Annotated in this window: 67 protein-coding genes, 1 tRNA gene and 2 riboswitches (1 of these 70 cut by a window edge); of the genes, 17 read left to right on the plus strand and 51 right to left on the minus strand. The window is 40.9% G+C overall.

The window, feature by feature from the left end; genetic code table 11:
- On the minus strand, nt 1-572 hold the 5' portion of the coding sequence (gene gcvT / locus ACYH0L_RS11080; RefSeq protein WP_099726663.1) for a glycine cleavage system aminomethyltransferase GcvT. It extends 526 nt beyond the left edge of the window; only the first 572 of its 1,098 coding nucleotides appear in the window; it begins with the start codon at nt 570-572; the stop codon falls past the left edge of the window.
- 105 nt (nt 573-677) lie between these two features.
- A riboswitch (glycine riboswitch) is annotated at nt 678-774 on the minus strand.
- A 3-nt stretch (nt 775-777) separates the two neighbouring features.
- Nucleotides 778-885: riboswitch (glycine riboswitch) on the minus strand.
- Between the two features lie 251 nt (nt 886-1,136).
- Between gcvT and ACYH0L_RS11085 the strand changes: the two genes are divergently transcribed.
- The 4 genes from ACYH0L_RS11085 to sinR all read left to right on the plus strand — a co-directional run bounded on the left by ACYH0L_RS11085 (nt 1,137) and on the right by sinR (nt 4,335).
- On the plus strand, nt 1,137-2,807 hold the full coding sequence (locus ACYH0L_RS11085) for a DEAD/DEAH box helicase (RefSeq protein ID WP_482354020.1): 1,671 nt from the start codon (nt 1,137-1,139) through the stop codon (nt 2,805-2,807).
- A 14-nt stretch (nt 2,808-2,821) separates the two neighbouring features.
- The gene (locus tag ACYH0L_RS11090) at nt 2,822-3,619 is read left to right on the plus strand and encodes a YqhG family protein (protein ID WP_099726661.1); all 798 of its coding nucleotides are present in this window, start codon (nt 2,822-2,824) and stop codon (nt 3,617-3,619) included.
- Nucleotides 3,620-3,801: 182 nt separating this feature from the next.
- The gene (locus ACYH0L_RS11095) at nt 3,802-3,966 is read left to right on the plus strand and encodes an anti-repressor SinI family protein (protein ID WP_099726660.1); all 165 of its coding nucleotides are present in this window, start codon (nt 3,802-3,804) and stop codon (nt 3,964-3,966) included.
- 33 nt (nt 3,967-3,999) lie between these two features.
- Entirely contained in the window at nt 4,000-4,335 is a 336-nt protein-coding gene (gene sinR, locus ACYH0L_RS11100) for a transcriptional regulator SinR (RefSeq protein ID WP_099726659.1), read from the plus strand.
- Nucleotides 4,336-4,403: 68 nt separating this feature from the next.
- Here sinR and tasA read toward each other — a convergent pair whose 3' ends face one another.
- The 3 genes from tasA to tapA are packed head-to-tail and all read right to left on the minus strand — an operon-like array spanning nt 4,404 to nt 6,413.
- Nucleotides 4,404-5,204 carry a biofilm matrix protein TasA gene (gene tasA, locus ACYH0L_RS11105; RefSeq protein ID WP_099726658.1) on the minus strand — a complete coding sequence of 267 codons (801 nt, stop codon included), beginning with the start codon at nt 5,202-5,204 and terminating at the stop codon, nt 4,404-4,406.
- A 57-nt stretch (nt 5,205-5,261) separates the two neighbouring features.
- A complete protein-coding gene (gene sipW, locus ACYH0L_RS11110; RefSeq protein ID WP_099726657.1) occupies nt 5,262-5,834 on the minus strand; it encodes a signal peptidase I SipW in 573 nt (190 codons plus the stop codon).
- Between the two features lie 51 nt (nt 5,835-5,885).
- Entirely contained in the window at nt 5,886-6,413 is a 528-nt protein-coding gene (tapA, locus tag ACYH0L_RS11115; RefSeq protein ID WP_230030384.1) for an amyloid fiber anchoring/assembly protein TapA, read from the minus strand.
- Nucleotides 6,414-6,663: 250 nt separating this feature from the next.
- Here tapA and ACYH0L_RS11120 point away from each other — a divergent pair, with 250 nt between their 5' ends.
- Nucleotides 6,664-6,990, plus strand: coding sequence for a YqzG/YhdC family protein (locus ACYH0L_RS11120; protein WP_099726655.1), 327 nt, complete (start codon nt 6,664-6,666; stop codon nt 6,988-6,990).
- A gap of 33 nt (nt 6,991-7,023) precedes the next feature.
- On the opposite strand, the gene ACYH0L_RS11125 is transcribed toward ACYH0L_RS11120, so the two are convergent.
- From ACYH0L_RS11125 to ACYH0L_RS11165, 9 genes are all read right to left on the minus strand, one after another.
- The gene (locus ACYH0L_RS11125; RefSeq protein WP_008360237.1) at nt 7,024-7,212 is read right to left on the minus strand and encodes a YqzE family protein; all 189 of its coding nucleotides are present in this window, start codon (nt 7,210-7,212) and stop codon (nt 7,024-7,026) included.
- A gap of 60 nt (nt 7,213-7,272) precedes the next feature.
- Nucleotides 7,273-7,656, minus strand: coding sequence for a competence type IV pilus minor pilin ComGG (locus tag ACYH0L_RS11130; protein WP_099726654.1), 384 nt, complete (start codon nt 7,654-7,656; stop codon nt 7,273-7,275).
- Nucleotides 7,646-8,182, minus strand: coding sequence for a competence type IV pilus minor pilin ComGF (gene comGF / locus ACYH0L_RS11135; RefSeq protein ID WP_257213624.1), 537 nt, complete (start codon nt 8,180-8,182; stop codon nt 7,646-7,648). Before comGF ends, ACYH0L_RS11130 begins: the two co-directional genes overlap by 11 nt.
- On the minus strand, nt 8,097-8,408 hold the full coding sequence (gene comGE, locus ACYH0L_RS11140; RefSeq protein ID WP_099726652.1) for a competence type IV pilus minor pilin ComGE: 312 nt from the start codon (nt 8,406-8,408) through the stop codon (nt 8,097-8,099). Before comGE ends, comGF begins: the two co-directional genes overlap by 86 nt.
- The gene (gene comGD / locus ACYH0L_RS11145) at nt 8,392-8,838 is read right to left on the minus strand and encodes a competence type IV pilus minor pilin ComGD (protein WP_099726651.1); all 447 of its coding nucleotides are present in this window, start codon (nt 8,836-8,838) and stop codon (nt 8,392-8,394) included. The genes comGE and comGD overlap by 17 nt, the downstream gene beginning before the upstream one ends.
- A complete protein-coding gene (gene comGC, locus ACYH0L_RS11150; RefSeq protein ID WP_008360227.1) occupies nt 8,831-9,124 on the minus strand; it encodes a competence type IV pilus major pilin ComGC in 294 nt (97 codons plus the stop codon). Before comGC ends, comGD begins: the two co-directional genes overlap by 8 nt.
- A 16-nt stretch (nt 9,125-9,140) precedes the next feature.
- On the minus strand, nt 9,141-10,181 hold the full coding sequence (gene comGB / locus ACYH0L_RS11155; protein WP_410608564.1) for a competence type IV pilus assembly protein ComGB: 1,041 nt from the start codon (nt 10,179-10,181) through the stop codon (nt 9,141-9,143).
- Nucleotides 10,162-11,232 carry a competence type IV pilus ATPase ComGA gene (gene comGA, locus ACYH0L_RS11160; RefSeq protein ID WP_099726649.1) on the minus strand — a complete coding sequence of 357 codons (1,071 nt, stop codon included), beginning with the start codon at nt 11,230-11,232 and terminating at the stop codon, nt 10,162-10,164. Before comGA ends, comGB begins: the two co-directional genes overlap by 20 nt.
- 164 nt (nt 11,233-11,396) lie before the next feature.
- Nucleotides 11,397-12,257 (minus strand): STAS domain-containing protein, encoded by an 861-nt coding sequence (locus ACYH0L_RS11165; protein WP_099726648.1) that lies wholly within the window; start codon nt 12,255-12,257, stop codon nt 11,397-11,399.
- Nucleotides 12,258-12,356: 99 nt separating this feature from the next.
- Here ACYH0L_RS11165 and ACYH0L_RS11170 point away from each other — a divergent pair.
- Nucleotides 12,357-12,427, plus strand: a tRNA-Gln gene (locus ACYH0L_RS11170).
- 55 nt (nt 12,428-12,482) lie between these two features.
- Here ACYH0L_RS11170 and ACYH0L_RS11175 read toward each other — a convergent pair.
- A complete protein-coding gene (locus ACYH0L_RS11175) occupies nt 12,483-12,863 on the minus strand; it encodes a Spx/MgsR family RNA polymerase-binding regulatory protein (RefSeq protein WP_482354021.1) in 381 nt (126 codons plus the stop codon).
- Between the two features lie 200 nt (nt 12,864-13,063).
- On the opposite strand from ACYH0L_RS11175, the gene ACYH0L_RS11180 reads away from it, so the two are divergent.
- Nucleotides 13,064-13,306: a DUF2626 domain-containing protein gene (locus ACYH0L_RS11180; RefSeq protein ID WP_003217440.1), complete on the plus strand. Its 243-nt coding sequence runs from the start codon at nt 13,064-13,066 to the stop codon at nt 13,304-13,306.
- Nucleotides 13,307-13,354: 48 nt separating this feature from the next.
- Here ACYH0L_RS11180 and ACYH0L_RS11185 read toward each other — a convergent pair whose 3' ends face one another.
- Entirely contained in the window at nt 13,355-13,993 is a 639-nt protein-coding gene (locus tag ACYH0L_RS11185; RefSeq protein WP_099726647.1) for an MBL fold metallo-hydrolase, read from the minus strand.
- A gap of 158 nt (nt 13,994-14,151) precedes the next feature.
- On the opposite strand from ACYH0L_RS11185, the gene ACYH0L_RS11190 reads away from it, so the two are divergent.
- Nucleotides 14,152-14,325 (plus strand): DUF2759 domain-containing protein, encoded by a 174-nt coding sequence (locus tag ACYH0L_RS11190; protein ID WP_003217333.1) that lies wholly within the window; start codon nt 14,152-14,154, stop codon nt 14,323-14,325.
- Nucleotides 14,326-14,349: 24 nt separating this feature from the next.
- Here ACYH0L_RS11190 and ACYH0L_RS11195 read toward each other — a convergent pair whose 3' ends face one another.
- The 10 genes from ACYH0L_RS11195 to rpmG form a co-directional block, all read right to left on the minus strand.
- Nucleotides 14,350-14,664 (minus strand): MTH1187 family thiamine-binding protein, encoded by a 315-nt coding sequence (locus tag ACYH0L_RS11195; RefSeq protein WP_099726646.1) that lies wholly within the window; start codon nt 14,662-14,664, stop codon nt 14,350-14,352.
- Between the two features lie 77 nt (nt 14,665-14,741).
- Nucleotides 14,742-15,995, minus strand: a complete 1,254-nt coding sequence (locus ACYH0L_RS11200; protein ID WP_099726645.1) for an MFS transporter — start codon at nt 15,993-15,995, stop codon at nt 14,742-14,744.
- A gap of 156 nt (nt 15,996-16,151) precedes the next feature.
- On the minus strand, nt 16,152-17,276 hold the full coding sequence (locus ACYH0L_RS11205) for a M14 family metallopeptidase (protein WP_099726644.1): 1,125 nt from the start codon (nt 17,274-17,276) through the stop codon (nt 16,152-16,154).
- A gap of 84 nt (nt 17,277-17,360) precedes the next feature.
- Complete coding sequence (locus ACYH0L_RS11210; protein ID WP_482354022.1) at nt 17,361-19,280, minus strand: LTA synthase family protein; 1,920 nt, start codon at nt 19,278-19,280, stop codon at nt 17,361-17,363.
- A gap of 212 nt (nt 19,281-19,492) precedes the next feature.
- Nucleotides 19,493-20,446: an ROK family glucokinase gene (locus tag ACYH0L_RS11215; protein WP_099726642.1), complete on the minus strand. Its 954-nt coding sequence runs from the start codon at nt 20,444-20,446 to the stop codon at nt 19,493-19,495.
- A gap of 13 nt (nt 20,447-20,459) precedes the next feature.
- The gene (locus ACYH0L_RS11220) at nt 20,460-20,663 is read right to left on the minus strand and encodes a YqgQ family protein (protein ID WP_099726641.1); all 204 of its coding nucleotides are present in this window, start codon (nt 20,661-20,663) and stop codon (nt 20,460-20,462) included.
- A gap of 70 nt (nt 20,664-20,733) precedes the next feature.
- Nucleotides 20,734-22,272, minus strand: coding sequence for a rhomboid family protein (locus ACYH0L_RS11225; protein ID WP_099726640.1), 1,539 nt, complete (start codon nt 22,270-22,272; stop codon nt 20,734-20,736).
- Between the two features lie 86 nt (nt 22,273-22,358).
- Nucleotides 22,359-22,532, minus strand: a complete 174-nt coding sequence (locus ACYH0L_RS11230) for a hypothetical protein (RefSeq protein WP_017367602.1) — start codon at nt 22,530-22,532, stop codon at nt 22,359-22,361.
- 141 nt (nt 22,533-22,673) lie between these two features.
- On the minus strand, nt 22,674-23,234 hold the full coding sequence (locus ACYH0L_RS11235) for a 5-formyltetrahydrofolate cyclo-ligase (protein ID WP_482354023.1): 561 nt from the start codon (nt 23,232-23,234) through the stop codon (nt 22,674-22,676).
- 48 nt (nt 23,235-23,282) lie between these two features.
- Nucleotides 23,283-23,432 carry a 50S ribosomal protein L33 gene (rpmG, locus tag ACYH0L_RS11240; RefSeq protein ID WP_008360061.1) on the minus strand — a complete coding sequence of 50 codons (150 nt, stop codon included), beginning with the start codon at nt 23,430-23,432 and terminating at the stop codon, nt 23,283-23,285.
- Nucleotides 23,433-23,881: 449 nt separating this feature from the next.
- On the opposite strand from rpmG, the gene ACYH0L_RS11245 reads away from it, so the two are divergent.
- Nucleotides 23,882-24,229: a hypothetical protein gene (locus tag ACYH0L_RS11245; protein WP_003217285.1), complete on the plus strand. Its 348-nt coding sequence runs from the start codon at nt 23,882-23,884 to the stop codon at nt 24,227-24,229.
- Nucleotides 24,226-24,726, plus strand: coding sequence for an endolytic transglycosylase MltG (locus ACYH0L_RS11250; RefSeq protein WP_099726637.1), 501 nt, complete (start codon nt 24,226-24,228; stop codon nt 24,724-24,726). The genes ACYH0L_RS11245 and ACYH0L_RS11250 overlap by 4 nt, the downstream gene beginning before the upstream one ends.
- A 43-nt stretch (nt 24,727-24,769) precedes the next feature.
- Here ACYH0L_RS11250 and pstB (ACYH0L_RS11255) read toward each other — a convergent pair whose 3' ends face one another.
- From pstB (ACYH0L_RS11255) to ACYH0L_RS11295, 9 genes are all read right to left on the minus strand, one after another.
- Nucleotides 24,770-25,552: a phosphate ABC transporter ATP-binding protein PstB gene (gene pstB, locus ACYH0L_RS11255; RefSeq protein WP_099726636.1), complete on the minus strand. Its 783-nt coding sequence runs from the start codon at nt 25,550-25,552 to the stop codon at nt 24,770-24,772.
- Between the two features lie 15 nt (nt 25,553-25,567).
- A complete protein-coding gene (pstB, locus tag ACYH0L_RS11260; RefSeq protein WP_099726635.1) occupies nt 25,568-26,380 on the minus strand; it encodes a phosphate ABC transporter ATP-binding protein PstB in 813 nt (270 codons plus the stop codon).
- A gap of 23 nt (nt 26,381-26,403) precedes the next feature.
- Complete coding sequence (gene pstA / locus ACYH0L_RS11265) at nt 26,404-27,288, minus strand: phosphate ABC transporter permease PstA (protein ID WP_482354024.1); 885 nt, start codon at nt 27,286-27,288, stop codon at nt 26,404-26,406.
- Nucleotides 27,288-28,214, minus strand: a complete 927-nt coding sequence (gene pstC / locus ACYH0L_RS11270; RefSeq protein WP_034319569.1) for a phosphate ABC transporter permease subunit PstC — start codon at nt 28,212-28,214, stop codon at nt 27,288-27,290. The genes pstA and pstC overlap by 1 nt, the downstream gene beginning before the upstream one ends.
- Before the next feature lie 79 nt (nt 28,215-28,293).
- On the minus strand, nt 28,294-29,211 hold the full coding sequence (locus ACYH0L_RS11275; protein ID WP_007501261.1) for a phosphate ABC transporter substrate-binding protein: 918 nt from the start codon (nt 29,209-29,211) through the stop codon (nt 28,294-28,296).
- Nucleotides 29,212-29,425: 214 nt separating this feature from the next.
- Nucleotides 29,426-31,561, minus strand: coding sequence for a peptidoglycan D,D-transpeptidase FtsI family protein (locus tag ACYH0L_RS11280; protein WP_099726785.1), 2,136 nt, complete (start codon nt 31,559-31,561; stop codon nt 29,426-29,428).
- 122 nt (nt 31,562-31,683) lie between these two features.
- Nucleotides 31,684-32,970 (minus strand): MFS transporter, encoded by a 1,287-nt coding sequence (locus ACYH0L_RS11285; RefSeq protein WP_099726633.1) that lies wholly within the window; start codon nt 32,968-32,970, stop codon nt 31,684-31,686.
- A gap of 122 nt (nt 32,971-33,092) precedes the next feature.
- Nucleotides 33,093-33,701, minus strand: coding sequence for a superoxide dismutase SodA (gene sodA, locus ACYH0L_RS11290; RefSeq protein WP_099726632.1), 609 nt, complete (start codon nt 33,699-33,701; stop codon nt 33,093-33,095).
- Between the two features lie 187 nt (nt 33,702-33,888).
- Complete coding sequence (locus ACYH0L_RS11295) at nt 33,889-34,374, minus strand: DUF456 domain-containing protein (RefSeq protein ID WP_099726631.1); 486 nt, start codon at nt 34,372-34,374, stop codon at nt 33,889-33,891.
- 143 nt (nt 34,375-34,517) lie between these two features.
- Here ACYH0L_RS11295 and ACYH0L_RS11300 point away from each other — a divergent pair, with 143 nt between their 5' ends.
- Nucleotides 34,518-35,291, plus strand: coding sequence for a DUF1189 domain-containing protein (locus tag ACYH0L_RS11300; protein ID WP_099726630.1), 774 nt, complete (start codon nt 34,518-34,520; stop codon nt 35,289-35,291).
- Between the two features lie 75 nt (nt 35,292-35,366).
- Here ACYH0L_RS11300 and ACYH0L_RS11305 read toward each other — a convergent pair whose 3' ends face one another.
- Nucleotides 35,367-35,912: a GNAT family N-acetyltransferase gene (locus ACYH0L_RS11305; RefSeq protein WP_099726629.1), complete on the minus strand. Its 546-nt coding sequence runs from the start codon at nt 35,910-35,912 to the stop codon at nt 35,367-35,369.
- A 238-nt stretch (nt 35,913-36,150) separates the two neighbouring features.
- Between ACYH0L_RS11305 and ACYH0L_RS11310 the strand changes: the two genes are divergently transcribed.
- Both ACYH0L_RS11310 and ispG read left to right on the plus strand, forming a co-directional pair.
- On the plus strand, nt 36,151-36,453 hold the full coding sequence (locus ACYH0L_RS11310; RefSeq protein ID WP_099726628.1) for a hypothetical protein: 303 nt from the start codon (nt 36,151-36,153) through the stop codon (nt 36,451-36,453).
- Nucleotides 36,454-36,558: 105 nt separating this feature from the next.
- Nucleotides 36,559-37,674 (plus strand): flavodoxin-dependent (E)-4-hydroxy-3-methylbut-2-enyl-diphosphate synthase, encoded by a 1,116-nt coding sequence (ispG, locus tag ACYH0L_RS11315; protein WP_099726627.1) that lies wholly within the window; start codon nt 36,559-36,561, stop codon nt 37,672-37,674.
- A 42-nt stretch (nt 37,675-37,716) separates the two neighbouring features.
- Here the strand turns inward: ispG and ACYH0L_RS11320 are convergent, their stop codons facing one another.
- Nucleotides 37,717-38,079: a DUF308 domain-containing protein gene (locus tag ACYH0L_RS11320; RefSeq protein ID WP_008342359.1), complete on the minus strand. Its 363-nt coding sequence runs from the start codon at nt 38,077-38,079 to the stop codon at nt 37,717-37,719.
- Nucleotides 38,080-38,218: 139 nt separating this feature from the next.
- Between ACYH0L_RS11320 and ACYH0L_RS11325 the strand changes: the two genes are divergently transcribed.
- Nucleotides 38,219-38,797, plus strand: a complete 579-nt coding sequence (locus tag ACYH0L_RS11325; protein ID WP_099726626.1) for a 5' nucleotidase, NT5C type — start codon at nt 38,219-38,221, stop codon at nt 38,795-38,797.
- Here ACYH0L_RS11325 and ACYH0L_RS11330 read toward each other — a convergent pair.
- The 5 genes from ACYH0L_RS11330 to ACYH0L_RS11350 all read right to left on the minus strand — a co-directional run bounded on the left by ACYH0L_RS11330 (nt 38,794) and on the right by ACYH0L_RS11350 (nt 42,899).
- Nucleotides 38,794-39,699 carry an ROK family protein gene (locus tag ACYH0L_RS11330; protein ID WP_230030399.1) on the minus strand — a complete coding sequence of 302 codons (906 nt, stop codon included), beginning with the start codon at nt 39,697-39,699 and terminating at the stop codon, nt 38,794-38,796. The two genes, ACYH0L_RS11325 and ACYH0L_RS11330, sit on opposite strands and share 4 nt — an antisense overlap.
- 140 nt (nt 39,700-39,839) lie before the next feature.
- Nucleotides 39,840-40,268, minus strand: coding sequence for a zinc uptake transcriptional repressor Zur (gene zur, locus ACYH0L_RS11335; RefSeq protein ID WP_099726624.1), 429 nt, complete (start codon nt 40,266-40,268; stop codon nt 39,840-39,842).
- Nucleotides 40,246-41,106 carry a metal ABC transporter permease gene (locus ACYH0L_RS11340; protein ID WP_099726623.1) on the minus strand — a complete coding sequence of 287 codons (861 nt, stop codon included), beginning with the start codon at nt 41,104-41,106 and terminating at the stop codon, nt 40,246-40,248. Before ACYH0L_RS11340 ends, zur begins: the two co-directional genes overlap by 23 nt.
- Nucleotides 41,106-41,882, minus strand: coding sequence for a metal ABC transporter ATP-binding protein (locus tag ACYH0L_RS11345; RefSeq protein WP_099726622.1), 777 nt, complete (start codon nt 41,880-41,882; stop codon nt 41,106-41,108). Before ACYH0L_RS11345 ends, ACYH0L_RS11340 begins: the two co-directional genes overlap by 1 nt.
- A gap of 135 nt (nt 41,883-42,017) precedes the next feature.
- The gene (locus tag ACYH0L_RS11350) at nt 42,018-42,899 is read right to left on the minus strand and encodes a YitT family protein (RefSeq protein WP_099726621.1); all 882 of its coding nucleotides are present in this window, start codon (nt 42,897-42,899) and stop codon (nt 42,018-42,020) included.
- A 140-nt stretch (nt 42,900-43,039) separates the two neighbouring features.
- Between ACYH0L_RS11350 and ACYH0L_RS11355 the strand changes: the two genes are divergently transcribed.
- Entirely contained in the window at nt 43,040-43,294 is a 255-nt protein-coding gene (locus ACYH0L_RS11355) for a DUF2624 domain-containing protein (RefSeq protein WP_034319529.1), read from the plus strand.
- A 49-nt stretch (nt 43,295-43,343) separates the two neighbouring features.
- On the opposite strand, the gene ACYH0L_RS11360 is transcribed toward ACYH0L_RS11355, so the two are convergent.
- Together ACYH0L_RS11360 and ACYH0L_RS11365 are read right to left on the minus strand one after the other, a co-directional pair.
- Nucleotides 43,344-44,237, minus strand: a complete 894-nt coding sequence (locus ACYH0L_RS11360; RefSeq protein ID WP_230030400.1) for a deoxyribonuclease IV — start codon at nt 44,235-44,237, stop codon at nt 43,344-43,346.
- Between the two features lie 9 nt (nt 44,238-44,246).
- Nucleotides 44,247-45,566 carry a DEAD/DEAH box helicase gene (locus tag ACYH0L_RS11365; RefSeq protein ID WP_099726619.1) on the minus strand — a complete coding sequence of 440 codons (1,320 nt, stop codon included), beginning with the start codon at nt 45,564-45,566 and terminating at the stop codon, nt 44,247-44,249.
- 155 nt (nt 45,567-45,721) lie between these two features.
- On the opposite strand from ACYH0L_RS11365, the gene vrrA reads away from it, so the two are divergent.
- On the plus strand, nt 45,722-46,438 hold the full coding sequence (vrrA, locus tag ACYH0L_RS11370; protein ID WP_099726618.1) for a VrrA/YqfQ family protein: 717 nt from the start codon (nt 45,722-45,724) through the stop codon (nt 46,436-46,438).
- Nucleotides 46,439-46,595: 157 nt separating this feature from the next.
- The gene (locus tag ACYH0L_RS11375) at nt 46,596-47,540 is read left to right on the plus strand and encodes a 4-hydroxy-3-methylbut-2-enyl diphosphate reductase (protein WP_230030401.1); all 945 of its coding nucleotides are present in this window, start codon (nt 46,596-46,598) and stop codon (nt 47,538-47,540) included.
- A gap of 34 nt (nt 47,541-47,574) precedes the next feature.
- Here ACYH0L_RS11375 and ACYH0L_RS11380 read toward each other — a convergent pair whose 3' ends face one another.
- From ACYH0L_RS11380 to ccpN, 8 genes are all read right to left on the minus strand, one after another.
- Nucleotides 47,575-48,696, minus strand: a complete 1,122-nt coding sequence (locus ACYH0L_RS11380; protein WP_099726616.1) for a Nif3-like dinuclear metal center hexameric protein — start codon at nt 48,694-48,696, stop codon at nt 47,575-47,577.
- Nucleotides 48,689-49,405, minus strand: coding sequence for a tRNA (adenine(22)-N(1))-methyltransferase (locus tag ACYH0L_RS11385; RefSeq protein WP_099726615.1), 717 nt, complete (start codon nt 49,403-49,405; stop codon nt 48,689-48,691). Before ACYH0L_RS11385 ends, ACYH0L_RS11380 begins: the two co-directional genes overlap by 8 nt.
- Before the next feature lie 121 nt (nt 49,406-49,526).
- Nucleotides 49,527-49,886 carry a cytochrome c550 gene (gene cccA, locus ACYH0L_RS11390; RefSeq protein ID WP_034319511.1) on the minus strand — a complete coding sequence of 120 codons (360 nt, stop codon included), beginning with the start codon at nt 49,884-49,886 and terminating at the stop codon, nt 49,527-49,529.
- Between the two features lie 302 nt (nt 49,887-50,188).
- Complete coding sequence (rpoD, locus tag ACYH0L_RS11395; RefSeq protein ID WP_008342392.1) at nt 50,189-51,310, minus strand: RNA polymerase sigma factor RpoD; 1,122 nt, start codon at nt 51,308-51,310, stop codon at nt 50,189-50,191.
- Between the two features lie 201 nt (nt 51,311-51,511).
- Nucleotides 51,512-53,341, minus strand: a complete 1,830-nt coding sequence (gene dnaG / locus ACYH0L_RS11400; protein WP_099726614.1) for a DNA primase — start codon at nt 53,339-53,341, stop codon at nt 51,512-51,514.
- A 33-nt stretch (nt 53,342-53,374) separates the two neighbouring features.
- Nucleotides 53,375-53,875, minus strand: a complete 501-nt coding sequence (locus tag ACYH0L_RS11405; RefSeq protein ID WP_099726613.1) for a YaiI/YqxD family protein — start codon at nt 53,873-53,875, stop codon at nt 53,375-53,377.
- Nucleotides 53,876-54,136: 261 nt separating this feature from the next.
- The gene (locus ACYH0L_RS11410) at nt 54,137-54,958 is read right to left on the minus strand and encodes a pyruvate, water dikinase regulatory protein (protein ID WP_099726612.1); all 822 of its coding nucleotides are present in this window, start codon (nt 54,956-54,958) and stop codon (nt 54,137-54,139) included.
- A 25-nt stretch (nt 54,959-54,983) separates the two neighbouring features.
- Nucleotides 54,984-55,622 (minus strand): transcriptional regulator CcpN, encoded by a 639-nt coding sequence (gene ccpN / locus ACYH0L_RS11415; protein WP_099726784.1) that lies wholly within the window; start codon nt 55,620-55,622, stop codon nt 54,984-54,986.
- Between the last annotated feature and the right edge of the window lie 140 nt (nt 55,623-55,762).

Raw genomic sequence — 55,762 nt, forward strand, 5'->3', positions numbered from 1 at the left:
GTGTAGCCAGTTCTTGAAACAAGCACCTCTTTTTGAGCGACCTCAGCTTGTGATAAAAACGTAAATGGCTTGAGAGATGTCACCTCTTCGTCCGCCACATCCTTGATGATGTCAGCAGCAAGAGGTCCTTGAAGTGCTAGCAAGGCGATTTGATCAGAGACGTTTTTGATCAATACGTCATCTTCACCTTGATGCTTGAGCAGCCAATCCACATCTTTTTCGATATTTGATGCATTAATGACAAGCAAATAGTTGTTCTTTTCTTTTTGATAGACGAGCAGGTCATCCACAGTCCCGCCATCTTCATAACACATGGCTGTATATAGTGCCTTACCATCCGTCAGCTTAGACAGATCATTGGTTAATAGCTTTTGTAAAAAAGGAAGGGCATCTTGACCTTTGACTTCCACCTCACCCATGTGAGACACATCAAAAAGCCCTGCTTTTGTTCGAACAGCTTCATGTTCTTCTTTAATGGAAGAAAATTGGACAGGTAATTCCCAGCCCCCGAAGTCAATGGTTTTTGCGCCAAACGTTTCATACGCATGAAAAAGCGGTGTTCGTTTCAACATCAATCGTTTCCCCCTTTTTTCTTACAGTGCAGATCACAAGCTGAATTTTCAGAAAAAAATCACAGCAAAAAAGGACAGAGAGCTCCCTTTTTATCAAAAAGAAGTCTCTGTCCTTGCACCTGAAAGTTTACAGCACAACATCATTGTGCGTTTTCCCCTTTGGTGGTTTGCTAAAAAAACAATGAGCAAACACTCTCCAGAGTTGCGTCCGGTAAGAGTACTTTTGCCTGAGAGATTCACTGAATCAATTCAGCTTGCTCCTTCGGCGCCTGCCAGTGCAAAATAACCGACAAGTCTCTCCCCATACCATCATCCGCTCATATTCTTCACATTTATTGGACATACTATCAAAATGGGTGACTTATTTTCTAGATCACTTACCAACATCCTACCATTAGAAATGGATCAAGAGCAACAGAAAAATCATTAACATTTTTAAAATAAATGTTCAATATCGTTCGCTTTTATTGAAATATATAGTCTTTTAAAGATCTCTCAAAAAATGAAGCGTTTAAAAACAGAACGATTTTATTATAAACCGACTAGGAAGGCAGGCGATGACCATTGAATATTCAAACGATTTTTGATCAGGAATGGGTAAGTGAATTTCAGCAGCGGCTTTCAGCAGACGGTCCCTGGGCGAACTGGGATATGTACCGATTAGCGACGCAGGTTCAGAAAGTCACGGCGATTGATTCATTCGAGGGTTTGCAAGCTCCTACGCACCTACCTGACTTCACTCCTTTAAAGCACCAGCTCGAAGTAGCCAGAAGAGTCGTAGAAGAGATGAACGGGAAAGCCATTCTAGCAGATGAAGTGGGACTTGGGAAAACTGTAGAAGCAGGGCTCATTATCAAAGAATACATGATTCGTGGACTTGCCAAAAAAATTCTCATTCTCGTCCCCGCCTCCCTTGTGTCTCAATGGGTGCAGGAGCTGCGGACGAAATTTTACATTGATGCTGTCGAACAAAAAAAAAGCTATGTGTGGGAGCAGTGTGACGTCGTAGTTTCCTCAATTGATACAGCCAAAAGACAGCCGCATCGAGACACGATTTTATCTATCGCCTACGATATGGTCATTATTGATGAAGCACACAAACTGAAAAACAATAAAACGAAAAACTATGAATTTGTGAGAAATCTAAATAAGAAGTTCTGCCTCCTGCTTACAGCTACGCCTATTCAAAACCGAATCGGAGAAATTTTCAATCTCGTTTCCCTTCTGAAGCCAGGCCATCTTGGGAATGAACATCAGTTTAAAGATGTTTTTGCCAAAAAGGACTTGCAGCTTGAAGATCATGATCGATTGAAACAGCTAATCAATAAAGTGATGATTCGTAACCGAAGAGAAGACACTGGCATCGAGTGGTCAAAACGGCATGTTAAGACGATTTCCATTCATTTCTCTCCGACAGAGCAAGCGTTATATGATGAAATCTGCAAGCTGAAAGAGAATCCAGCTTATACAAAGCACATGTTTTCAATCATGACCTTGGAACGGGAATGCTGCTCAAGCCGCGAGGCGGTCTATATGACGATTAAAAAAATGCAGGAAGAAGAAAAACACATTTTAGGATCTTCTGCCATTGCGCAAATCATGGAGAAAATCAACCAAGTCGAGCAAAATTCAAAGGCGCTGGAAGTCGTCAAACTCATTCAGCAGTTAAATGAGAAAGTGATTATTTTCACTGAATATCGTGCGACACAAATTTATTTACAATGGTTTCTTCAGCAAAACGGCATTAGCTCGGTTCCTTTTCGAGGCGGCTTTAAGCGGAGCAAAAAAGACTGGATGAAAGATTTATTTAGAGAACGGGCTCAAGTATTAATTGCTACAGAAGCCGGCGGCGAAGGGATTAACCTTCAGTTTTGTAACCAGATCATCAACTACGACCTTCCGTGGAATCCGATGCGTCTAGAACAGAGAATTGGACGTATCCACCGCCTTGGCCAAGAGCGGGATGTCCACATTTACAATATGGCAACGAACGGAACAGTCGAGGAACATATTCTAAAGCTTTTATATGAAAAAATTCAGCTGTTTGAAAACGTCATTGGCGATCTAGATGATATTTTAACGCGAATTGATATCCAAGATGCCGAAACAGAATTGCATCATATACTCTTTCAGCACAAATCTGACGGAGACATGAAAAAGAAATTAACCCAGTTTGCTTCCTATTTAACAGAAGCACAAACACCGCTTTTAGAAAAAAGGCAGCAAGGCTCATAAAGGAGAGTTGATCAATGGAGCAGCGTGACATTCATACATTTCTTCTCCGTTTCTTTCAGGCGAACCAATGCGACATATTAGAAGAAAGTGCAGGACATATGACAGTGCAGCTAACGATCGAAATGGATAAATTGATTATGAACCGACCTTTTTATTGGCACTGGCTCGAAAAAACGGGCGGTGTACCTGAGCCGCGGCAATTGACCTTAATCACCGATCAAAAAAAAGCCGGTGACACGGTCGAAGGTGAATTTGTCCACTTCGGCTCCCCTCGTTTATTTCAAATATTCGAGGCTGTTAAGCAGCAAGGCCGATTTATCCGGCTCTACGAAAGAGTTAGACCGCTTAGCAACAACCAGATCGCGCTGGAACCATGGCTTGGTCTCAATGTGAAAATATCCTACCTGGCAGACCGTAAAAAGGATAAGCTGCTGTCACTTGGGCTTCATCTGATACGAGGAGAAGTCATAGAACAATTTCAAGAAAAGCTCGAAGCCCGTGAGCTGTCGTCTCAAATTCCTGATTATTGCTTTACGATGAGTACAATGATTAAGCCAGAAAGCGGCGTCAAACGGCTCTATAGCCTGATGGAGCGTTATGCCCATGAGGAGCCGGACGATTGGGCGGTGAGGGCTGTTCAAAAGTGGAAAGAAGACTCGGAACTTTTAAACCAATTTTATGAAGGGACTTCAGACACATCTGTAGAATATGAAATAGAAAGACAAGCACTTAAAACTTTATACGAACCAAAAATCAGTCTTACGATTGAAAATGGCGGGCTTTTTTACTTACAGCAAAAAAGAGGAGGTTGACTCACGAGTCCCCTCCCCTTCATGTGACATACGATTTTCGATCAGTCAAAAGCAAAGTTTGTCTGTTTGTATTGGGCGGAAACATGACGCAAGCAACCTATGAGGTCTTACCACCTGTGTCTTTCCATTTAATGCGTTAAGTGCCTGAAATACACGATTCAGTATTTTAGGAGGGTATTTGTATGGAAAAGAAAACGAAATTATTAGACAGTGAATGGGTTCAATTATTACGCGAAGCTCGCAAAGCAGGGCTAACAGTTGAAGAAGTCCGTCATTTTCTCAAATCAAAGGAAAAGTCCTCTGAGTCTCCCCCTCTGGTAAGAAGTCATTCTATCAAACCTTTCTGAATGTGCTATAATATCGAAAGGAAGGTGATGACATTGATTGGCCAGCGTATTAAACAATACCGCAATGAAAAAGGCTACTCACTATCAGAACTGGCCGAAAAGGCTGGGGTAGCGAAGTCTTATTTAAGCTCAATAGAAAGAAACTTGCAAACAAACCCCTCCATTCAATTTCTTGAAAAAATCTCCGCCGTTCTGGACGTCTCGGTTCATACACTGTTACACGAAAAAGATGAAACCGAATACGATGGTCAATTAGATAGTGAATGGGAAAAACTAGTTCGAGATGCAATGACATCAGGGGTTTCGAAAAAGCAATTTCGTGAATTTTTAGATTATCAAATCTGGAAAAAACAGCAAGAAGAGGAGTAAAGCGCACGTTTTAGCGCATACTCCTCCAATTGCTATGCAGAGCTTATATATCAGTCTAAAGACTGGATTTATTTTTTATCTTCGCTGTGTGCTTTTTCGTTTTCTTTCACGTAGCCTTTTTCATCCGTATGCTTTTTGGGATTGATCGTTAAACCATTCCACTGAGTCGCTTCGAAGGAAAGATCAATTTGAATCGCATCGCCTTGGTATTTATTTTGGATATAGTGACCAGCTTTATCCTTCGTCTGGTCATTGACAAATTCAATGATCATTTCCATTTTATCGTAATCAAACGGATTCTTTGGAATGCCGTCATACTCTGGAGCCACTGTTCCATCAACGGTTGCTACATTAATTTTACCACTTTCATGTAAAAACTTCTCATCGACGGCATGACGAAGCTTTTCAAATGCGGTCTGATCCTGTTTGGACGTTAATTGATGCAGGTCAAGCAGGTTTGCATGGTCTAAAATAATATTTTTCGGATAACCATTTCCACCTTCGGCTCCAACCGTAAGAACACTCACCTGAAACTGGCTGAGGAATTCTTCAGCTGTATTCTTACCGCCATTCTTCGCAGAAGTTCCATCTTTAAACTGGCTATAATCAAGACTCATCAGCACTTGATTAATCGCAAGCGACCCCTTATTTTCAAAATTAAATTCTTTCTTTATTCGGTCACCAGGTTTTAAGTTCGCAAGGTTGATGGCGCCAGAGTTCTCTTTTGCAGATAAATTCAGCTCTCCTGTCGAGTAGACCGCGTTTGCCTTTTCTACATCATTAAATGCCGCCCAAGTTCCCCCGCCGATTAGAGCAAGGCCTAATGCCCCTGATAATACACCTAAACGAATTGATTTTTTGATAGCCATGAATAAACCCCCTAATAAATTGTTTTATTGAAACCTAATTAGGTTACAAACGAAAATTTATGCTTGTTTCTCTGACATATGTAAATCAGCCGTGTGTCTTCGATGTTTCGCAGCGCCCACAAAATGAATTGTTGAATAAACGAGCAGCATCACACCTGGTATAATCAGCAGCAAAGCGGTTCCAGCCGAGGTCCCGGCATACGAAAGAAACTTTCCTGCATAAGGGATGTTCATTCCCGTATACTGCGCAACCACTTGATCCGCTTTTACCAGCGTGCCGTCTTGATACATATTGTGGTCTCCTTTTGTCTCAAAGGCTTTATTTGTTCCATTTCCTTTTACCCCAACAATTCGGTGAGTCACAAAGGACTTGTCTTGCTTCGTTTGAAAAGTGATAATATCCCCTTTTTTGAGCGTATCAGGTGAGGTCACATGTTGTACTACAATCAGCGACCCAGCCGAAAATTCCGGTTCCATTGAGCCAGATAATACTTGCTTGAATTGATAACCGAAAATCTGAGGATCTCCACCTGTTGTTCTTGATGACAACACAACAATAATACATGCAATCATCATTGTGAAAACCGTTGCGTAAAGAATACTGCCAGACATTTTCATCCATTTTTTCATGTCTCTTCTCCCCTTTTCATATCATTTTTTTCATTCAGCAGACAGCTCCATTTAAGATATCTTTTCTTGACAGCTTGAGAGCTGCATATGTTTAGACCAAAAGAATGTTTTTTCAGATGCACCAATTCCATTAGGAAAATAGATTTTAAATGCATAGATTCCATTCGTTTTTGCTTTATCTGTTGTGACAGTCGTCGTTTCTTCTGATGAAAGGTGTTGTATAGAGCCCTTTTCAAGAATATGACCATCCTGTAATGGTTTCTGATCACTTTCTACTTTGTGTAATTCCCACTTCCATTCAGAGTGCGCTATGGGTTGTCCAATATTTTTTAATGTCATGCTCAGCTTTTGAGGCGCACAGACTGTTCCTTCGATCATCGTTTGATCTATGAGCTTTAAATCACTTTTATCCCATTTCTTTGGCTGACAATGCTGATCTGTCTGTTCAAAATCTTCACACGTGTTCATCACAAAATTTGTATGCTCGACATCGTTAAAAGAAGCGTTAGTAGATGTGATAAGAAGAGACGTGAAAATTAAACAAATGGAACTAAAGAGTACAAAGAGCGACTGTTTCATATTCTTCCAACTCCTTGAACGATTGTTCTTTAAAAAGAACGATTACATTCAGTATAAGGAAATACCTATAAAACCCAAAACGTCAAATTAGTCCATTTTGTTCTTAAACAAGAACTCTTCCGAGAAAATTCTTCCATTTTCTCATTCTTTCGCCATATTCTATATTTTTTTCTGTGACATTTGTACTTCTTAAAAATTTACATAAAAGTGTAGGATTTGGTCAGGATAATAACTGATGAGGTGATGTTAAGTGAAATATAGAAAAATCATGATCATGCTCAGTTTACTGTTGGGTCCTGTCATACAAGACGCCAAACCTGCAGATGCGAGAGGATTCACTACTGCCGCAGATCAATGGGAAACAAGAGCTGTCAAAGAAGCAAAGAAAAGATATCCGTTAGCACAAGTCTTATTTAAACAAAAAGTATGGGACAGGCACCGGGAAAAAGAATCTGTGAAACAGTATCATATTACGTTAAAAGATCATGCCAAAGAATTTGGGGTATTTGTCACCATTTCCTATAACCCTTACTCAAACAAGGTCAATAAAGTCATTGTCGTTGAAGAATACAGCTAAAGCGGCACAAAAAAACCGCCTGCTGGCGGCTTTTTACTTTTGTCGATGTCGTTTTTTTAGCATCATTGAAAAGCCAAACGGCAGAACACCAAATAAGCGCTGTGAAAATGGCGGTTTTGTTTCCATCTTTTCTTGTTTATGTTCCTTCCGTTCGTCACGTGGTGTATTCATATATTTAATGATTTCCTGTGTCATATATTTTACATAGTCATTTGTTTTCAACGAACATTCACCTCTTCTTCCTTAAAGTGTTACCAGGAAGAGTGTGATTTTATACACTGGCTAATCAGGGATTGTCCATTTCATAATTTCACCGGTCTTCCCATCCATCACCAATTCCCGCTCATCTGCTAAACCATCCTTTGTTTTAACGCCGACCAGCATATGGACATGTTTTTTCTTTTGATCGCACCCGATCTGTTTCAATGTCACACGTCCTTCTTCAGTGTCCACATGAGTATTCGGCTGATCACAAATACGATTTAATTTGCTTGCAGCCTCACTTACACCCATTCTAAATAGCTGCTGTTTTTTATAAAAGGAAATCGTCAGCTCTGCACTTTTCAGCTCATTTTGAAACCCAATCGTCATCGAGCCTAGGATCAAAAGGAAGAAAAGAATCGTAGCAAGTACGTGCGGATAGATAAACCCTTCTTCACTTTTCACGTTTTTTAGGAACCACTCCTTTATATGTGAAAAAAATGGCTTCATACACCTTACCAGATACATCTGTGACTTCAAGGATTGTTGTTTGCTGATCTGTTCTGACGCGAAATTGTTTCACCTTTTGCAATAAAGGAAGATGCCCCGCCTGATCCATTCGCTTCCGCAGCATCTCTTGATATGGCTCAACCCTCACAACTCGCCCTTGGTCGGAAATATACTCTAACACTTTTCCTTCTTTCACCGCTCTAACAGCCAGTGCACGGCTTAATTCCTCCTCTAATTGCAGTACAGTTTGCTTCCACTCCATTTGTGAAAATTGGTTGATTTCTTCAAATGGATGGGCTTTCTCTGCAACAGAAAAGATGAGCACACAGCCAAAAGAAAGGAACAGAAATAGTTGCAATTGCCACAAAGCTTGTACAAGTGTAAATCCCTGTTCATCATTCAACATGACGAAAGCATATCGTCTTCTTTTTGTGTACTTTGTATGATACACATCCCCTCTGCTTACTCCAATGGAGTTCATATGTGATCTCGCCTCTCTTCTTTTTGACGGATGGCTTTGTACCTTCTATGAACGCTTCGTTCATATGTTCATGTAACACTTGGTAAGCTTCAAGTTTTGCTCTTAATTCCTTTTTTCCCATCATTAGTTTTTCATAGGCTGGCATGAGCACAAGAGCTGCAAATAGAAAGGTATGGCAAGCTAACAGCATCTCAAACGTACTAAATCCTCTATTGTTTTTGAACATGGATCCGCCCGCTCCCTAAATAAATCGTGAGTTTATAAGTTTGACTGCCAAATTGAACAATGAGAGATCCGCCGCTGCTCGGATGTCCATTTACATTAAAGTGGATCCCCTGTGGAAATGTAGAATGCTTGATGATGCCTTTTTTATGCTGATGAGAAGCAATCACCTCATCACCATTTTGATCTATTATTTGATAGGATACATGGTGTGGATGAATGTCAACATTCACACGGGTTTTTTTGATAAATGCCGTATAAGCAGCCAATTGGAGATCTTGTTTCATGATGTTCACTTGTTTTTTTGCTTCAGCACTTTCTAATATACTTGGGACTTTTCCTCCTATGACCGACAATAGAATAGATAAAACAAGTAAGATCATGAGCTGTTCAATGAGGGTAAAACCCTTCTCATGTAAAAGCAACTTATTCATGCTTCACGTCGCCGTTTTGAATGACAATGGCTTTTCCATTAGGACAAGTTAATCCCTTTTTGACATAGCCTTCTTTTTCTAATTCAGCTAAAGATGGTGTCTTGCCATCATGCTCTAATTCATATGCCATCACCTGTGTACTCACCATTGATTTGAGCCCTTCACAGCCCTTCGCTTGAATGCTTTGATGGTGACGTGTGATATTCGGAATGGTAATGAGTAAAAGAATGGAAATCACGAGCATGACAATTAACATTTCCAACAGTGTAAATCCTTTATCATTCATGCCTTTGTCCTCCTCCTCACACTTGTTCCATTAGTTGATACATCGGTAAAAGAATAGATAAATACACAATGAGTATAAGGAGCGCTGTCAAACCATATATGACCGGCTGCAGCCATGAAACCCATTTTTCAATTTTCAGCTCTGCATTCTCCAATAGGAATTGACTATACGTGTACAATTCTCTTGCAAGCATCCCGCTAGCTTCACCATGCTTGATGACAGCTGCAAAATGTTTTTCGAAAAAAGGAGACCCGCTTAGTTGATGTTCCATGCTTTCTCCTTTTCTTAATTCTCCAATCATCTGTTCAGATATTTCTTGAAGAAAGGGTAAATAGCTTTGCTGTTTGAAAGCTTGCAAGCTTTCATACATCGATAATCCAGCTTGAAGAAGCCCGCTTAGCTGAAGGGAAAAAAGATACGTATGCATCAGCTGCATCCCTTTATATAACACAGGCAGCCTGCTCATCACTCTCAGTTTCTCAAGGGCTGACTTTTTCCTAAAAAAGACATGATAATATCCAGCCAAAAAGATACACATACAGCCTATGATGAGGAGGAAAGCGTGTAGGAATTGAAAGAGTCCAAACATCCCTTGGATCAGCCATGACATGCGGGTATCCATCGATGAGTACAATAAAGAAAATTGAGGAATGATCATCTGCTGAACAAGTATTAGCACAACCAAGACCGTAAAGACGAGGAAGATCGGGTACCGTAACATACGTTTGAACGTGTCTAACTGCTTGATTTTTTTCTCTAAAAAACGTGAGCTTTGCTCAAGAGCGCGTGCTAGGCTGCCATGCTTCTCTGAAAAACAGAGAATGGCGATGACTTCCCGCTGAAAATGGAGTCTCTCCAGCACCACATAAAAAGACTCCCCTTCAAGCAGCCACTGAATGCCTCTTGTTAATAGCTGCTGTTGCTTCTTTGATAACTGGATATTCACCATCGTTAATGCCTCAATCAATGTATATCCAGCTTGAATCAATTGAGCAAGTTTTGATAGAAATTCAGCTTGTTCTCTTCTAGACCAGGCTTTAGAGACTCGCTTCTTCATAAACCCAGCGATGATATGTGTTTTTCGATAGATAGCCCAGTGCCACTCCTTTACGAATTAATCTTTGCAGTGTTTCATATGACGAGTGAGCATATTCTCCTTTGGCCTCTTTGATACACTCACCAAGCTCCTTTCCGTAAAGTAATTCAAAAACATTCGTTCGTCTGACCGGTCGATTTAATTTGCAATATAGCTGACACGTTTCCCCGCAAAATGGACACGTGAGCTCGATTAATCGCTGTGCAGCAATCGCAACCATTGTTTGTTCGAGCTCATTCATCGTCACACCAAATTCAAGCATTCGGTAAAGGGCACCTTTTGCATTTTTCGCATGCAGCGTACTCATCACTAAATGGCCTGTCAGTGCTGCTCTAATTGCCGTTTTGGCTGTTTCAGCATCTCTTATTTCTCCTAGCACAATCATATCTGGGTCATGTCTTAAAATAGCGCGTAATCCCGCCGCATACGTGATGCCTGCTTTTTCATTGACTTGGACCTGTAACACTTCTTCATTTCTTGTTTCCACAGGATCTTCAAGTGTAATAATATTTCGGTTGAAATGCTTTTTTGCAAACTGTATCAATGAATAAAGTGTTGTTGTTTTCCCTGAATTGGTTGGCCCAGTAAATAAAATGAGTCCATGCGAATGATTCAAAAATGATAATAATCTGGCTGAGGCTTTCGGAAATAACGACAGATATTTTGTTTTCGGGATATGATCCTGCGGTAAAATCCTAATCACTAAACTTTCATCATTTACAGTCGGTAATGTAGACATTCGAACAAACACTTGGCCAGTTCTCAGCATCACAGCCAATGACCCGTTTTGCGGTCTCCTTTTTTCGCCGATATCCATGGAGGATAAAAATTTAAAATGAGCAATTAACCGTTCCCCGCTTTTTTTATCAATGGCTCGCTGCTGGATTAAATCTGAGTCTACACGGAAAGATACCGAAGCTTCCTTTTCTTTTGGGACAATATGAACATCAGATGCTCTCATGCGGCATGCTTCTTCTAGCAGCTCTTGTCCCAAATATTCAATACCATACAAGTGGTTCACTCCTTTCTCTGACCCTATTGTAAGATGGAGGAACCCGTCTGACAAAAGCGCATTTCACGATTTTAATGACTGATAAAGCGTTAAAATCCTTAACTTAGGATGCATTTTATTAAATATAACAAAAAACCTGACTTTTACAAGTGCAGGTTTTTTGATCATATTGCCTCTTCAAAGATACGGAATCCTCTCTTTTCTAACGCTTTTGCAAGGCTATGTTCAGTATTTACTTTTGAGAAATCAATGCCAAGTTTGACAACTGTCTGAGCAATCTCTGGCCGGATACCTGAAATAATCGTCTCAATTCCTAGAAGCTTCGCACTATCAACCACTTTAAAGAGCTGATAAGCAACCATTGTATCAACAACTGGTACGCCAGATATATCAATAAATAAATGGATCAAACGCAGTCTTGAAGCCTGTTCTAGTACTGACTCCAAAATAATTTTGGCCCGGTACGTATCAATTTCGCCGATCAGCGGTAAAATCCCGATCTCTTTTGATACTGGAATAACAGGGGCACTAAGTTCTTGGATCATTTCTCTTTGTGCATTTAGCTGACTCAGTGTCACGCGGTCATATTCTTCTGATAAACGCTCAATCATATCATCAAACGTCCCGTGAAAATGCTGATTCCATCCGCACACATCTTGCAGCGTCACTTCTAGCTCTGTTTCTTGTGTGAATGTCTCGATTCTCGAACAGAAGATGTGGCGGAATACCTTAAATTGGCCGATGATTTCATATAAGGGCACCTCGTGAACTGCTCGATCACGAGCGATATCAACAGACCACTTTTTCAAATGGTTCTCTGCTTTGTCTGATACCTTTACAAGCGTCGCTGCAATGGTTTGAATAAACGCTGTGTTTTGTTCCTTCAGTTTCTTTTCTGTCTCCTCTGAAGCATGTTTAGAGTATAATGAACCTTCTTCTGTTCTTGTTTTCAACCATTCTTCGGTCATGACAGGCGCTTCTTTTAGAATAAATTCATATAATTGTTCAGATTTTTCATTTTTCATTTATTTCTTTCGCTCCTTTTTCACTTAAAACTAGTGACAAACCAAACTTTATGTATAAATGACCGCAGATGGTGAACAATATCATTACACGTTTGATATTGGGCTATAGCCAAGTGGTAAGGCAATGGACTTTGACTCCGTGATCGTTGGTTCGAACCCAGCTAGCCCAGTTCAGCACAAAAACGAAGACGGCTGAAGCATGTTTCAGCTGATCTTCGTTTTTTATTAGGAAACCGATTGATGAATCGCTATCTTTTTTGATATTTTCATGAGTTCCCCGGGATTATAGCCAACCACTAATTTATTCCCATCAATGATGATCGGTCTCCGCAGCAACTTTGGTTTTTCAATGAGAAGCTCAAGTACCTCGTTTACTTTTAAATCATTAATATTTAAATTTAAGCTTTTAAAAGCTTGGCTTCGCGTGGCTAAAATTTCATCCATTCCCTCTGTCGTTAAGGAAAGAATCTTTTTTAATTCATCTAGAGTTGGCGTTTCTCTGAAAAGGTGACGCTCTTTAAAATCAATTTGATTCGCCTTTAGCCAATGTTTTGTTTTGCGGCAAGACGTGCAGCTCGGGTATGAATAAAAAGTAATGTCACTCATTAGTCTTCCTCCTTAGGTCGTTAACCTTTTCTCTTATGGAGTAAGTACCCTTATGTATTTAGGCATAAACACTTTTTCAAAAAATTTTTTTCATCTTACTAAATAAATGTTCACACGTTGTCAAAAATGTAAATGTTTACATAACAAGTGATGATCAGCTATAATATGAATCAAAGGGGTTTTTAAGGGGAGGGAAAGAAATGAATCGCATGTTCCGCGTGCTTGGCTTTTGGACGGGTATTTTTGCTGTCATGTTCTATTTAGGACATATGAAAGATGCATCCTTGCTGTTCTTCGGTCAAACCGTTCTTTTTGTATTTTTATCCTACTTGAATTTATCCGAAAGAATGTATATTTACATTTTCGGAGCGTACTTGACGATTTTCTTTGCCGGATTTACATATTATTCGATTTTCATCATGGTTCCCGGTACCGGACATTAATAGAAAAAAGCATCTCATTGAGAAGAGATGCTTTTTTCATACCTACATTTAAAGAGAAAAACCATGAATAAACGGATTTTGTTCCTGCTCCGTGAGCACAGTTGTTTCCCCGCCATGTCCACTTAAAACGAGAGTGGATTCTGGCAATGATAACAATTTGTCATGAATCGATTGAAGCAGCACTTCCTGGCTGCCGCCCACTAAATCTGTTCTCCCGATGCCGCCTTGGAATAAAGCGTCACCAGAAATGACAAATCCCTCCTCCGCCGAGTAGTAAGACATACTGCCTGGTGAATGCCCAGGTGTATGGAATATGTCTAATGTAAACGATCCGATTTGAAGAGTACCTTCTGACGTAATCAATTTTTCAGCTTCTTTGACAGTAATTCCATTTCCAATCAATCGAGCTGAGCCGTTTAACTCAGCATTCGTGAGCCACTCTTTTTCATGTTCGTGTACATATAGTGGCACTCCCCACTCTGCACGCACCTCATCTGCCGCACCAATATGATCAAAATGGGCATGTGTCAGTAAGACAGCGAGCGGTGTGAGCTGTTTTTCTTTCACATAGGAAATCAGCTTTTGCGCTTCACCACCTGGATCAAAAATTAAGCATTCTCCCTGCTCGTTTTTCCAAATATACGCATTTGCTTGTACATAGCCTAGTGGCATTCTTCTCCAATTCATTTTTCATCACCTACTTTATTCATTCTTTTTTATTATGAAGGCTATTCAATAAAAATTCAAACAATCGTCAACTGGAATCTACTCGACAAGCTTTATGAAAACGGTTAAAATGAAAAGAAAGGAAATCAAGGGGATTGATGACAAAGGGGGATTTTCATATGATGCTCGTCATTATTTTCGGTCTAGTCACGATTTTAGCCGCTCTCGGCATCTATCGCTCACTTAAAAAAGTGAACGTACTTGCCATCGCTTTTGCTGGCGCTACATTTTTGGTTTTTGGATGGTTTACTGTCATGACCATCATCTATAGCGGTTATCCAACTGCACATTAAAAGCCTGCATGTAGCAGGCTTTTTTTATTGATTCAAGTGCTTATTCACGCTTTCTAATTTGCTTGTAAGGGTTGTTGTTTGATCCCGTCTGTCATCAATGCGGATATTGGTTGCTACTCTGTGTAATCCCTTTTCAAAAGGTGCCTCATGAATGCGCTGAATGACCTCAAATAAAACGGATAATTCACCTTCAATTAACGTATTCATAGGTGTTAACTGATATTTGATTTTCCCTTCTTGTTGAAAGCCTTCCAAAATTCTTTGTACATCTGCTACATATGAACTCACGCTTGGTGTTTCAGTTCCTATTGGAATGATGGTGACATCTGCTATGGCCATGTTTCTTGCTCCTTTCAATTGAATCCTCATGTTTCCTCGTCCTCATTGTAACCTATCCTCATTTAAAAAAGCCATGATCACGTTGCGTTTAAGCCAGGTTTGTCTCGTTCTATCGTCAAATCCGTCCTCTCTACCTTCCCAATCTTTGTGAACAGAAGCAGGCAGATACCAGAAACAGCTTCAATGATCCCTCCTGCTGCAATAACGTACCCAGAACCAAATAGAGTGGCCATATAGCCGCCGATGAGGGCACCTAACGGAATCATTAAGTAGGAGATCATGTTGATAATCGCATATACCTGCGGCTGATCCTCTGCCTTCACTGACAATTGAATCATCGTATGTTCGGGAACATTGACTGCACTGATGGCTGCGCCTAAGGCAAAAGCTGATATAAACACAAGTGGTAATAATGCGTTCATTCCTGTGATGAAGAATGCGATTCCATCAACGATCCCTGCGCCTATAAACAGCAATCCATACCGATTCACTTTGATCTTTGTCAAAACAAACCCCATCAAAAATGCGCCTAGTGCTGTTGTGACTTTGATCAATGAATAAACCACCGGTCCACTATTTAATTCTTCTGTCAAATAAATAACAGACAATGCTTCCCAGGGCGCTGCAGCGAAGTTTGAGCAGACGCAAAAAATCGCTAATGGAAACAAAATATGATGGCTCCTAACAAGTGAAAATCCCCTCATTAATCTTTTGCCATATGATAGCCCTTTTTTGCCTTTATCAATGATGACTTCTGTTTGATATGTAATCATTAAAACCAATAAAGCTGATATGAGGTAAAGAGGAATGATCACAAGCATTGTATACCCTACCCCCACAAACGCGATCATGACACCACAAACCGTAACCGTCACAAGCCTTACCACATGACTTGCTGATTGGATGGTTGCATTCGCTTTTTGTATGACGTCCTCATGCACAAGCTTTGGAATAATTGATACCGACGCCGGTTCATAGGAGCCTCCTGTCGCCGAATGCAGCAGCATACCGCCAATGATGAGTGCTAATGGGGAAAAACCATGAAAGTAACTGATCACGATCACAAGGATAATCGCTCCTCGCGTTAAATCAGCAAAGCACATCCAGAATTTCAATTGATGCGGCCTCATCATTGGGGTAATAAATGGCCCGACGATCGCTTGAGGAACAAAGCTGACCGCAATAAAAAACGCTGTCCCTATTGCCCCTTTCCCGCCTAGCACTAAAAGCCACAAGATGGTGTTGAAAGATAAACTATCAGCAGTGATTTTGCACATTTTAGAAACAAATAAGTAAGTAAAATTTCTTTTCCACAGGCTTTGAGCACTCAATGATCGACATCTCCCTAAAACATATCCTTTTTTTTACATCTATTTCTTTCACAATAGCTTACAAGGAGGCCCTCGTCAATCACTTCAACGCTGTTTTTATTGACAATAAGAAATTGATTTATTTTCAAATGTTAAAAAACACCAGACAGGTGCTTTTTAACACTTACAAGCTTCCCATAATAGCCGCTTTGTTTTTTCATAAATGGAATCAAATTGATTCATGGAAAGAGGATTCTTCCCTAGACCAAGCTCCACTGTATAGCCCTCACTTTGAAATTGATAAATAAACCAATCACGATAGCCTGCATAGCTATCAAGGTATTGAATCGGTTTGTAGCCGCTCACCTGTTCGAATCGTTTGACCGTATCTTTGGATATCGCTGGTTCGTGGCCAAGAAAGCCCCAGTATATCTCTTCTCCTTGTGTATGAAGGGCGATCAGCCGGTCAAAGCGCTTGCGTAACGCAAGATTTGCCATCGCTTTCGCTTCTGGTTCTGTTAACGGCTGATCACCAGGAAAATCCCTATAAGACGGCACCTTCGGCTGATTACGGTAGTATTCGATTTCCCAATAAGCAGGAAATTGATTGTTTAAATCAACTCCTCGAATATTAGCTTTCCATTCTCTATAATCGGAAAACCCACCATTTAGCGATGTCAATTTTTCACTGCTTAGACCTAGTGATTCTGGGCCATTGCGAACCAAATCCACTCCATCTGGATTAACCATTGGCACGATGGATAGTGCGGTGGTTTGCAGTATATGAACCGCTTCATAATGTCTCGCTTGCACTGGATCAGACGCGGCTAAACAAAGGGATTTCAACCATTTTAATAAAACAGAGGTGGTGATCCATTCATTTGCATGAAAAGAGGCATTGAGATGAATAGAATGTAAATGCTGAGCTGGCTCTGTCCGAATTTCATAAATAGGCGTATCAAGCACTGAATGACCAATCACACTGATATCAAGAAAAGGAAATACGGCTTTCAAATGTCTTAACTCTTCTTCTAATTGAGCACTATCGTATTCAAATGTTCCGTTGATCCAATCATCTGATTGCTGCAGCCGGTAAGGTGAAATAAATCTCTGCAAATCACCTATGGAATGAAATGCATGGGTACCTTCTGGGAATCTATACCCCGGTAAAAGAAGATGCTCGGTACTTGTTTGATTGGATAAATGGAAAGCCGCTTTCCCTATTCCAAGCTGCTTTGCCACATCATCCAGCTTGGCTTCATCCAGCTGCCATTCAATTTTTCCAAACGACGTTGTCTTCATTTACATCCCTCCTCTCATACTATATGAGCCAGCATGAAAAAAAGAAAACCTCTGCTTCTAAAATAGCAGAGGTTTTCTCATATGTTAGGACGCCTTTTTCAGCTTACTCTCATCTTCTTTTTTGGAAGGTGAATGGTCCGGGCTGCTCCGGTCATAAAATCTAAGGAGATCCCCGTAGATAATTTGATCAGAGAATTGAAGCTCTTGCTTCGCCTTTTCTTCATAAGACTGACAAACGGTTTCATCGTCTCTTGGCTCGCCCGTTTCTTTATTGTAGCAAACACCGTCTGTGAAAATGCTGTCCTTCGTAATAAAGCTTCCATCACGGAGCACTGTAAAGTCATTTGTATCTTTCGATAATAGGTCATGACCAAATTGAATTTGCTGACTTGTATCAATTCCTAGAAGGTTGAGTACAGTTGGACGGATATCCACCTGACCACCCACCGTATCAATTTCTTTTGGATTCTTATCCGTTATCCCTGGTATGTGTACAACAAACGGTACTTTTTGAAGCTGCACTTCTTCAAATGGTGTAATCTCTTTATTTAAGAATTGTCCCATAGCTTCGTTATGGTTTTCTGAAATTCCGTAGTGATCCCCATATAAAACAAAAATGGAGTTGTCGTATAAACCTGCTTCCTTCATCTTTTCAAAGAAAATCTTAAGTGCCTCATCCTGATAACGCACTGTAGGGAAGAACTTGTTTAACGTTTTGCTCTTAGAATCATATTCATCAATAAGCTTATCTTCTTCGTCTAGATCAAATGGAAAGTGATTCGTTAATGTAATCAATCTCGTATAGAAAGGCTGCGGGATAGACTTCATCAATTCCGCTGACTGCTCGAAGAACGGACCATCTTTCAATCCCCAGCCAACTGAGTTCTCTTCATTCACATCAAATGAGTTAATATCAAAAAACTTATCGTAGCCAAAGCTATCGTAGATCAGGTCACGGTTCCAGAAGCTTTTGTTATTCGCATGAATAACAGAAGAGTGATAGCCCTCATCCTTTAACAGCTCAGGTATGGCTGTATACTCATTACTTGGATTTGTAAAGAACACGGCCCCTCTTCCAAGTGAGTAGAGAGAATTATCAACAATAAACTCTGAGTCAGAGGTTTTCCCTTGACCTGTTTGATGATAGAAATTGCTAAAGTTGTAACTTTTCTTGATTAATTTGTTCAAGAACGGGGTGATTTCTTTCCCATTCAATTTTTCGTTGACCACAAAGCTCTGAGTAGACTCAAGTGATACAAGAATGACATTTCGTCCTTTTGCTTGACCGAACGTTTTTTCGTTACGGTCGGTTTGATTCGCGCTTACATAGTTTTCAATTTCGGTTAAGTTATTGCTGTCAGCAAGAGCCCGTTGAGCGGACTGCTTCGATTGCAGAACCCCATCATAAATATGGAAGTTATATAAGCTAATATTTTTCACTAGCATCTCACGGTCGAATGAACGAGTTAACAGTTCTGGTCTTTCAGTTTCAGCCAAGCCAAGGTTAAAGAAGAATGTGGCTGCCACAAATAAGTAATATGCTGCTCGTTCCTTTCGTGAAATGGTGACATCCGTTCTAAAGGAAGGCTGTTTTTTATAGAGCCAAATTAAAATGATGATATCAACGAACATCAGCAAATCGACTGGTTCAATTAAAGAGGTAATACTTGACCCGAGGTCACCCATATTGTTTGTTTGAAATAGGACGGGGATGGTTAGAAAATCACTATAGAATCGATAAAATACAATGTTGGCTAACAAAATGAATGTCAGGATAAAGCTCGTCACGATGATATATCGATTGCGATTTTTTTCTTTAAAGAATAAACCGATACCGAAGATAAACAAGAGAAAGCTAAGCGGATTAATAAACAGGATAAACTCCTGCATGAAATTTTCAATTTTGATATTAAAGCTAGATTTATAGATAACATAGGTTTTGACCCACATTAACAAAGTCGCAATCAGTAAAAATGACATCGCCTGTAATCTTTTCTTTCGCATTGTAACCTCCTTATGCTTGACACGCACTCAGGTTAGGGGCATACCCTAATTATTGGTGCTTCTTCAAAAACAACTAAAATATATCTTATCCTGTCTGTGCTGGAAAATCAATGTCTTTTTCCCCATGACAAACTTATGAATATGCTAAACATTCAATTTCATGCCCATATATCGCTTTTTTTAATAAAAATGACATCATTATGACTTTTTGTTCAAGACAGCCATTTATTTTTTGCCATCCATGCCCCGCCGATCACACCTGCATCGTTTCCAAGTGATGCAATGACAACCTCGACATCTTCAGCACAAGGCGGGAATGCATGATGTTTGACCACGTGCTCTACTTTACTGCGAAGAAGCTCTCCTGCTTTAGAAACACCACCGCCAATGACGATCTTTGTTGGGTTTAAAGCACTAGCAAGATTCGCTAGGACAAGTCCAAGGTGGGTCGTCACTTCTTCTACGACACGCATTCCAAGATTATCTCCGTTTTCTGCCGCCTGAAACACATCCTTTGCAGACAGCGAAGCGAGCGTCCCAAGTGAGGATGTATGCTGCTCGGTTTCTAATTTATCCTTTGCAAGCCGGACGATGCCGGTGGCAGACGCAATGGTTTCAATACAGCCTGTTCTTCCGCAGTTACACGGTGCTCCTTGAAATGGAACTGCACAAATATGGCCAATTTCTCCGCCAGCACCTGTTTCACCTTGAACAACCTCCCCATTTACGATAATGCCGCCGCCAACACCCGTTCCAAGTGTGACCATAAAGATGTTTTTTGCACCATCTCCTGCACCCTTCCACATTTCACCGAGTGCAGCAATGTTCGCATCATTTTCAATTACAGATGGAAGTCCCGTTTCGGCCTCTAAGTGATCTTTCAAAGGATAGTTTGTCCAGCCCAAATTCGTTGTTTTATAGACGATTCCGGATACTTTATCGACGGGTCCAGGTGCTCCCATTCCTATACCAATGAGAGCCGATTTTGGCATACTGATCTCAACCAGTTTATGATCAATTGATTTCGCAATATCGACTGTGATCGTCTGCCCAGATTTATCCGTAGGAATCTCCCACTTATGCTGAATCTCACCATATAGATTAATGAACGCAAGCTTAATTGTCGTACCGCCAAGATCAACCCCTACAAACCAATCCCCTGTCATATGCCCTCCACCTTCACATTGTTTTTCTATTTAATTTGGCCAATTCCATTTGAAGAATGGCCATTGCGTTTGACCATTCGTTTCGGTCTATGATTCCCGATGTATACATTTCCTTCAATTCATCTGCCATAAATTCTAACTCCACTTCACGATCTCCAAAATACACATAATTTCCAAATCTCATGAGCAGCTGCTGTACATCATATAACGTTTTCATTATTTCCACCATTTCTTTCAATCAACAGATAGGATAAGCGTATTCATAAATGCGCTTTCAGTCAAGTCATTCAACGTGTTTGAGTATTTTCGATATATTGTTTCAGCTTTAAAAATTGATCATTTTCAGGATCTTGTTTTAACGCTTTCTCAATTAGACTTTCTGCTTTTGCTGTTTCCCCTTTTTCTACGTACAACAATGATAAATGATACAGTTTATTCGGTTCATTTGGATCTTTTTCGAGCGACTTTCGCAAAAATTGTACCGCCTTGTCAAGGTGACCCAGCTGTGCTTCAGAGAGTGCATATATATGAAGTGCTTCAGCTGATGCATTCTTTTGGTACACATATTCCTCTAGACGTTTACTTGCTTCGCTATAGTTCTTATCATCAAATAAACTCGCTGCCTCACTTGTTGCCGCTGCTTCCTTTTGATCGTCGGAATGAAATCCTGTATACAATCCAAAACCACCAATAAGCAGAAGGAGAAGACTGGCAAGAAGCATTTTGACAGGCTGCAGCTGTTTAGGCAGGCGGACAGCTAAGGCTGCTAAAAAACCGCCAACAAGGCCGCCAAGGTGACCGGCATTATCAATACCTGATACGGTGAACCCTATTCCTAAGTTGATCAAGATGATCACAATAATATTTGTCCCCATCGTCCGAAAGAAAAGCTTGCGGTTAGAGATCGCTAAATATAACAGTGCGCCTAAACAGCCAAAGATCGCGCCTGATGCACCGGCTGCGATCGCCGTATTAAACAGAAAGCTCGCAATTGAGCCAAATATGCCGGACACCAAATAGATGAGCAAAAATCTTCCTGACCCATAAATTCTCTCAACAGCCGCACCAACGGACCAAAGAGCAAATGTATTGAAGAGTAAATGCGTCAAGCCAATGTGTAAAAACATCGGTGTAATCAGGCGCCACCATTCACCATCTAAGATCAGTACATTATTTTTAGCACCAAACGCAGTTAAAGTTGCCGTATTTGTACTTCCGCCAGACAGCTCAAGTAAAAGAAACATGACAACTTGAACAGCGATTAGCAAGTAGGTGAAAATCGGTCTGCCATTTTGAAAAACGGCCCGTTCTCGTTCCCGCTGCTTTTCCTGGTCGTCAAACGCCTGTAGCACGTTCATTTTAAGCTGCACGGCATCTTCAGCTGTATCTGTCTTCGCCTCTTCTACATCAACTGAAAGTGATGTATTCAGCCATTTTTGCAGCTCGTGCACATCGTTTTGAAGAGCTTCTTCATTGAATAAAACAGGTGTAATTGTCACCTTTTGTTTTTTATACGGCTGACCGTTTATATCTTTCCAAACATCTACTGGATCGTCAGCTGTAAATTGAAGCTGCAAGAGATGGAGAGATCGTTTACGCATGGCTTCTCTCAGCTGATTCATCCGAAACGTCTGCTCTTCAATATCTCGAACGATCTCCTGTCTAAAGTTCACATCTTTTCTATATAGACGGATGAGATCATACCCTGAGTTTCGTGGTGCTTCAAAAAATATTTCATCTTCTGGGTAAGGACTTTGAATCATCTCATATCCTTTTTGTCTTAGTTCATCAACAACTCGCCAAAATAGACTATCTATGACATTCATTTATTTGCGCTCCATTTTTTACATTATTATAACAAGAATCATTCTTATCCGCATTTCTGAACAAAAAAATCCCGGCTTTTGCGGGATTAGAATGCTTGGCGAATAAATTTCGTCCGAAAATATGGGATTTTCATCAGCCACTTAATAAAAAAGTGACGCACTTGATTTTGACCTAAGATCAAATTCATCAGCCGATAACGATTTTGCACGAGAACGAATGCAAACAGTGTGAACACAATGCTCCAAATCATTTTATTCATGATATTCCCTCCTATGTTCGTATCGTGGCTTAAATAGGATTTGTTTATACATGAACAGCCTTTTTTATCGGAAGTGATCACCTTTCCTATGGTAAAACGTCATCAACAAAAAATCCGCTCTTATGCGTAAGCAGCGGACTTTTACTCATGATATAACGGACCTTTCTCACTGACAATCATAGACACCGGTATGTCGTGCGTTTCAGCCGGAACATGCTCTATTTGCTGGACAGACAGACAAAGAGCAAGTGTTACGCCGTGATAGTCAGCTAAGAAACGGTCAAAATAACCGCCACCGTATCCAATACGGTAGCCTTGCTGATCGAAGCATACCCCAGGAACAATCACCAAATCGATCGCTTTTTTATGTACAGCTGCCGATGTTTCAGGGTCTGGTTCTGATAGCCCAAAGTACCTGGATGTCATCTTCGTTTGCGGTGTATATTCATAAAACGTCATCTCTTTCGTTTCCGGGAAACAGGTTGGTACGCACACTGTTTTACCTTCCTCCCACGCCTTATCAATCAGAGGTCTTGTAGGTACCTCTTTTCCTCTAGACATGGTCAGCGCAATCGTTTTCGCCTGTTTCCATGCGGTTAATTGAAACAGATGCTCATATAGTAAAGTCGTGTTTTGTTTAAATTCCTCAGAACTCATCTGCTCAATCTTTGCTAATGTTTGACGCCGAAGCTCTTTTTTCACAAGGATCATCTCCCATCATAAAAAAACAGCAGGAAAATTCCCTGCTGCTTACTTTGTTTCACGATGTAAAGTTTGTTTTTTATCACGTGAGCAATACTTTTTGAATTCAACGCGATCTGGATTGTTTCGCTTATTCTTTTTAGTAATATAGTTACGCTCACCGCATTCAGTGCAAGCTAGAGTAATATTTACGCGCATATTTTTCCCTCCAAACTAAAATCAATTCACATTCAGACCTAACTATAATACCACTTCTATCTTAGGAATGCTAGAATGTTTTTCACCAATTTCATTTTTCGTGCATTCCACCCGCGTTCTTATCCGTATTGCACTGTCATTTCATGAAAAATCGCCCGCTCCCCTATAAAACCTCAGGCCTTTGTCGTACTGTATACATGAGAACCCCTCTTCTATCCACTGTCTTTTTTGATCTGTCAGCCTTCTTTTATTTTGACAGTGAGCAAGGTTTTCATACTCGTTTTACATATAAAAAGAAAAATGATGAAAAAAAGGTGATTTTCTTCAGCAATTCCTTTTGAAACTAGCTTTTTTGTGGTATAAAAAAGAAGGGTCGAAAACTGTCTGAAACAATCATGAAAGCCTTTTTTGGCTTTCGGCATTAAAATATGAATAAAAGGTGATGAAACATGGAAATTGCAATTATCGGATTGCTTGTTGTCAGTATTGTACTGATCGCATTCTCATATTTTCAAAGAGAACCGATTAAAGAAGTCGAGCAGGAACTTGAAACACTTCAACTATCTGCAATGCAAGAAATCTATAAACTGAAAAAGAAAATGAAAGTCCTTGAAGAAGAATTGCTTGAAACAAACATCGTTGTCCGCAAGCATTCAGAAATTGATCCATCTATCGCAAGACAAATCATTTCAAAGCATCAAAATGGCATGTCTCCTGAGGCGATAGCACGCGCTGAGCATGTGTCTGTAGAAGATGTCAACATGATCATTAAAGACAACGAGAGGGTGCTTGTATGACGAAAAAAAGCATCCAAACGTTCGCAGCAGGTATGATTCTTGCCACTGGCGTTCTGGCCATCGTGTTTTTCCTCACAGGAAAAGATGAAGCAGCAGCTGATTCTACGACAAAAGAAACCCTCGCAGCGAAAGTGACAGACACTGACGTGAAAAATTATTTAGACTCTAAGAAAGAAGTATCCGTCAGCCGCGAAACGTATCAGCAGCTTCTTGATTATAAAGAAAAAGCGCTGAAAGCGAACGAAGACGGCGATTCTAAGAGCGATAAACAAACAACGGACAAGTCAAAAGGCAAATCGGTTAAATTCGTGATTAAAAACGGTATGAGCACAAGTGATGTTTCAGACATGCTTGAAAAAGACGGAATCATTAACTCGTCTAAAGATTTTAATGATTACGTGATTGACGCAGGCTACCATAAAGAAATTCGTGCCGGCAAATTCAATTTAAAAACAGGAATGACATTCAAACAAATCGTCAAAGCCTTAACAAAATAACATCTAAAATCCCCTGGCGGCGCTGACCTCCAGGGGATGTTTATTATCCAAATCGTCCAGATATATAATCATTCGTTCTTTGATCGTTTGGCTCTGAGAACATCACATTTGTATCATTGACCTCAACAAGCTCGCCCATCAAGAAAAAGGCAGTTCGATCAGATACCCTTGCCGCTTGCTGCATATTGTGCGTCACAATGGCAATCGTGTATTTCTCCTTCAATTTCATAATCAATTCTTCGATCTTTAATGTTGAAACAGGATCAAGCGCTGATGTGGGTTCATCCATTAATAGGATGTCTGGGCTTGTGGCAATCGCTCTTGCGATACATAGACGCTGCTGCTGACCGCCGGAAAGACCTAATGCAGGCGCACTTAAACGATCTTTCACTTCATCCCAAAGTGCGACATCCCGAAGCGCTTTTTCAGCAATTTCTTTCAATTGCTGCTTGCTCTTCACTCCATGAATTCTTGGGCCATAAACGACATTATCAAAGATAGACTGAGGGAATGGATTTCCTTTTTGAAACACCATCCCGACGTTTTTACGCAGTTCTACTAAATCGACACGTCCTTTTAAGATGTTGTCGCCGTTATACATCATATCCCCTGTGATTTTCACACCTGGCACTGTTTTGACCATGAGATTCAAGGTTTTAATAAACGTTGACTTCCCGCAGCCTGATGGGCCGATAATCGCTGTGACTTCATGCTCTCTAATGGCTAAGTCAATATGTTTCAGTGCGTGGTGCTGACCATACCAAAGGTTCATATCATTCACACGAAACACTTCTTTTGCTGCTGCTTTAGTTGCTACTGCATTCATCAAAATCCACCCGCCTTATCCAAATCGACCATTGATATAGTCTTCTGTTTTTTGCTGCGCAGGACGTGTAAAGATACGTTCAGTCGCATCATATTCCACTAGATCACCGTTCAGGAAAAAGGCCGTACGATCAGATACACGTAACGCCTGCTGCATGTTGTGTGTGACAATGACAATTGAATAATCATGTTTTAATTCTGTTAACAGCTCTTCAATTTTTGCATTTGAGATCGGGTCTAGGGCAGAAGCAGGTTCATCTAATAAAAGCACGCTAGGCTTCATCGCAAGTGTACGTGCAATACAAAGGCGCTGCTGCTGACCGCCTGATAATGAAAATGCAGAGCGGTGCAGACGGTCTTTGACCTCATCCCATAGCGCCGCCTTTGTTAAGCTTTCCTCTACCGCATCATCAAGCACTGATTTTCTTTTTTCACCCGCATACTTTAACGCATGGGTAATGTTGTTGTAGATCGATTTAGGAAATGGATTTGGTTTTTGGAATACCATGCCGATTTCTCTTCTTAAATTCACCACATTAATGCGGTCATCCAAAATATTTAACCCTTCGTACATGATCGCTCCTTCACTTCTCGCGCCTGGAATCAAGTCGTTCATTCGGTTAATGCTGCGTAGAAAGGTTGATTTCCCGCAGCCTGATGGGCCGATTAATGCGGTAATCGCGTTCTTCTCAATTTCGAATGAAATGTGATTAACCGCTCTTTTTTCACCATAATAAATGCTTAAATCCTGCACCTGTAAAATCTCTTCCGCTTGAAGTGGAGCCTTTTTTGCTGCAATCTCTTTTTTTTCTGCTAGCATTTGAACCATATCCCCTTCACACCTCTCTCACATTATTTTGACGTAAGCTTCTTATGAATAAATGAACCAAGCCATCTAGCTGCTAAGTTGAACACTAAGACTGAAAGCACAAGTACGGCTGATGCACCATTTGCAATGGCTTCTGCATCTGGTATGATCCCTTGTGTATTGACGTTCCATATATGAACGGCTAATGTTTCGGCCGGTCTGAAAATATTCAGCGGTGACGTATCAGAAAAAGGACTCCAGTTTGTAAAATCAAGACGCGGTGTTGAGAGACCTGCTGTGAAAAGAAGAGCAGCCGCCTCCCCGAAGACTCTTCCTGATGCTAAAATCGCACCGGTAATAATAGAAGGAATCGCACCTGGAATAAGGACTGTCTTCACCGTATGCCACTTCGTTACACCGAGCGCAAGTGATGCTTCCTTTTGATCTTTCGGTACAGAGCGCAGCGCGTCTTCTGTCACCCTGACCATCACTGGTAAGTTAAACACAGTGAGCGCAAGAGCTCCCCCAATGATCGTATAGCCCCAGCCTGTTAAATTCACAAACATGAGTAAACCAAACATGCCAATGACGATAGATGGAAGTGACGATAGCACTTCAATACATGTACGAATAAAATCTGTGACTTTGTTTTGAGGTGCATATTCCGCCATGTACACTCCGCCGCCGACGCCAAGGGGCACTGTGATCAGCATCGTAATAAATAGAATGTAAAACGAGTTAAACAGCTGATCCCGAATACCGCCGCCAGAGCCAATCGCACTTGAGCGAGTTGTCAAAAAGTCAAAATTTAATTCTTTTGCACCGTTGAAAATGATATAAGAAAACAAACCAACAAGAATCGCCGTAATAATGGCGGCACATAATCCAAAAACAAATGTGGCAAAACGATCGGTCATTTTGCTATTCATTAAATCTTCCTCCTAGACGACAAGTATCTGATAATGAGTATGAACATAAATGATACAACTAGAAGGACAAGTCCCATTGACCAAAGTGTATTGTTTTCAACACTTCCATACGTTGTGTGACCCATGTTTAACGTAATAATGGTTGTTAATGTACCAGCTGTGTCCATAATGCTCTCTGGTAGATTACGCGTGTTTCCAATGACCATCTGAACGGCAAGGGCTTCTCCAAATGCTCTTGCCATTCCAAGCACGACCGCTGTCATTAATGTCGGAAGAGCTGCTGGTACAAGAACACGTCTGATCGTTTGCCATCTTGTTGCGCCTAATGCATACGATCCCTCACGTAAACTTTTTGGAAGTGAAGCCATTGCATCAGTTGCAATGGATGTAACGGTTGGGAGAATCATAATAGACAGGACAATCGTTCCTGCTAGCACGCTATGCCCTGAGCCGCTTGACTTGAAATGTCCGATAAACGGTACCAATACTGTAAGACCTATGAATCCGTAAACAACGGATGGAATCCCTACAAGCAATTCAATGACTGGCTGGAGAATTTTTCGTCCCCAAGCAGGTGCAATTTCTGTCATAAAGATTGCGCCTGCGATGCCTAGCGGCGCTGCAATGAGTGCCGATAGGAGTGTGACGGCGATTGATCCAAAGATAAATGGAAATGCGCCGTACTGCGGGTTTTCTGCTGTTGGGTTCCAATTGATACTGGTTAAGAACTCAATTGGGCTTACACCATTTACGATGAAAGATTGTAAACCCTTAATGCCAAGGAAGATCGTGATGGCGATGGATACAGCAATCATTAAGAATGCGCAAAATCTCACCAAAATACTTCCTCTTACTTCATCCATTTGCCTATTTTTCTTCGAGCTGATCAGTCGATCGCTCGCTTCTGTCTGTTCTATCTGCTTCATCTTTTTCTACACTCCTATGAATGTCATAAAAGGAAAAGTGAAAAGCTCCACTTTTCCTTCATCAGCAATTCAAGACCTATTACTTATCTGTTTGTTTGCCTGTTGCGTCTCTTTCTACTTTCATATTAGAAACTGAGATGTAGCCTTGGTCTTTGACGATTTCTTTTTGTACTTCGTCACTCATGAGGTAATCTAAAAATTGTTTTGCTAGACCATCCGGCTCACCTTTTGTATAAGAGTGCTCGTAAGCCCAAATTGTATATTTACCGCTTTCCACATTGCTTTCTTCCGGTTTCACACCATCAATGCTAAGCGGTGTAATTTTGTCATCTGTTAAATAAGAGAATGCTAGGTATCCAATCGCACCTGGTGTTTCTGCAATCAATTTTTTCACTGTGTTTGAAGAATCTTCTGTGATTCCTTCTGCAGGTGTTGCACCATCAAGCGCATATTTCACAAATGTTGCACGAGTTCCTGAAGAGTCAGGTCTGTTCACAAGAGTGATTTTTTGGTCTTTCCCGCCAAGCTCTTTCCAGTTTTTGATTTTACCAGTGAAGATTTTTTTCAATTCGTCCTTTGTGATGTCTTTGACACCAACTTCAGGGTTTACAGCTGCGGCCATTCCAACAACTGCTACTTTGTGGTCTTTTAAAGCTTTTGCGTCGATTCCGTCTTTCTCTTCTGCGAATACATCTGAGTTACCAATTTGTACAGATCCTTCTGAAACTTGAGAAAGTCCTGTTCCTGAACCGCCGGCTTGTACTTGAATATCGGCTTTTGGATGTTTATCCATGAATTTTTCTGCTGCCGCAAGAACTAAAGGCTGCATCGCAGATGATCCTGAGATGGTAATGGAACCTGATGCCTCATCTTTGTTTGAAGCATTTCCTTTACTGTCTTTTGAATCTCCGCTTGAGCTGCTGTTTCCGCATGCTGTGACGAATGCTAACAATGCGATAGTAAGGAAAGTAAGCAGCCATAATTTGTTCTTTTTCATTTCAAGAATACCCCCTGAATAATTTGTCCTACGAGTAATACATTAAAGGTTCTTTATTAATTTCGTTTAAATGGAATGTTAAGGTTTTGTAAATGTCGAAGTGTTGTAGAGATATTGCGGAGTTTTTTGTGGTTTTTGTCAATTTATATCGAAAAGTTTGAAGAAAACATAAAAAAACGCCCACAAAAAGTGAGCGTTTTTACCTAGTAAAGGTCTAGTCATTTGTTTCTGCTTCATTTTCAATTTTATTTTTGTTTTTCGCTTGTGTATCATTGCTTTCCTGTTTTGATTTCAGTTCAAAGTATTTGTCTAATACTTGTTCACCAATATCATTCGTAATCGGATAGCGCTGGTTGTAGTCTTGATACACCCACGGTACAACGACGGAAATGGCCACTTCTGGATTATCAGCAGGCGCATACGCAACAAGTGTTGTGTTATATGTCGGTGTGCCGCGTTTGCTTTTAATTGGGCCGTCATAGAATGATTGAGCGGTCCCTGTTTTGCCAGCTGGATTGTACTTTTTGTCGCCAAAGTTTGAATAGGCTGTCCCTCTTGGATTTTGCATCACAAGCTTGAAGCCTTGCTGTACACGCTTGATCTCATCACTTGTCATATCAAGCTTATTCAATACATCCGGCTTAACGGATTCCGTCACGGCTCCAATTCCGCGCTGCGGATCGGGCTCTCTGACTTCTTTTACTAGCTGCGGACGTAAACGATAACCGCCGTTTGCGATCGTTGAGACGTACTGCGCCATTTGCAGCGGTGTAAACGTGTCATATTGTCCAATCGCATAGTCAAGTAAAAGACCAGATTGTGTAGACGTTCCTCGGTAGCCAGTTGCTTCGTTTGGCAGATCGATGCCCGTTTCAACCCCAAGACCAAATTTACTGAAATTGTAGCGGAACGTATCAAATGCTTTCGTATCAATTGGGAGCGGCTGATTCTTACGATATTCCCCTTTCCCAATGGCAATTGCTGTTTTGAACATATACACGTTAGAAGAACGCTCTAGTGCCGTTAAATCATTAATGAGTCCCATATTTTGATAGGATTTCTTTGGCGGTGACTGAGCGATATAGAGCGGTTCATCATACTGGGTGCTTCCAATATGAAGCGCGCCTGTTTTATATCCTGTCAGTACAGTTGCCCCTTTCACTGCTGATCCCATCGCATACGATGATGTCATGGTTCCTAGTGCGTAGTCATCGAATTTGTATTTTCCGTTTTTGTTTGTAATCTGTTTACCCGCAACCGAGAGAACCTCTCCATTTCTCGGGTCCATCATCACAACAAACGCACGGTCAAGAAGCTCTGTTCCACCTCTTTGCTTCGCACTTCTCAAGTTCTTTTCAATGATTTTTTCAACGGCTTTTTGCAGCTGAATATCAATTGTGAGCACAAGGTCTTTCCCGCTCTTTCCTTCTGTTAAGACTTTAGAGCTTGTGACATTGCCCTCTTTATCGGTTGTACTCTGTTCTTTTTCCTTTTGGCCCTGCAAAACATCTTCATATTGATATTCAAGATAGCTTTTTCCTACACGGTCATTTCGGCTGTAGCCGAGTGATAGATAATGTTCAAGGAGTGACTGCGGAAGACCTTCATCACTTGAGGACACACTGCCGAGCATACTGCGGAGCAGTCCTTTATAAGGATAGCTGCGCGACCAGTCTGTGGTGACATCAACGCCTGGCAGCTCGTCCAAATGCTCAGAGACGTAAGCAATTTCGCTTGGCTTCACATCTTCATTTTTAATGAATTGAGGCGTGAGTGCATAGCCTGCATCCATCTGCCTTTTAATCGCTAGCACTTGCAAATCTTTTTTCGTCAGTTGATTTAATTCCTTGTCTGTGATGCGTTTCAGTTGAAGCTCATATAGTTTATCATCAGAAACCTTATCGTCACCCTTTAATTCTGATTCCTTTTGAACAAGCTTTTTTGCTTCATTCGGATGTGTTAAGATCCAGAAATCTTTTTTGTCACGGTCTGTGATTTTTTTCGTACTCACATGAATCATATCCGCTAATTTTGTAGCCACTTTGAGCCGCTCTTCTTGTGAAGTCGTCGAGGTTCTCGTATATGTAATGGCATTTAGCGCTTTATTGCTGACAATCGTGTTATAGTTTCGATCATAAATTTTTCCGCGCGGAGCAGATGAGCTGACATTCACATCCTCTTGTTTTTCTGCCTGCTTTTTATAATCCTCTCCATTGACAATCTGCACAAACCCAAGTCTAACCACAACACCAGTAAAAATAATGAACGCAGCCAAAAATAATAAATTCAGCCGGATTGGAAGTGTTTTGCGCCCTTCCTTCGCGTCTTTTTTGTTTTTCTTGTTTCTCATCACATCACCTTTTCTATCAAGAAAGAAATGGCACCCCTTTTTGTGTATAAAAGGTGCCATCATCATTTTAGCGGTTTTTCTATGATTTATCTAGAAATTTGATGTTCCATTGGTAAGAAATTTTACCTTTCTCCCTTGATAAGGTTCGTGTGAGATACTGGCTTTTGACCGTCAGTCTCTTTCATATCCGCTGTTTTTTCTTTTAAATGAATATCTTTCACAAAATAATAAATGAGTGTGTGCCCCGCTCCAAGCACTACAAGTGAAGCAGGAATGCCGAGCTCATCACCTAGTAGGGTGACAGACAAAAGAAATAAGACTATGGAACAAATACGGCCGGCATTTAAAAATAGCTCTCTGACCACAATATATTCAATTCGGGCTTTTCTTGCATACCTAGCATGACCGATCACATCATATGTTAAGGATACATAAGGAACAAGAAGGAGCGGATACCCTATCGCTATGGCCACTGCATACATGAGCAGCGATACATAGGACAAGTGAAAAATAATCAGAAATAAGGCGCCGTATAAAATAAGCCCGCCAAGCATAATGGCTTTCTTCCGCCATTTTTTCTTAATCAAACGTGTAGCGAAGAAATAAGCAAAAAAGGCAACACCTGAATTTACTAAACCAAATGTCCCTAGAGCAAGCTCACTGTTTGTCGCAATAAACACAAAGACACTAATTAAAAAGACAAACACACCTTCACGAAGCCCTTGAAAAAAGTGAGCCGTTGTAATCTTACGCCAATTCTCGTCCGCATGGCGTTCTTTCCAAATTTGCTTGATCATAAATTTCCCTTTTGACTGCCTTCTCTTAAGGAAAAAACTCATCACAACCGCTAATGAAAACAAAATAAGCGATAAAGTAAAAATCACTGTATAGCCCGTATCATCTGTTAATTGAGAAATGACAATACCCGCGATCAGTGGACCGATCATGCCAGCTGTAGATGTGAGCACCCCTAGAAATCCATTAAAGAAATCTCTTGTCTCAGGCTCTGTGATTTCAAAAGTGAGCACGTTAAAAGCAAGCCAGTAGAAACCATAGCCGATCCCAAGGACACTTCCTAATAAAACAAGCCGCGCGGCCGCTTGTTCTCCTGCTATTAAAACAATTAAGTAAAAAGCGGCTAAGAAGATCACACCAAAACGAAGAACAAACGCCCGATCTATTTTTTTAGCGAGCCGACCAGCGAATAAAAAGGTAATGGGCTGAAGCACAACAATCGCCAGGTTATAAATCGCAAGATCTGTGAATTTCCCAGACTGTTTCCATAAATACACGTTTACAAACGTATTCGAAAGCGCAATGGCAAGTGCGTATAATCCACCAATCGTGAGGAGGAGCAATAAATCTCTTGTGACATCCATGTCCCCGAACATTTTCTTTAATCTGCTCATACATTTCATTCTCCTTTTCTACACAATAGTCTGTCTCATCAAAAGGCAGATATGTAAAAAAAGGAGGGAAAATATAAAAAGACCCGCTTCTTTTCAGAGCAGGTCTTTTCGAATCAAATGATTTATTTAGCTTCGCTGTAAAGGCGAGCTACTTCATCCCAGTTCACAACATTCCAGAAAGCAGAAATGTAATCAGGACGACGGTTTTGGTAGTTTAGGTAGTAAGCATGCTCCCAAACGTCTAGTCCTAGAATTGGTGTTTTTCCTTCAGTTAAAGGAGAATCTTGGTTTGGCGTGCTTGTGATTTCAAGTTTGCCATTGTTCACAACAAGCCATGCCCAACCAGAACCAAAGCGCCCTGCAGCTGCTGCAGCGAAATCAGATTTGAATTTTTCAAACCCGCCTAATTCTTTTTCGATTGCATCTGCAAGTTCACCAGTTGGTGCGCCGCCACCGTTTGGTGAAAGAAGCGTCCAGAATAATGAGTGGTTAGCATGTCCTCCGCCGTTGTTACGTACAGCTGTACGAATGTTTTCAGGCACAGAGTTTAGGTTAGCCACTAGCTCATCGATTGATTGATCTTCAAGAGCTGATACACCTTCGATTGCTTTGTTTAAGTTTGTTACGTAAGTGTTATGGTGTTTTGTGTGGTGAATCGTCATTGTTTCCTTGTCGATATGTGGTTCTAATGCATCGTAAGCATATGGTAATTCTGGAAGTTTAAAAGCCATGGTAAAATTCCTCCTTAGAAATGTATGTACTGAAATGCTTCCTTAGTTAGTAAGTAAGCAATTCACCCTACTCAAAGAGTATCAAAAGAAACGGCTTGTTTCAACGTTATTGCTCATGATCTGAAACATTTCAGTGTTTATTGTGTATTTAGCCCTTTAGAAAAAGTTTTAAACACCATTTCTCGATTTAGCGAAGCACATAAAATAAAAAGATTCCAAGCATCAGTGCTTGAATCAATCCTTTGGCAAACACACCCGATACAAACCCAATTAATGAGCCTAACCCTACTTTCACACTTGTCTTCATATCTTTTTGATGAACGAGAAGCTCTGCAATGACACTTCCTATAAATGGACCAATGATAATGCCTGCAATGGGAATGACAAAAGGACCGATTAATAACCCAATGGTGCTTCCCCAAATGGCTGCCCGGCTGCCGCCAAAACGCTTCACTCCAATGAGGTTTGAGACATAATCTGCCGCAAATAATACGGCTGTAAACATGGCTTGAATGAGCCAAAACGTCAGCGTAAGCGGCTCGAAGGTGAAAAAGAAACCATATAGAATAAATCCAAGAACCATAAAAACAACACTAGGAATAATTGGATAGACAAGTCCAACAAACGCAATGATAAATGCACAGCCAATCAGAATCCAATACAGCACGTCCAAGTCACTGCCGCCTCCTTTTTATATGCTGTTTACATTATGCCTCATTCCTTCTATCTTAACCAGCTATGAAGGCCGTACTTGTACTAGATGGATAGACATTGATACAATGTGAGAAATAGAAAAGAATGTAGGAAGTGAATCGGTTGAACGTATTTAGTCTATTATTAAAAGGAATTTACTCACCAAAAGATGTTGCCAGAGCACGGTTTACAGGGATTGGAAAAGCGATTTTGTTCATTTTTATCCTTTCGATCATCGCAGCTGTTCCTCAGGGTTATCATATGAGTCAGGATATTTCGAATGCGATGTCAGGATTTCAGCATGTGATCAAAAAGGATTTACCCGACTTTTCAATCGAAAAAGGAACGCTTCAAGCTGATCAAAGTGCACCGATAGAGAAAGAAGAGAACGGCATCACGATCATCTTTGACCCTGCTGAAAAAATAAAAACAAGTGAGCTTGAAACAAAACAAACGGCTATTGCTTTATTAAAAGAAAAAGCAGTGATTGCCATTGATGGACAAATGACAGATATCCCATACCAGCTCCTTGGCGGGACGCTCACAAAAGATGAACTCGCTCGCGTCATAAACCAGAATCAAGCGATCATTATCCCAGTCATTTGTGTGCTGCTGTATCTATCAACTGCGGCTCTCATGTTCATCAGCGCGACATTCCTTGCAATGCTTGGTACATTTATTAAACGGATGCAGCAAAAAGAGCTTTCCTTCCAAATGCTGTGGAAGCTCTCAGCCTATTCACTCACGTTAACGACGGTCTTTTTCGCCATTATGAGTGCGTTAAACACCCCAGTTGCAAACTCATTTTTATTAAATTGGGTCATTAACTTCATCTTCTTATATCTTGTCGTCAAAGAGATACCCGCTAAAAATAAACCACTTGTCAAAAGTAAATGAGTAGTTACAACAAGGGTTTGTCTACACGCTGAAAGCTCCCCCGACTTGGAGGAGCTTTTTATGTATGTTCATGCTCTATGCCTCATCTGGATGGATGATCGCAAACAAATAGTGATCCTCCCACACGCCATTAATCTTTACTTTTTTACGATTGAGTCCCTCATTTTCAAAACCTGTCTTTTCAAGCACACGAATGGAACCAATGTTATCCGGCTTTACTCCAGCCTCAATACGATGGAGGTGCAGTTCATAAAAGGCATAATCAATGATCAAACGAATGGCCTCTGTCATATATCCCTTCCCGCCTTGATTTTGATCGAGAACATATCCAAGCATGGCCCCTTCAATAGGTCCTCTTTCGACAGAACTTAGTGAGATCGTTCCGACTAAGGCATCTGTTTCATTTAAGAAAATACCATGCATGTAAGCTTCATCTTGTGCACATCGTTGCATACTGCGCTGAATCCGTTCAATTTGACGAGATAACCCGAAAAAATCATCTTTGACCAAAGGTGTAAATTGCTGAAAATATGCGCGATTTTCGAGTTCAAGTGTTAATAGTGATTCTGCATCATTTTCTGTTAGCGTTCTCACATATATATGCTGACCTATTTTCTTCATAAACTCTCCCCCTTCTTTTATTTTATCATAATGGCCATATGAGAAAGCGCACCTATTCATCATGTGGCACTTCAGCTCAAACAAAATTCACAAACCCACACTAACTACCCCAGTGGTTTTCATTACAAGACTTACTAGAACTAACTAGAACCACCCTTTCCAGCTTTTCTCCTCTTTTTGGTTCTATCATTTCAGGACATGCATACACTGAAGTAAACTCTTAAAAGCGGTGAGTGAAATGCGGCGTATTATTTTTTTACTAATCAGTTTGTTTGTTCTCTTTATTATTTTTTTTGATTTAAAAAATGGCACCATCCCTGTTGAGGATGCTCCAGCTGTCCCTGCAAATGCCTTTCAACAAGCTGAGAAAAAAGCATATAAGAACGTCACTGTGAAACAAGGTGAAACCGTCGTCTCCATCGTCCATACAAGCAAGCCACTTGATGAAGTCATTGAAGATTTTGAAGAGCTGAATCAAGGCGTCAAAGCAAATGAAATTCGGGCAGGCAGCACATATAAGTTTCCGGTGTATAAGAGATAAAACGTTAATTCCTTGTCATTCATACAAAGAGACTGTTACAATATGAAATGTAAAACACGTCGTACATGACAAATGATTGCGTGTACACTAAGGAGCGATTGACAAGTGAGTGAAGTCACACATCGTACTAAAACGCGTCCCGTCAAAGTGGGACCTTTAACTATAGGTGGAAATAATGAGGTTGTCATTCAAAGTATGGCAACAACCAAAACACATGATGTCGAAGCGACAGTAGCTGAAATTAAACGTTTAGAAGAAGCAGGCTGTCAAATCGTGCGTGTCGCATGCCCTGATGAGCGTGCAGCAAATGCGATTGCGGATATTAAAAAACAAATTAACATCCCGCTTGTTGTCGATATACATTTTGACTACAAACTTGCACTGAAAGCCATTGAAGCAGGTGCAGACAAAATCCGCATCAACCCAGGAAACATCGGCAGACGAGAAAAAGTCGAAGCTGTTGTGAAAGCAGCAAAAGAAAAAGGCATTCCAATCCGTATTGGGGTAAACGCCGGTTCATTAGAGAAAAAAATTCTTGATAAATACGGCTACCCAACAGCAGATGGCATGGTCGAAAGTGCACTGCATCACATTAAAATTCTAGAAGACCTAGACTTTCATGACATTATTGTCAGTATGAAAGCATCTGATGTTAACCTTGCAATTGAGGCGTACGAAAAAGCGGCAAAAGCCTTTGATTATCCTCTTCACCTTGGGATTACAGAATCAGGTACGTTATTTGCAGGTACAGTCAAAAGTGCAGCTGGACTTGGCGCTATCTTGAATATGGGGATTGGTAACACACTCCGCATCTCATTAAGTGCTGACCCAGTTGAAGAAGTAAAAGTAGCACGTGAATTGTTGAAATCATTTGGTCTTGCATCAAATGCAGCAACACTGATCTCCTGCCCAACTTGTGGCCGAATTGAAATTGATCTCATTAGCATTGCAAATGAAGTCGAAGAATATATTTCTACAATTAAAGCACCGATTAAAGTGGCTGTTCTCGGCTGCGCTGTAAACGGTCCAGGTGAAGCACGTGAGGCTGACATCGGAATCGCAGGCGCTAGAGGCGAAGGCCTATTGTTCCGTAAAGGTGAAATTGTGCGTAAAGTACCAGAAGAAACAATGGTCGAAGAGCTGAAAAAAGAAATCGATAAAATCGCTGAAGAACACTATGCGAAAATGGAAGCTGAAAAAGAAAAACAAGCGAACGCATAGCAAAAACGCCTGACGTCACTGTCAGGCGTTTTTCTGTTCTTGTTAAAAGAACGGGGTGATAAATATGCCAAGGATGACGGAAACAATTCCGATCCCGATTGACCACGCGCCAAGCGCATGTGCTCCTTTTCTTCTTGCAATATAACCAACGACGATTGCCGCTACCCCTAATAGCACCGGCAAGACAAATAATGAGATAATCGCAATCGCGAGTGCTGTATAGCCTATCCCCTTACTGCCTGAATCGTCACCTACATGGTCACGTTCTCGTCTGTCTTCTCGATCTCTTGATGCCTGATATGGCTCTGCTATTTCAGCAGCTGTTTCCTCTAAATAGCCATCATCATTACTAAAGTGTGTGTCGATTTCACGATCATTTCTTCTGAAATCCTCGTCTCTTTCCATGATCAATTCCCCCTTGTGGTTAATAGAAAGGAGCTTTTTTAGTATGAGCAAAAATGTCTGTTTCATGTTTGCTAAAACTTGCTGGAATTGTGAATTGATTATGTTACACTTTAAGAGTATAAATATGAGGAGTGTGGGCATGTTACGTTTAGGAATTGATATTGATGGCACAGTGACGGCGCAGGACACCTTTGTTCCCTACTTAAATGAGTCGTTTCAATGTGCCATTACACTAGATGATATGACAGAATATGATTTGACGAAGCTCTTAAAGATTTCAAATGAAGAATTTTGGGGCTGGATGGATCAGCATGAGCCTCTTATTTATAAACAGGCGAAGCCTGCTGAGGGTGCAAAAGAGATCCTCGATCAAATGAAACATCACCACAAACTGATTTATATCACAGCAAGAAGGCAGCATCACACAGATGTCACCTACACGTGGTTTCAAGAAAATCACGTGCACTATGATGACATTGAGCTAGTTGGCGGTCATCACAAGCTGGAAGCTGTTCAAAAGCACAAGATTGATGTGTTTTTCGAGGATCATCATGGCAATGCCACAATGATTGCAAAAGAGGCTGACATTCCGGTCATTCTTTTTAACTCACCTTATAATCAAATGCCAATTGACGATAGAATCATTCGCGTCAATAACTGGAAAGAAGCGTCTCAATGGATTAAACAATACGAACAGCGTCTGCAAACTGCTTATTAATGTAGTGTATCAAGATGTCCTTCTTTCATTAAAAAATGGTACAGTGCCCCCTTCATGCCAGCCTGATTCAAATAGTAGCATGCTTCCAGCTTCACCTGAATGTTCTTCCAGGCATGCAGTGTATGTAAATGTTTCTCAATGCTTGGAATCAAATCCGGCCTTGCACTCACCCCGCCGCCAATGAGAATTTTCTCTGGATTGAGGACAGTTGCTACATTGTAAATACCAATGGCTATTCGTTTGTACCACTGATCCACCAGCTTCTCAATAGACGGATCATGCTTTGCCTTATCAAATATCGCTTGACCGTCTATTTGTTTACTTTGCGAAATTCCTTGCTTTTCTTTATAGCTTCGAATTAATCCAGCCGTTGAAGCACTGCTGTTGAGTGTCGTAAACTGGCCGCTTTCTGTTTCTGTCAGCATCATGCCAAATTCACCGCCGCGAAAGAAGGCCCCGCGAACAAGCTGACCTCCAGCAAAAATACCGCCGCCAACACCTGTACCAATCGTCATACAAATAAAGCTGTCACAATCTATCGCATGACCACTATATTTTTCTGCCAGGGCTGCGCAGTTCGCATCATTTTCCACTTCGACACGAAGAGATGTTTTTTCTTCTAAGAGCGTTTTTACATTTTGACCATTTAAGGCAATGATTGCTCCTGCAAATTCCGTAAAACCCGTTTGACTGTCCACAAACCCTGGAAGACTGATGGCGATTCCGCTGACATCTCGAGCCTTTTTATATTGCTTGACCACGTCCTCCATTGCCTCTAAAAACGGTTCAAGCTGCCAGCAATTCGTTTCATAGTCACCGCCAGTGATCAGCTCCCCATCCTCATCCATTAAACCATGTTTTGTTCTCGTTCCGCCTGCATCGAACACGACATAATATGCCACTTTTGACCCCTCCCTATATTCCAAAAGACTCAAGATTGCTTGAGCGTATGACCTGCCTGATCTCATTCTAATGAAGCAGCTGACCTTTGTAAAACGTTTTCAAAAAGACAAACAAAAAAGCCAGCTTCGCGGCTGGCTTTTTACGAGTGAACTTCCTTCGGTTCGCAGGAAGGACACGTACCGTATATTTCAAATTTATGTCCGCTAATGTGATAATTCTCTAGATCGGCTTCAAGCTTGTCCATAGGACACGCATCGATCTCCTTTGTTTTACCGCATGCAAGACAAATAAAGTGGTGATGATGATGGGAAAATGAACATTTAAAACGGAATAGCTTCTCCCCTGACAATTCCGTTGTCTCTAATATCCCAAGGTCTTCATATAAGGAAAGGTTTCGATAAATCGTATCGAAGCTAAGACCCGGGTAGTCTTCACTTAATGACGTTAACACATTTTTAGCTGTTAGGTATTTGTCAGAATCAGAAAACAATTGAAGCATATCTTCACGTTTGCTTGTATATTTGTAGCCTTTTTCCTTTAATAAATCAAGCGCTTCTTGTACGTTCATGATGATTCCCCCTTCTGAATTTTCCAATACTAATACATCCGATTAAAATCAAAATGGACAGCATCACAATGGTTCCGCCCGGCGCTAAATCAAGATAATAGCTTAAGATCAATCCGATCATGACAGACAATTCACCGAACAAGATCGAAAGGAAAATCGCCTGTTTAAACCCTTTGGCAATCCGAATACTTGCCGCAACAGGCAGCGTCATGAGCGCGGACACAAGCAGTGTACCTACGATACGCATCGATGCCGCAATGACGAGTGCAACGACTAAGATAAAAATAAAATGAATCCATTTTGCTGAAATACCAGAAGCCTTTGCATGCTCTTCATCAAAAGAAAGCAAAAACAATTCTTTATATAAAAGCACAACAACTAACACAACAACGAGTGAGATCCCAACAATAATCCAAAGATCCAGTCTCGAAACCGCACTGACACTTCCGAACAGATAACTAAACAAATCTGTATTAAAGCCATTCGCTAGTGAAATGAAAATGACAGAAATCCCAATACCACCTGATAAGATAATTGGAATCGCCAGTTCCTGATAATGCTTATATACAGATCGCAGACGTTCAATAAACAATGAGCCGGCGACAGAAAAAGCCATCCCTAAGTACAGCGGGCTAACCCCTGTCAGCAGTCCAAACTTTTTATCAAGGAATAGACTCGCTGCAATCCCCGCAAGTGACACGTGACTGAGGGCATCTGCAATAAGTGAAAGCCTTCTCACGACAATAAATACACCAAGTAAGGGCGCAATAAAACCGATCAGCATTCCTGCAATAAATGCATTTTGTAAAAATTCATAATGAAAAAATGGAAATAGCATTATTCATGTCCCCCATGATGGTGATGGTCGTGATGAATTACTTGAATGTCATGTCCGTAAAATTGAGATAACGCCTGATCATCCATTGAATCAAACGTCTCCGCATCTCCATGGAAATGAAGGCTCTGATTTAAGCAAGCCACATGGGTGACTTTATCAGAGACGGTTCCAACGTCATGTGTGACGAGAATTAAAGACATTCCTTTTTCTTTGTTCAATGTTTCTAACAGCTGATAAAAGCCTTCTACTGTTCGTTGATCCACTCCAACAGTCGGTTCATCTAAAATGAGCAGCTTTGGCTGACTGACGAGCGCACGGGCAATAAATGCACGCTGCTGCTGACCGCCTGAAAGCTCTCCAATGTTTTGGTGCTTTAAATCTTGTATGCCAACTGAGCGAATGGCATCTTCAACTTGCCATTTATCCTGCTTACTCATTCGTTTGAATAAACCAATTTTCGCCGTCAATCCACTTGCGACGACCTCGTACACAGAAGCAGGGAAACCAGTATTAAAACTATTCGCCTTTTGTGAAACAAATCCAATTTGATCCCAGTCTCTAAATTTCGAAACAGGCGTGCCAAATAGCTTTAATTCACCTTGCTGCGGTTTAATGAGCCCAAGCAGGCATTTTAATAAGGTTGTTTTACCAGATCCATTCGGTCCAACGAGTGCCAGAAAATTCCCTTCCTCTACTGTTAAATGAATGTGATCAATGACATTTCGCTGTCCATACGAGTACGAAATGTCTTTCATTTCAATAATCGGCTTTGCCATGAATCTTTCCACCTTTAATCAATATAAAAAGAATGATTACGATTTATACAACAAAAAGAAAATGGCAAGAGCCATTTTCTTTTTCCATACATACGTCTCATTATATAAAAGAAAAATAAAAAAGTAAAATAAAAGCTAATGAATGGCTGTTTTAAACTTACCGCCTTTTGTTTCATGTGTATCCATAATCGTAATAAATGCTTGACCATCAATTTCAAACACAATGGATTTCAGCTTTGTAATTTCAAGCCTTGTGACAACGGCATAGATGACATCTTTCTCTTCATCTGTATAGCCGCCTTTTCCTCTAAGCTTTGTCGTTCCCCTGCCAAGACGATGAAGAATTGCATCTGAAATTTCATCATAATAATCCGACACGATAATGACAGCTTTTGTTTCATCAAGTCCTTGAATGACAGCATCAATTGTTTTCATTGCCAAATAATATGTCATGACAGAATACATAGCCTGCTCTGGTCCGAAGACAAAGCCTGCCCAAATAAAAATGAACACATTGACGATCATGACAAACTCACCGACGGAGAAAGGAATTTTTTTCGTCAGAAGAATTCCTAAGATCTCTGTTCCGTCCATTGAGCCTCCATTCCGAATGACGAGTCCAACGCCAAATCCTAGTAACAGTCCTCCAAATACAGTGGCTAAGATCGGCTGATTTGTAAATGCCTCTACATGATGGAGTGAAGATTCAATCACGGCTAAGCTGACAATCCCAATCACAGTGGAAATGAGAAAGGTTTTCCCAATATGTTTGTATCCTGATATCATAAATGGAATATTCAAAATGACAACAATCGTCGCAAAATTAATAAATGGGTTATCTGTAAAGAGATAATCCAAAATAAGCGAAATGCCGATGATGCCTCCATCAATAATATTGTTTGGCACTAAAAATAATTCAATGCTGACTGCTGCACATGCAGCTCCTACTAGAATCAGAAAAATTCTCATAATAAAATGAGGCACTGATTCCTTTCTATGCTGTTTACTATTTGCCATACGTTCTCCCTTCTACACTTGTTAAATTTTCAATGAACATTTTATACTCTTTACTATTTTATCATTTCACAGAGTAAAATTAAATTTTTTGCACATTTTCCGTTTTCGACCATACATTGTTACAGAGGGGAGGAATGGAATTGATCTTAATTCAAAAAATTGTGCTGCAACGGCTCAACCAGATCACAGCAAATGATTTGTTAAGGTATGCGAAACAGTATGGGGTTAGCTTAACATCAACTCAGGCTGCTGAAGTCGCCAAACTCATGAATGGGAAGAACGTCAATATTTTTAATGATGCAGAGCGCAGTCGGCTTCTTAAGCAAGTGGAAGCGATTACTTCTAAACAAACAGCACAGACTGTCAATGATCTGTTTAACCAATTTACAAATTAGGCAAAAAAGGGCCGCATTTAGCGGCACCTCATCACATTGCATGCTTTTTTTACTGACCCATAATTTTTTCTCGTAAGCCTTCATCAAACTGCTTTTCTTTCAGCATCTCAATTTCGAATTTGTAAGGTGGCTTTTTGTTCTTTTTATCTTCACCTACATAAGGCGTTTCTAGAATTTTCGGCACATCTTGAAGCTGCGGATGATGCACGATATAGTTCAATGCATCGAAGCCAATTTCACCAAAACCGATATTTTCATGTCGGTCTTTTCTTGCGCCTTGTACGTTTTTACTGTCATTAATATGAAGAACTTTGATTCGGTCAATACCGACGATTCGATCAAAATCTTCCAGCACACCGTCAAAGTCACTCACAATCGGGTAACCAGCATCGTGCGTGTGACACGTATCAAAGCAGACAGAAAGTGCTTCGTTATGTGTCACACCGTCGATAATTTGGGCAAGCTCTTCAAAGCTTCTTCCGCACTCTGAGCCCTTGCCTGCCATTGTTTCAAGTGCGATTTGGACCTCTTGCCCTTTCACAATGACTTCGTTTAAACCTTCGATGATTTTTTGAATTCCCGCTTCTGCCCCTGCTCCGACATGCGCACCTGGATGGAGAACAATTTGTTTTGCGCCAAGTGCTTCCGTACGCTCTATTTCTGAGCGAAGGAAGTCCACTCCAAGCTCGAATGTCGCTGGATTCACTGTGTTTCCAATATTGATAATATACGGTGCATGAACGACGATATCTGTCATGCCATGCTCTTTCATATGCGCTTGTCCAGCTTCAATATTAAGGTCTTCAATTTTTTTACGGCGTGTATTTTGTGGTGCACCTGTATAAATCATAAAAGTATTCGAACCATAAGAGGCAGCTTCTTGACTCGCTGCAAGAAGCATATGTTTTCCGCTCATGGATACATGTGATCCAATCTTCAACAATGTTTCCCCCTACTTTCCGTTACGCTTTGACTTTCTACGTTCCTGCTTTTTGATTTTATCCATCTCACGTGTCATTTTCTTTTTATATCCAGGTTTGACGGCTTTCGGTTTTTTCACAAGACGCTTCGCTTTTTCTTCAATTTCATTTGGTGCTTTTTTACGTCTTTGACGCTTCAGACGGTCATCCGCATCTCGCCATTCTCCATGAACAATGGTTTTGTTCTCAAACACAACACCCATTTTCTCAATCTGAACAAGTGCATCCTCATCAGCGAGATCATAAATGGTCATCGCAATTCCAGAGGAACCAGCTCGAGCTGTTCTTCCAACACGGTGAACATAGAAATCAAGATCAGATGGAAGTTCATAGTTGATCACGTGGCTGACGCCCTTAATATCAATTCCGCGGGCTGCAAGATCAGACGCCACAATATAGGTGAACTCCAAATCATCAATTTGTTTCATGACTTTTTTACGTTCGCGCGGCGTTAATCCGCCATGAAGCACACCAATTTTCATTCCTTTTTCTTGAAGGAATGAAGCAATTTCATCAACGGTTGATTTTGTATTGGCAAAAATGATTCCTAAATAAGGCTGTACATTTGTCACCATCTCATGCAGCAATTTTAATTTGTCACGTTGTTTAGACGGGACTAAAATATGCTGAATGTTTTCAGCGGTAATACGTCTTGGTTCAACATGGGCATACTTTGGATTGTCCATATATTTTTTAAGGAAAGGCTTTAATTTTTCCGGAATGGTTGCTGAGAACACAAGCATTTGCAGCTTTTCTGGCATTTGTGCACCAATACGGTCCACATCTTCTAAAAATCCCATATCCAGCATTAAATCCGCTTCATCAATAACAAGAGAAGTCGCTTTGTATACATTCAGCGCTTGCTCATGAATAAGATCAGCAATACGTCCAGGAGTGCCGACAACCAAATGCGGCTGGTTCTTTAGCTTTTGAATGGATTTCTGCTTGTCCGTTCCGCCAATGTAAAGCTTTGCTTTAATTTCTTCTTCCGGAGAAGTATTCTTTAAGATCGTTTGGGCTTCTTTGAAAATTTGATTGGCTAATTCTCGTGTTGGTGCAGTAATCACCACTTGTACTTGCTCTTTGCCTGGATCGATTGAATGAATAAGCGGCAATAAGTACGCATGGGTTTTTCCTGTTCCTGTTTGTGATTGACCAATGACGCTTTCTCCTTTTAAAACAGCAGGGATGATTCTTCTTTGAATATCAGTTGGCTCATAAAAGCCCAGTTCATGAATAGCATCTATAATAAAAGGCTTTAATTCATATGTCGTAAATTTCGTTTCTTTCATGTTTTCACTCCTTAAGGCAATGCCTTTTTGCTCATCTCCTCATTATAGCTGATTTTCAACAAAAAAACCATGTCCGCTTTTCTTACAGGAAACCAATTGATGCTTCTTTGCATAACCTATGAAGAGAAAGAGAATGCAGTAAGGGAGGTACAAGTATGTTAGGGCAAAGGCCTATGGGCGATTTTCAGCCGCATCGTCCCTCACGCCGGCACCTTGGAAATGGCGGACAGCCCGGGATTTTCCAAAGGAGACAGCAGGCTCCGATCGAACAGCCTTTTCAAGGGCAAGGGAATCAATTTCAACAAATGATGCCTCGCTCTCCGTCTGTACAGGGCGGCGGTTTACATGGGATGGGCGGTATTCCAGGGGGCGAGAGCCGTGCACTAGGCGGCGGAGCTGGAATTAAAGGCATGCTCGCTAAATTCCTTCCTGGAGCCGGGGGAGCAGGGGTCTCTGGAGGTGGTGCGGGATTACAAGGAATCCAGAGCTTCACAAATCCTGCGACTCTCTCAAGCATGTTAGGAAATGTTCAAAAAGTGCTCGGAATGGCGCAGCAATTCACACCAATGATTCAGCAATACGGCCCTTTAGTGAGAAATCTGCCTGCGATGATTAAGCTGTACAGCCAGCTTGGCAGTGCGGATGATGATGAAACGAATGTGAATGATGCAGACGCAGAACCAAAAGAACTCGGCGAGGAAACAGAAGTTACGCATGAACAAACAGCACCAGTTGATGAGGCAGAGGAAATAAAAGAAGATGAAGAACCAGAGGACATTCTTGTCAAAAAAACAGCTGCACTCACATCACCTGCTCCTGAAGCAAAGCCGAAAAAAAGAGCTGGCAGTTCTGTTCCAAAACTATATGTCTAGTAATCTTTGAAAGGCGAAGTGGTTACCGCGTATAACAATCTTTGATATATGCGCTTACTTTGGCTATAATGGAAGGAAGAGAATGATAAAAAGCCGTTTTTTACGGCTTTTTATATTGTTCTTCTCTAGCAGCACTTCCCTACAGGAGGACGAATAAATGAATGTGATTAAAATATCGCCGCGTGGCTATTGCTATGGCGTTGTGGATGCAATGGTCATTGCTAAAAATGCCGCACTGGATAAAAACTTGCCACGCCCAATTTATATATTAGGTATGATTGTGCATAACAAACATGTAACAGATGCCTTTGAAGAAGATGGGATCTACACACTGGACGGACCAAACCGCTTGGACATTTTAAAGCAGGTTGAAAGCGGAACGGTGATTTTCACCGCCCACGGCGTTTCTCCCGAGGTTCGCCAAATCGCAGAAGAAAAAGGCCTTGTAGCCATTGACGCGACCTGTCCAGATGTAACGAAAACACATGAACTCATTTCAGAAAAAACTGCCGATGGGTATGACATTATTTATATTGGGAAAAAAGGTCACCCTGAGCCAGAAGGAGCTGTCGGAGTTGCACCAGACAAAGTGCACCTTGTTGAAACAGAAGCTGACATTGAGGCGCTGGATTTAACGTCAGATAAGCTGCTCATTACCAATCAGACGACGATGTCACAGTGGGATGTCTATGATTTGATGGAGCTCATTAAGGAGAAATATCCGCACGTTGAATACCATCAAGAAATTTGTCTTGCGACACAAGTACGTCAGGAAGCTGTTTCACAGCAAGCTGGGCAAGCTGATCTCACCATTGTGGTCGGCGATCCGAAAAGTAATAACTCCAACCGTCTAGCACAAGTGTCAATGGAGATTGCAGGTACACAGGCTTACCGTATTGGTGACCTAAGTGAGCTCAAGCTGGAATGGCTGCAAGGCGTAAAAACCGTTGCCGTGACTGCTGGTGCTTCAACACCAACACCTATTACAAAAGAAGTCATTCGCTTCCTAGAAAACTATGAACCGGACAATGAATCGACTTGGAAGGTTGAACACGCTGTTCCTCTTTCTAAAATATTACCTCGCGTAAAAACGAAGAAATAAAAAAACGTCAGAGCTGCTGTGCTCTGACGTTTTTTTACATAAACTGAAATGGGTTTGTGTTTGATTCTGACACAAAGAGCTGTACATCATACTTTTGATCCGTACATAGCGATTGAAGCTTCGCTTTCACGCCCTCTTTCATGATCTTTTCTGCGTAATGACCTGGGTCCACTACGTTTAGTCCGAGCATCATTGCATCGTGGGCGACATGAAAATAAAGGTCTCCTGTCACATACACATCGGCACCCATTCTTTTCGCTTGATGGATGTATTTATTTCCGTCTCCGCCAAGCACAGCTACCTTTTTCACAACCGCTTCCTGATCTCCTACAAAACGAGCACCATTCACATCTAGCTTCACTTTTACAAATTGTGTAAATTCCCCAAGAGTCATAGGGTCTCTTAATTCTCCAATGCGGCCGAGACCTTTTTGAATAGGAGGAAGATCCGTCGTGTGTACACTGTAGGCGACTTCTTCATAAGGATGTGCTTTGATCATTTCACGAATCACTTGTTTTTCAATACTTGCTGGGAAAATGGTTTCGATCCGCACTTCTTTCACAAATTCCAGCTTACCCGACTCACCAATAAAAGGCTCAGCTTCTTCTGATGGCAGAAAGCTGCCTGTCCCTTCATTTGAAAAAGCACAATGGCTGTAGTTGCCAATATGACCAGCTCCCGCATTTCCTAAAGCCGTTCTGATGGCCTCTTCAAATTCCTCTGGAACATAAAGTGCAAGCTGCTTGATTTGATCTTCATATGTCGGAACTAACACACTTGTTTCCTTGAGCTCTAATGCCTCAGCAAGCAAGTCATTGACTCCTCCATCCGCTACGTCTAAATTTGTATGAGCCACATAAACCGCAATATCATGTTTGATGCACTTTTCAATGATACGTCCAGCCGGCTGATCTGTCGCTACATTTTTTAATGGACGAAAAATCGGCGGGTGGTGGGCTATGATAAGATCTATATTCCGCTCAATCGCCTCATCTACCACATTCTCTAATACATCTAAGGTGATCATGACATTGGTGACTTGTTTATTTAATGTTCCAATCTGGAGCCCAATTTTATCACCCTCCACGGCATATGCTTTTGGTGAAAATTGTTCAAACAATTGGATGATTTCATGCCCGTTTACTGTTTTAGTCAACAGTCAAAACCTCCTTTAGAATCTTTATTTTCGCTTTCAGCTCTTTCTGGCGCTCTTTGTTTTCTTCTGTCGGAGCTGCCTCTTGAATTTGACCTTCTATTTTCTCCATATGCTGAAGCTCTTGCATCCACTTGCGCCGGAAGACGTCATTTTGCTCTTTCGCAAGAAACGGACCAACTAGCATGCCTGTTTCTACTGACATTCCTTCATAGGCTTTATCTTTGTCGCCTTTTTCGGCGATGATGATTTCGTATATTTTGCCATCCTCTTCTAAAATGACTTCACCCATCAATTCATACCCCTCTTGATAGAGCCATAAACGAATGTGGTGAGCATGGATATTTGGCTGAAGAATGAGCCGCTCGCGGCCTGTGAGCTTATGCTTGCCGTCATTTAAAATGCTTGCGATGAGTGCTCCGCCCATACCTGCAATCGTGACTGCATTCACTTCGCCCTTTTCAATGACTTCAAGGCCATTTCCTTTTCTGACCGAGATCTGTTCATCTAATTCAAGTCTATGTACTTGCTGCTTCGCAGATTGGAGCGGTCCATCTGTAATTTCACCAGCAATGGCTTTTACTGCTTTTTGATGTAATATCGCATAGCATGGCAAATAGGCATGATCTGAGCCGATATCAGCAAAGACAGCCTCATTTGGTAAAAAGTCTGCAACTCTTTTTAATCGTTTCGATAAATTCATTTCATTCATACATATCACTACTTTTCTTTAATGTTCATCCCTTGTCTATCTTATATAAATTATGGACTTTTTAAAAGTCGTTTTCAAATGAAAAAAGCTCTTCTTATCAAAAAGAGCTTTTTGCGTCACATTATTTAATTTTGGAAACCCATTCTGACATTTCATCTAGCTTTTCATTCGGAATCAGCCCGCCTGGCATCCCGTTTCCGCCTTCTTGAATTTTCTTCTTGATGTCTGCCACTTCAAGCTTGTCACCAACACCTTTTAATGCAGGACCTGCGCCGCCTTCATAGTTTTCCCCATGACAGCTCAGACAGTTTTGCTTATACAATTCTTCCGGCGTCGCATTTGCTGTCTCCTCTTGCTTTTGCTCTTCGCCACCAGAGGCAATTTTTTCTTCATCCTTCAGCCCCTTCATTGATAAGAAAAAAGTGAGTCCAATTCCTAAAATGGCAATCAATAAAAATGGTATAAGTGGATTCCGTTTCATTTCTTTCATCCTCCCCTTTGTGAAAAACCCCTTTGAGACTATGCAAACAATTCTAATTCTACTTTAATTTTACAAAAAGTAAACGAATTATGATACAAAACTTTGGTCAAGTTCACAGATTAGACAAAAATGAATCATGATGAGAAATGAAGCCTGCAGCACATTTTGATGTATTTTTTATACATCTTTTCTCTAAGAACGTTGCAAATTCATTTGTTATTCAGTAAAATATAATCAGATTGAAAAAAGCGTTTTCATTTTGATGAAGAAAGAACGGATCTCTTTCAAGATCCGTCCGGTTTCTATTCTAAGAAGTCTTTTAATCGTTTACTTCTGCTTGGGTGTCTTAATTTACGAAGAGCTTTCGCTTCAATTTGGCGGATACGCTCTCTTGTTACGCCAAACACCTTTCCAACCTCTTCTAACGTGCGTGTTCTTCCGTCATCTAGTCCGAAACGTAGTCTCAGCACATTTTCTTCACGGTCCGTTAGCGTGTCTAATACATCTTCAAGCTGCTCTTTCAACAATTCGTATGCAGCATGGTCAGATGGAGACGTCGCCTCTTGGTCTTCAATAAAATCACCAAGATGCGAGTCATCTTCTTCACCAATAGGTGTTTCTAAAGAGACAGGCTCTTGTGCAATTTTAAGAATTTCTCTTACCTTTTCTGGGGTTAAATCCATGTCTTCAGCAATTTCCTCTGGCGTTGGTTCTCTGCCTAGGTCTTGCAGAAGCTGTCTTTGAACACGGATCAATTTATTAATGGTTTCCACCATATGAACTGGAATACGGATTGTTCTCGCCTGATCGGCAATGGCACGCGTGATCGCCTGTCTAATCCACCAAGTCGCATATGTTGAGAATTTGTATCCTTTGCGGTAATCAAACTTCTCAACTGCCTTCATGAGCCCCATGTTTCCTTCTTGAATCAAGTCAAGGAAAAGCATACCACGACCGACGTAGCGTTTCGCAATACTGACAACGAGACGAAGGTTCGCTTCCGCTAATCTTCTTTTTGATTCCTCATCGCCTTCTTCGATCTTTTGAGCATACGTAATTTCTTCTTTAGCAGATAACAAATTGACGCGTCCGATTTCTTTTAAGTACATACGAACAGGATCATTAATTTTGACACCTGGTGGTACGCTTAAATCATTCAGGTCAAATTCCTCTTCTGCTTTAGCCAGCTGCTGAACATTTGGGTCTTCTGTCTCTTCATTTTCACTGATGAGCTCTACACCCTGTTCGCCTAAGTATTCATAGTATTCATCCATTTGGTCTGATTCAATTTCAAAGCTAGACATACGCTCTGCAATTTCTTCGTATGTTAAAACGCCCCGTTTTTTACCCGTTTCAGTGAGCTTATCTCTCACCTGTTCAAAGGTTAATTCAGTTTCGGTTTCGTGGGCTTGTTTATCAGCCATTATGGATCCCTCCTTCCAAAGCTTGCAACGAATTCTAAAGTAACTTGCGATTTGCATCCGCTCTGCTTTTCTCTCTCTATCAAACAGATGAGCAAATAGGAATAAAATAAATAATGATGAAGGCAAGATGCTTGCGGTCTTATGCTCCTCCCCTAAAGGATTCATTGCCAGCCGTAAGTCTTGTCATAAATATTAGACGTATTACTTCAGCGAACGGTTCAACTGAATAATTTCTTTTGCAAGTGTTGCCGCTTTGAAGAAATCTTTTTGCCTCTCCGCCTCTGCACGTTCTAGTTCTTTTTCCTTTATCATTGACAAATTCCGATGATTCAACACTTTTTTTACATAATCACTTAATTCAGCTTCACTTAGTTCGTCTCCAACTTGAATCATTAATATATCCGTCAGAAGCTGACTTATCACATCATCTTCCAACCGGTTCATCAGGTGCTGCGGCGTCGGTTCTTTGCCTTCTTCATACAATGCATAAATGTACGTTGCCAGCGCCCTGTGCGTATCTATATTAAATTCAATCCCTACTCTGTCAAGCACTTTGCGGATCACGTCATCGCTTTTTAACATATGAGCAAGCAGCATTCTCTCTGCATTTTCATATGCCGGCCGCAGACGCTTTCTTCTCACCTGTGTTGACAAATGTGCACGCCGTTTTTCAAGCCCACTTTCTTCCTGCGTGCTTTTGGCTTCTTGCCGCTGCTGCTTTTCAAACAGCTCCAGTTGTTCCTTTAATGAGTCAAGTGAGATCGAGAACTCTCCAGCAAGCTGTTTCATGTAAATCTCTTGTTCCAAGGAGCCGTTTAACCGGCTGATTTCTCGGAGAACTTGCTTCATATAAGCAAGACGGTCTCCTTCGTCTGATAAATTCTTTCCTCTTCGGAAAAAATTCATCTTAAATGTCATTAATGTCACACTTGCATCTATGATGTCATTCCTAAATTTCTCGCCGCCATATTTACGAATGTAATCATCTGGATCGAGTCCATCTGGTATCATGGCAACGCGAACTTTACATCCTCTTTTTCCAAGCAAATCTGACGCTTTCATGGTCGCTTCATATCCGGCCGTGTCAGAGTCATAACAGAGGATGATCTCTTCTACGTTCCGTCTGAGCAGTTTAACGTGCTCTTCTGTTAAAGACGTACCCATTGTTGCAACACTTTCGCCAACACCAGATGTGACAGCTGAGATGACGTCAGCAAATCCTTCGAAAAGGACCGCCCGTTCGCGTTTTCTAATATGCATACGCGCGTCATGAAAGTGATAGAGCAGCTTACTTTTATGAAAAAGTGGCGTTTCAGGACTATTCATATACTTAGGCTGCTGATTACCAAGTGATCTTCCGGAAAAAGCGACGACCGTCCCGTGATGATCATGAATTGGAAACATGACACGATCCCTAAAACGATCAAAAAAGCCTGTGCCGTTTTCTCGTTGAATCAAAAGACCAGCTTTCTCCATCATCATAGGATCAAACCCTCGTTTTTCTAAAAACTTGGTCATGAAATCCCAAGAGTCAAGAGCATACCCGATCTCAAACTTGGCAATTGTTTCATCCGTAAAGCCTCTGGACCGTAAATAATCGAGTGCGTTTTGACCTTCCTTTGTATTTACCAGCAAATGGTGGTAAAATTTCTTAAGAAGCTCATGTGCCTCAATCATTTTATGATTTGCTGTATCCTCTTGCTGAGAGGAACTGATCTGAGCATTCGCTACATGATCAGGCAAATCAATATGGTACTTATCAGCAACATGTGAAACGGCTTCAATAAATGAGTAGCCTTCCATTTGTCTGAGGAACGAAAACACATTACCTCCAGCACCACAGCCAAAACAATGGAAGATTTGCTTATCTGCTGAAACAGAGAATGAAGGAGTATTTTCACCATGGAATGGACAAAGACCGAAGTAATTTCGACCTTGTTTTCTAAGCTGTACGTATTCTCCAATCACTTCGACAATGTCTGCGTTTTTTTGGATCTGCTCCAAAAGTTCATCTGGTATACGTTTGCTCATCCTAATAACACTCCGTCGTACATTATTCGCCTTTTAATTCAAAAATCCTTCATGATTCGACAGGATTTTTTGTAGTTGCGTAATAAATCGCTTTTTATCCTCTTCCAAAAGCTTTTTGGGACCTTTTCCGTATATACCTTTTCTTCGCTGTTTGCTGGAAACATGCCTGCGTTCCAAATCAAAATCAATTGTTTCGTTTGTGTACATCCGTCCTCTTTCAGACAGAACAATGACATGTCTTGGAAGCAGTAAGGAGGCAAGACCAATATCTTGGGTGACGACAATATCATGTGCGGCAGCTGAGTTCGCAATGACTAAATCCGCTGCTTCCTTATGTGTATCTACAAACCGCCAATCTTCAAGTGGTGATCTTTTGGTTTGAAAATGCTCATATGAAGCAATGAAAGTCACAGGTACTTGAAACTGAGATGCGACAGAAAGGATTTCGTCTTTTACAGGACAAGCATCTGCATCGACATAAATCGTCCTCTCTCTTTTACGTTCATTCAGGTGACTAATTCTCCATCCCTCCACCTTATTCCTGCTTTAAAGAAGCAAAAAGACCATACTTTTCCCCCATAAAGCAATCAACAGTAAAACTCATTTTGTCGAAAAGTTATGTTCAGAATCACTTGACTTCTGCCAATATTAGTTTATTCGTTCTTGACTTAACTTAAACCTAAAATCAATCATTTTATCACAATTTTTTATTATAATACAAATGCAGCAAATATGCCATTATTTTTGTTTACCCGTTTCCCACCATAGGAAAAACCCAGGAGGAGCATCCTGAGTTTATTCGGAACCTCTTTTGGTCAGCATTTGATGAATGACATTCGCCGTTTCCTCAACTGCTTTATTCGATACATCGACAACTTGACAGTTAATTCGGTCAACCACTTTTTCAAAATACTCTAGTTCCTCTTTAATCCGCTCGATGTTCGCATAAATTGCTCGATCATTTAAACCTAGAGATTTTAAACGTTCTTTACGAATATGATTGAGTTTGTCTGGACTAATTTTCAGGCCAATGCATTTCTTTGGATCAACTGAGAATAACTCTTCTGGCGGATCTACTTCAGGAACAATCGGAACGTTCGCTACCTTCAGCCGCTTATGCGCCAAATATTGAGAAAGCGGTGTCTTGGACGTGCGTGATACACCAATGAGCACAATATCAGCTTTTAGAATGCCTCTTGGATCTCTGCCATCATCATACTTTACAGCGAACTCAATGGCTTCTACTTTTTTAAAATAGTCCTCATCTAATTGACGTACACGACCCGGCTCATGTTTCGCTTCATTTCCATATGCGGTCTCCATTTTATCAATAAGTGGACCAATGATGTCATAGTAAACGACTCCGTTTGCTTCTGCCTCTTCTATTAAAAATTGACGCATTTCTGGCACAACGAGAGTAAAGCAGACGATCCCGTTATCTGCTTTCGCCAGTGAAATGACTTCTTTAATCGTACCGATATCCTCAACATATGGGATTCTTCTAATATTTGAATGGTCTGATGAACCGCCATCAAATTGGCTAAGTGCCGCTTTGACCACGAGCTCTGCGGTTTCTCCTACTGAATCTGATACAACAAAAATTACGCGATTACTCATAACATCCCCTCGCAGTCTTCTGTAATTAGATAATTTCATTCTCCGATAAGCTAACAAGTATTTTCGTCATGTTTGTTTTCGTAATTCTGCCGACAACTTCAAAGCCTTTATCCGTTTCTTTTATGACAGGAAGTGCGTCTATTTGCTTTTCAATCAAGTGCTTGGCCACATCCATAATGAAATCTTCCTTGCGGCAAACGGTGATGTTCGGCATTCTTGTCATAATAATATGGACAGGTATAGATGGAAGCTCTTGTTTTCCAATACTTGCTCGAAGGAGGTCTTTTCTTGATAACACGCCTGTTAAAATAGAGTGATCGTCCACAACGAATAATGTGCCCACATCCTCTAAAAACATCGTACAAATCGCATCATAAACCGAAACATTCTCATGTATCACCACTGGAATGGATTGGAAATCTTTCACTTGGAGTTTTTTCAGCTTATCTGCCAGAAGCTGCGTGCCTGTTTTTCCTGTAAAAAAGTAGCCGACCCTTGGCCTTGCTTCTAAAAATCCAGACATTGTTAAAATGGCTAAATCCGGTCTGAGGGTAGCCCTTGTTAAGTTCAGCCGATCGGCGATATGCTCTCCAGTGATCGGACCATTCTCTTTGACAATCTGTAAAATCTGCTCTTGCCGTTTATTTAACTCGATTGTACTCACCACCTTTAAATAGAGAGAGCGAATCTTTACTTTATGTATATCATTTTCATAACTCATCATATTATAGCGCATCTTTGTCCGAATGAAACAAAAATCCGCTCAAAAACCGTGAATTAAATGAGTAAAAAACGATTGCCCTT

Source organism: Bacillus sp. MC1252, assembly GCF_056838025.1.

Bases quoted from the DNA above. Each gene is read 5' to 3' on its own strand.
- ACYH0L_RS11225 (WP_099726640.1), bottom strand. From the start codon at position 22,272: ATGAATGTCATAGATAGTCTATTTTGGCGAGTTGTTGATGAACTAAGA.
- pstA (WP_482354024.1), bottom strand. From the start codon at position 27,288: ATGAATAGCAAAATGACCGATCGTTTTGCCACATTTGTTTTTGGATTA.
- zur (WP_099726624.1), bottom strand. From the start codon at position 40,268: ATGAACGTACAAGAAGCGCTTGATTTATTAAAGGAAAAAGGCTACAAA.
- ACYH0L_RS11385 (WP_099726615.1), bottom strand. From the start codon at position 49,405: ATGAATGAAATGAATTTATCGAAACGATTAAAAAGAGTTGCAGACTTT.
- tasA (WP_099726658.1), bottom strand. From the start codon at position 5,204: ATGGCTATCAAAAAATCAATTCGTTTAGGTGTATTATCAGGGGCATTA.
- comGD (WP_099726651.1), bottom strand. From the start codon at position 8,838: ATGAATAAGTTGCTTTTACATGAGAAGGGTTTTACCCTCATTGAACAG.
- ACYH0L_RS11220 (WP_099726641.1), bottom strand. From the start codon at position 20,663: ATGAAAACGTTATATGATGTACAGCAGCTGCTCATGAGATTTGGAAAT.
- rpmG (WP_008360061.1), bottom strand. From the start codon at position 23,432: ATGCGCGTAAATATTACTCTAGCTTGCACTGAATGCGGTGAGCGTAAC.
- ACYH0L_RS11320 (WP_008342359.1), bottom strand. From the start codon at position 38,079: ATGGAAAGAGACGAGGATTTCAGAAGAAATGATCGTGAAATCGACACA.
- ACYH0L_RS11410 (WP_099726612.1), bottom strand. From the start codon at position 54,958: ATGAGTAATCGCGTAATTTTTGTTGTATCAGATTCAGTAGGAGAAACC.
- comGC (WP_008360227.1), bottom strand. From the start codon at position 9,124: ATGAATGATAAAGGATTTACACTGTTGGAAATGTTAATTGTCATGCTC.
- ACYH0L_RS11165 (WP_099726648.1), bottom strand. From the start codon at position 12,257: ATGAAAAATGAAAAATCTGAACAATTATATGAATTTATTCTAAAAGAA.
- pstB (WP_099726636.1), bottom strand. From the start codon at position 25,552: ATGAATGCAGTAGCAACTAAAGCAGCAGCAAAAGAAGTGTTTCGTGTG.
- ACYH0L_RS11280 (WP_099726785.1), bottom strand. From the start codon at position 31,561: ATGAGAAACAAGAAAAACAAAAAAGACGCGAAGGAAGGGCGCAAAACA.
- ACYH0L_RS11205 (WP_099726644.1), bottom strand. From the start codon at position 17,276: ATGAAGACAACGTCGTTTGGAAAAATTGAATGGCAGCTGGATGAAGCC.
- ACYH0L_RS11175 (WP_482354021.1), bottom strand. From the start codon at position 12,863: ATGAGTGACATTACTTTTTATTCATACCCGAGCTGCACGTCTTGCCGC.
- sodA (WP_099726632.1), bottom strand. From the start codon at position 33,701: ATGGCTTTTAAACTTCCAGAATTACCATATGCTTACGATGCATTAGAA.
- dnaG (WP_099726614.1), bottom strand. From the start codon at position 53,341: ATGAGCAAACGTATACCAGATGAACTTTTGGAGCAGATCCAAAAAAAC.
- ACYH0L_RS11305 (WP_099726629.1), bottom strand. From the start codon at position 35,912: ATGAAGAAAATAGGTCAGCATATATATGTGAGAACGCTAACAGAAAAT.
- ACYH0L_RS11350 (WP_099726621.1), bottom strand. From the start codon at position 42,899: ATGGCAAATAGTAAACAGCATAGAAAGGAATCAGTGCCTCATTTTATT.
- ACYH0L_RS11310 (WP_099726628.1), top strand. From the start codon at position 36,151: ATGCGGCGTATTATTTTTTTACTAATCAGTTTGTTTGTTCTCTTTATT.
- ACYH0L_RS11190 (WP_003217333.1), top strand. From the start codon at position 14,152: ATGATGCTCGTCATTATTTTCGGTCTAGTCACGATTTTAGCCGCTCTC.
- rpoD (WP_008342392.1), bottom strand. From the start codon at position 51,310: ATGGCTGATAAACAAGCCCACGAAACCGAAACTGAATTAACCTTTGAA.
- cccA (WP_034319511.1), bottom strand. From the start codon at position 49,886: ATGAAACGGAATCCACTTATACCATTTTTATTGATTGCCATTTTAGGA.
- ACYH0L_RS11325 (WP_099726626.1), top strand. From the start codon at position 38,219: ATGTTACGTTTAGGAATTGATATTGATGGCACAGTGACGGCGCAGGAC.
- ACYH0L_RS11375 (WP_230030401.1), top strand. From the start codon at position 46,596: ATGAATGTGATTAAAATATCGCCGCGTGGCTATTGCTATGGCGTTGTG.
- ACYH0L_RS11180 (WP_003217440.1), top strand. From the start codon at position 13,064: ATGAATCGCATGTTCCGCGTGCTTGGCTTTTGGACGGGTATTTTTGCT.
- pstB (WP_099726635.1), bottom strand. From the start codon at position 26,380: ATGGTTCAAATGCTAGCAGAAAAAAAAGAGATTGCAGCAAAAAAGGCT.
- ACYH0L_RS11095 (WP_099726660.1), top strand. From the start codon at position 3,802: ATGGAAAAGAAAACGAAATTATTAGACAGTGAATGGGTTCAATTATTA.
- pstC (WP_034319569.1), bottom strand. From the start codon at position 28,214: ATGAAGCAGATAGAACAGACAGAAGCGAGCGATCGACTGATCAGCTCG.
- ACYH0L_RS11345 (WP_099726622.1), bottom strand. From the start codon at position 41,882: ATGGCAAAGCCGATTATTGAAATGAAAGACATTTCGTACTCGTATGGA.
- vrrA (WP_099726618.1), top strand. From the start codon at position 45,722: ATGTTAGGGCAAAGGCCTATGGGCGATTTTCAGCCGCATCGTCCCTCA.
- ACYH0L_RS11275 (WP_007501261.1), bottom strand. From the start codon at position 29,211: ATGAAAAAGAACAAATTATGGCTGCTTACTTTCCTTACTATCGCATTG.
- ACYH0L_RS11365 (WP_099726619.1), bottom strand. From the start codon at position 45,566: ATGAAAGAAACGAAATTTACGACATATGAATTAAAGCCTTTTATTATA.
- comGB (WP_410608564.1), bottom strand. From the start codon at position 10,181: ATGAAGAAGCGAGTCTCTAAAGCCTGGTCTAGAAGAGAACAAGCTGAA.
- tapA (WP_230030384.1), bottom strand. From the start codon at position 6,413: ATGAAACAGTCGCTCTTTGTACTCTTTAGTTCCATTTGTTTAATTTTC.
- ACYH0L_RS11195 (WP_099726646.1), bottom strand. From the start codon at position 14,664: ATGGCCATAGCAGATGTCACCATCATTCCAATAGGAACTGAAACACCA.
- ACYH0L_RS11210 (WP_482354022.1), bottom strand. From the start codon at position 19,280: ATGCGAAAGAAAAGATTACAGGCGATGTCATTTTTACTGATTGCGACT.
- ACYH0L_RS11090 (WP_099726661.1), top strand. From the start codon at position 2,822: ATGGAGCAGCGTGACATTCATACATTTCTTCTCCGTTTCTTTCAGGCG.
- comGF (WP_257213624.1), bottom strand. From the start codon at position 8,182: ATGAACTCCATTGGAGTAAGCAGAGGGGATGTGTATCATACAAAGTAC.
- sipW (WP_099726657.1), bottom strand. From the start codon at position 5,834: ATGAAAAAATGGATGAAAATGTCTGGCAGTATTCTTTACGCAACGGTT.
- ACYH0L_RS11245 (WP_003217285.1), top strand. From the start codon at position 23,882: ATGGAAATTGCAATTATCGGATTGCTTGTTGTCAGTATTGTACTGATC.
- ACYH0L_RS11230 (WP_017367602.1), bottom strand. From the start codon at position 22,532: ATGAATAAAATGATTTGGAGCATTGTGTTCACACTGTTTGCATTCGTT.
- comGE (WP_099726652.1), bottom strand. From the start codon at position 8,408: ATGTTCAAAAACAATAGAGGATTTAGTACGTTTGAGATGCTGTTAGCT.
- ACYH0L_RS11215 (WP_099726642.1), bottom strand. From the start codon at position 20,446: ATGACAGGGGATTGGTTTGTAGGGGTTGATCTTGGCGGTACGACAATT.
- ACYH0L_RS11285 (WP_099726633.1), bottom strand. From the start codon at position 32,970: ATGAGCAGATTAAAGAAAATGTTCGGGGACATGGATGTCACAAGAGAT.
- ACYH0L_RS11185 (WP_099726647.1), bottom strand. From the start codon at position 13,993: ATGAATTGGAGAAGAATGCCACTAGGCTATGTACAAGCAAATGCGTAT.
- ACYH0L_RS11340 (WP_099726623.1), bottom strand. From the start codon at position 41,106: ATGCTATTTCCATTTTTTCATTATGAATTTTTACAAAATGCATTTATT.
- ACYH0L_RS11250 (WP_099726637.1), top strand. From the start codon at position 24,226: ATGACGAAAAAAAGCATCCAAACGTTCGCAGCAGGTATGATTCTTGCC.